The sequence below is a fragment of the Polaromonas jejuensis NBRC 106434 genome, from assembly GCF_001598235.1.
In the GTDB taxonomy this organism is placed as follows: domain Bacteria; phylum Pseudomonadota; class Gammaproteobacteria; order Burkholderiales; family Burkholderiaceae_C; genus Polaromonas; species Polaromonas jejuensis.
On the sequence record NZ_BCYO01000002.1, the window covers coordinates 56,413 to 111,880 of the forward strand.

Consider the following 55,468-nt stretch of genomic DNA (forward strand, 5'->3'; position numbering starts at 1 on the left):
TCCAGCCACAGGGCGTCTATAAACGCATCAATACTGGACTGGCTTTCTGGGTGCATGGGGTGGACGATAACAAAAAGAAAAGCCGCCTCGCAGGCGAAGGCCTGCAAGAGCGGCTTTGAAGCGGCTTTGAAACGGCTTGAATCGGCCTGGCCGGGGGCTACAAATTAATCCAACTTGAGCTTGGCGGACTCCACGACCTTTTTGTAAACCTCGTATTCGGCCTTGATCTGCGCCGAGAATTGCTCAGGCGTGTTGGCAATGATCAGCGAACCCGTGTCTTCAATACGCTTGCGGATCGCCGGATCTTCCAGGGACTTTTTCACGCCGGCACTGACCTTGTCGACCACCTCTTTCGGCAGGCCCTTGGGCCCCACAATGCCGTAATAAGCCATGCGGTTCACAGGCTCCAGCCCCACTTCCTTGAAGGTCGGCACATCGGGCAACACGGCCAGGCGCTGGGGCGCAGCCACCACGATGGGAATCAGGCGCTTTTGCTGGATGAAAGGCAACGCGGAGGGGATGTTGTCAAAAATCATGGGCACCTGGCCCGCTACCGTGTCGTTCAGCGCCGGGCCGGCACCGCGGTAGGGAATGTGCGTCACAAAGGTGCCGCTCAGGATTTTGTACAACTCCATCTGCAGATGCCCAATGCCGCCGGTGCCTGACGATGAGTAGGAATATTTGCCCGGATGCTTCTTGAGTTCGGCCACGAACTCCTTGTAATTCCTGGCCGGGAAGCTCGGGTGCACCGCGATGATGTTGGGCGTGGCAGCGATATTGATGATGGGCGTGAAGTCCGTCAGCGGGTTGTACGGAATTTTGGGGTTGATGGCCGGGTTGGCGGCGGTGGTGGACACCGTGGCCACGCCCAGCGTGTAGCCGTCGGGAGCCGCCCGGGCCGTTTCGGAGGCACCGACCACGCCGCCGCCGCCAGCCCTGTTCTCGACGACGACGGCTTGGCCCAAGGCCTTGCCCAGCGGCTCGGCAATCACGCGGCCCACGATGTCGGTGGTGCCGCCGGGTGCAAACGGCACCTGCAGCTTGATGACCTTGTTGGGATAGCCCTGCGCCAAGGCAGAACCTGCCGCTGCGGCCAATGCGAGCGCAGACAACGCAGAGCAGGCAAACAGATAACGACGTTGCATATTCAAATCCTTACAGTAAAACAGCTGGAATGGTAAGCGCAAGATGTGTTCCTGCCTCTTGTGGATTACGCATAAGGGCTAACCCGAACGATTTGCGGTTATTCTCGGCCGGGTGAATTACGCGCAACTTCTTTTTCCCGATTTTTCCCTCATCCTCTGTGGTTACCTGGTCTGCCGTTACACCGCCCTGAACCGGACTGTTTGGGAGCAGGTTGAAAGCCTGGTTTACTACCTGCTGTTTCCGGTCCTGCTGTTCCACTCGATCGTTAAAAGTCCGCTGGATTTGCTGGCCGCGTCCAGCCTGATCAGTGCCGGTTTGCTGATGGGGCTCGCGGGCATTGCGATGGCTTACAGCCTGCCGCACCTGCCCTGGCTGGGCCGGCATATCGATCCCCGCGAACATGCGGCCAGTGCCCAGGTGTCCTTTCGCTTCAACTCCTTCATTGGCCTGGCGCTGGCCGACCGGCTGGCCGGCAGCGAGGGCCTGCTGCTGATTGCGGTGCTGATCGGGGTGTGCGTGCCGCTCTTCAATGTGGCTGCGGTATGGCCCATGGCCAGGCACGCGCAGCGCGGCTTTCTGCGCGAACTGGTGCGCAACCCGCTGATCCTGGCCACCGCCACCGGCCTGGCGGCCAACCTGCTGGGCTTCACCCTGCCCGTCTGGCTGGAGCCCACGGTGACGCGCATCGGCGCCGCCTCACTGGCGCTGGGCTTGATGGCGGCCGGCGCCGGCATGCAGTTTGGCCATCTGTCGCAGGCCAAGACCCTGGCGGTGGCGGTGCTGTCGATACGGCATCTGCTCCTGCCTCTTGTGGCATTCGGCCTGGCCAAAACGTTTGGCCTGTCTTCTGCGCAAGCCACCATCCTGCTGGCGTTTTCTGCGCTGCCCACGGCCTCCAGCGCCTATGTGCTGGCGGCGCGCATGGGTTACAACGGCGGCTATGTGGCGGGACTGGTGACCTTGTCGACCATGCTGGGCGTCGTGAGCCTGCCGTTTGCGCTGGGCGTGCTGCGCTAGTGTGGTGTTGCATGCTTGACGGTGCAAATAAAACCGATGGATTTTTGTTCAGGGCAAGGCGCAAACCACAGCAATAGTTCCACTATTGCGAGGATTTGCAACGCCGCCATGGACGAAAAGACGCGGTTTTATGTGCCGGATAGCGTGCAACACCACACTAGCTTGAGGGTGCCTTGCCGGCGGGGGCTGGCGACGCTCCGCAATCGCTATCAATTAGATAGCCATCTACACCCGTCAATCAAGGGCTAACGGCCAATTTCATTGAGAAATCGCCCACAGCACATGTTCCCTGACCACTTCGCTCGGGTGATCCGCGCGGGCTTGCAAGCTGGCCCGTATCTCAGCCGCCCCGGCGCACTGCGCGCGCAGCGCATTGCCCATGGCCACCGCAATATTACGCAGCCAGCGCTCATGGCCGATGCGGCGTATGGCACTGCCTTCGGTGAATCGCAAGAACTCTTCCTCGGTCCAGTCAAACAGGGTCACGAGCTGCTGCCCCGTCAGGCCGCGCCGCTCATCAAAGTCCGGCAGGCTGCTGCGCTGGGCGAACTTGTTCCAGGGGCAAATCAGCTGGCAGTCGTCGCAGCCATAAATACGATTGCCCATCAGGGGCCGCAGCTCCAGTGGAATGGGCCCGGCATGTTCAATCGTCAGGTAGGAAATGCAGCGCCGTGCATCGAGCTTGTACGGCGCAATGATGGCCTGCGTGGGACAGATCTTGATGCAGGCGCTGCAGGTACCGCAGTGCGGCATCACCGGCTCGCTGGGCGGCAAGGCCAGATCCACATAAATTTCGCCGAGGAAAAACATCGATCCCGCTTCGCGGTTGAGCAGCAGCGTGTGCTTGCCGCGCCAACCCTGCCCGCTGCGCGCGGCCAGCTCGGCTTCGAGCACCGGGGCCGAGTCGGTGAAGGCGCGGTGCCCCAGTTTTTCGACATGCGCCGCAACGCGCTCACCGAGTTTTTGCAGGCGGCTGCGCATGATCTTGTGGTAATCGCGGCCGCGGGCATACACCGACACAATGCCTTCGGCGGGCCGCTCAAGGCGGCTGAACTCAATCGCCTGCCATTCGCCGGGCGTGTCGGAGGTGGAGGCCGGCAAATAGTCCATCCGTGCCGTGATGACGCTCACGGTACCGGGAATCAGTTCCGCCGGCCGCGCGCGTTTGAGCCCGTGCGCCGCCATGTAATGCATGTCACCATGAAAACCTGCAGCCAGCCAGGCCGATAATCCGGGTTCGGCCGACGATAAGTCAACACCCGCTATGCCTATTTGCGAAAATCCAAGCTCGCGCGCCCAAGTTTGAATTTGACCTACAAATTGATGATTGAATTGATGACTGCTCAGGACCACCCGCTGATTGTAAAAAACATTCTCTGGCAGGACGAGGCCGCAACCCTTGCCTTTGCGCAGGCATTGGCCCGGCAGCCGGCGATTGGCCGCTCCCTGATTGAGCTGCAAGGCGATCTGGGGGCGGGCAAAACCACCTTTGTGCGCCATCTGCTCAAGAGCCTCGGTGTGCAAGGCCGCATCAAAAGCCCGACTTACGCGGTGGTGGAGGCTTACATGCTGTCCGCCTCCAGCCTGAACCCGGGGCTGAATATCTGGCACTTTGATTTTTACCGTTTCAATGACCCGCGCGAGTGGGAAGAAGCCGGCTTTCGCGATATTTTCGCCAGCCCCGGACTCAAGCTGGTGGAGTGGCCGGAAAAGGCCGGCCCGCATTTGCCGCAGCCGGACCTGCTGCTGCATATCGAGGCGCTGAGCGGCGACGTCCGCGCCGTCACGCTGACAACCGGCACGGCCACAGGCGCGGAGCTGCTGGCATGACGCACAAGACCGCCAAACACCCCAGCCGGCGCAGCGCCTTGCAACTGGGCGGCGTCGCGCTGCTGCTGGGCGTGCAGCACATCGCCCGCGGCGCCACCATTGTGGCGGTGCGCGTCTGGCCTTCCAAAGACTACACGCGACTCACCATCGAATCCGATGGCGAAATCAAGGCCAGGCAGTTCTTTGTGGCGGAGCCGCCGCGCCTGGCGGTTGACATTGAAGGCATAGACCTGATCCCGGCGCTGCGCGAGCTGGTGGCCAAGGTGAGATCGGACGATCCGAATATTTCCGGCATTCGCGTCGGGCAGAACGCCCCCGGCGTGGTGCGGCTGGTGATAGACCTGAAGCAGCCCATGCTGCCGCAGGTATTCACCCTGCCGCCGATTGCGGCTTACCAGTACCGGCTGGTCTTTGACCTCTATCCGGCGCAGCCGCCGGACCCGCTGGAAGCCCTGATTGCCGAACGGCTCGCGGGCAACCCACCCGGGGCCAGCCCCGCGGACGGCGCGGGCCATGATCCGATTGGCGACCTGATTGCACAGCAGGCCGGCAAACCCGCTTCGGGCGCCGCCGCCGGTTCCGGCCGGCCGGCAGACAACAAGCCTGCAGGCGCTGCCAAAGCCGCACCAGAGCTGACGGCCACGGCAAAAGGCAGGTCGGAGGGCAAGGCAGACCGCCTCGTCATCGTCGCGCTGGACCCAGGCCACGGCGGCGAAGACTCCGGTGCGGTCGGCCCTGGCGGCACGCGTGAAAAAGATGTGGTGCTGCAAATTGCGCACCGCCTGCGCGACCGCATCAACCAGCAGCCCAATATGCGCGCCTACCTCACGCGCGATGCGGATTTTTTCGTCCCCCTCCATATGCGGGTACAAAAAGCCCGCCGCGTGCAAGCCGATCTGTTCGTCAGCATCCATGCCGATGCCTTTTTCACGGCCAGGCCGCAGGGCGCCAGCGTCTTCGCTCTGAGCGAAAAGGGCGCGTCCAGCAGCGCCGCGCGCTGGATCGCCGACAAGGAAAACTCCGCCGACCTGGTGGGCGGCATCAACGTCAAGGCCAAGGACGTGCAGGTTCAGAAGGCCCTGCTGGACATGAGCACCACCGCGCAGATCAACGACAGCCTGAAACTGGGCAGCGCCATGCTGGGCGAGATCGGCAATGTCGGCAAGCTGCACAAACCCCGCGTCGAGCAGGCGGGCTTCGCCGTGTTGAAGGCGCCCGACATTCCCAGCGTGCTGGTGGAAACGGCCTTCATCAGCAACCCTGACGAAGAGGCCAGGCTGCGCAGTGATGACTACCAGATACAGCTCGCTGATGCGCTGATGCGCGGCATCACACGCTACTTCGCCAAAAATCCACCGCTGGCGCGCAACCGCGCGCTGTAGAAATTGGCGAGCCAAAGAGAGAGGCGCCGCGTCCAACTATTGCCCAACTCTGCCGACACAGCGCGGTGCCCTTCTCCTACAGGCGCAACCCAGTTGAGCCGCTACAGTGAAATCACAGGCAACGCCAGGACATAAGCCAGTGATTAAAACGGCATGCCGATAGCGAAAGAGCCTGAAACTCTTGGCAAAGGTGATTCTTATGCGTACGAAAATTCTGATCTCCGCAGCAGCGGCAACCCTCATCGCCCTGACCGGCTGCGGAACCAACCCCACCAGGGAACAAATTGGCACGGCCACTGGCGCCGTAGTAGGCGGTGTCGTTGGTAATGCGCTGTTTGACAACACGGTGGGCACCGTGGGCGGCGCTGCCGCGGGTGCAGTGATCGGTCATGAAGTCAGCAAGAAGAGGAGATAAGCAATGGTGCAATTGCCCGGCTGACGCGGTCATGCCGGGTAGACCAGTGAGTTGACTCTCAACTCACTGTCGCACACAGGCGACTCACTGAACTTCAGTGAGTCGTCTTTTTTTTCGTGATCTCGTCGAGATAGCTGCCGACCTTGTAAACCTCGCTGACGCCGCCAGAAGAGGGTCCCAAACACCGCATAGTCGGCTTCAGCCCTGATCACATCACCGCCCTGCGACAGGATGCGTGCAGGGCTGATGACATGGCGCATGTCATACAGGCGGTTTGCGTGATCAGGCTATGCCTGTTTCACGAACGCATTGCACCATCCCTCGGCACTGACCAGTTTCCCCGGATAGATGGCGCACGAGCCAACCGCAGCGCCCGCCTCGCGGGCCCGAAACAGCTGGCATTGGCCACATTTTTGTCCGGCGACGTATTTCGGAAAACTGCTGCTGTCGACCTTGCTGGCATCAGTCCTGTAGCCCAGGGCGCTCGCCTGGGGATAAGACTCCATCAGCATGGATGCTTCCGCGTGCGTCACGTCCACAGCGACGAAACCGGCCGTGCCGAGGATGGATTGAATGGCAAAGATTCTGCGGTTGACTTTCATGGCCCCTCTCCTTCACACAAGTGACAATTTCCGCTTCACGGTCCGGGAACGCCGATTTCCATGATCTGGCCGCGACTCTCATACGCCTGATAAGCTTCCAGCGCCGTCAGGTCCTCGCTGCCAATTTCCTGACTGTCACCACGCATGGCGGCGACGATGCACCAGTTGATGAACTCCTGAACCGTCACCACCCGGCCGAACTGCTGCTTGAACTTGGGAAAGGTCTCGGGATGCGTGGCCGCGCCGCTGGGATGGCACATATTGCAATTCTGGCCATTGGTGCCCAGCTGGCGATCCTTCCACAGCGCCGCCCCGCGCCTGATCACCTTGTCGGTTTCTTCCTGGGTCTTGCGCACCAGCGCCGGGTCCAGTTTCGGACTTTGCACATGAATGCCTCGCGGCGCCTTGGTCGCCTCGTCCGCCGCGGCGACACCGGGCGATGACTGGGCTATCGTGACCAGCACCGCCAGCATCGCGGGCAGCACTATTTGAATGCTTGGTTTCATGATTTCCCTCCCTTGCCGGCTTCACTTCGATCTGACCTTGATGCGTGACATGTCCTTAACTCTCCGGCGGCTTGAGGGTCCACAAAATATCTTCGTGGCTCACCTTGCCACTGCCTTCGACTCGGGCAATATGCCAGCCCAGGCCGTCGAACAGCCGGGCCGGGTTGGGGCGCGGCATCTGGCCGCTCAGCCCCAGCGTGTGATAGCTCTCGGGATACGGATGGGGCCACGAGGTGGACAAGATCCCGCAGAACTTCATGTTGGCAATCTGGTGCTCTACCAGCTGGTGCACATGGGCGTGAAACACCTGGACGTTGCTGAAAGGCTTGAGGATGGCGTGGGCCTGGTCCGCGTCCTGCGTCCAGAAATTCCAGGGCTTGTAGTACTGATACAGCGGCACGTGGCTGAAGATCAGGATGGGGGCATTCCTGGGCACCGTTGCCAGGTCCTTTTCCATCCAGTCCAGTTGCGCCCTGCCCAGCGCGAAGGTTCCCTGGGCCGGGTCGTTGATATCGCCAGCCACTTTCATCCGCTCTTGCGGACTCAGCTTGCGGCTGCTCCAGAAATCGTTCAAATTGGACCCGTGCAGCGCCATGATGTGCGCGCCCTTGTGGTCAAACGAGTAGTAAGGCCTGGCGCGCTGGATCATGTGCTGCATGTAGTACTCGCCCATGTCCAGGTACCAGTCGTGCTCACCGGCCAAATAGTAAGTTTTGGGTTTGAGTCCGGCGATGATGTCTTCGAAATACTTGAACTCGTCGATCGTCCCGTCGGTGATGGCGTCACCCAGGTACATCACGAAGTCGGGCGCAGGGTTCATCGCGTTGATCTGCCTGATGGCCGCCTCCAGCCGGACTTTCATCGGGTTGTTCTTCTTTCCCATGGTGTGGCTGTCGGCGAGGATCGCGAACCTGAAATCCTCTACAGCGCTACCGGCAAGAGCCGAGCCAGGGAGCAGCATGGAAGCCAGTGGCGCGGCCGCCAGGGTGGCCCCCGTCAACCCCAGCGTCTCTATGAACCCCCTGCGGCTCCAGCCCGGGGACAGCACATTGCGACAGCCGTCGTACACATAGCCTTCGCCGGTGACACCGGTCGAGTAAACCGGGCAATCCGCCGGCGCATCCGGGTCTTGCTTGTCTGCAGTTTTCATCGCCACCCTCGCTTTCTCTGTCTTCCAGTTGTAAGGGACAGTGTGGTGCCAGACAATGGGTAAACACCCCCCAAAATTAGTTACTTTTCATGTAGATCGGCAACGCTGAGACAGGGCTTGGAAGGTCCGGACTTTCCGGCGAAAACTCAACATTTGCGGCACTCTGCGGGCCTCTCAAAGCGATGGCACCGGCAACCGCCATAACGTGTGTCCAAGCAAAACTTTTGTAACTTTTAGAAACATGCCGTATGAGATCGCGGCTTTTCCGCGCTCAGTTCAGGCGGTATTTGCACCATTTGATTTCATCGTTGGCACAGTGTGGCCGGCGGGCAAAATACCGGTTCTGAACGCATTGGACGCACGGCCTCTCGAAGCACCGCCGCATGGAAGAAGGAATGCCCAAAGACCCGCTCAAGCCCGGGCTCGGGGGCCAGATTTGGATTTGTATTGACAGGCGGACGCAGCGGCGCAGCTCACATCCGGGCCACAGCGTCAAACCGGATAAATGAGCGAATTCAGCACCATCTCGCTGTCGTACACGCACAGGCGCGCCTGAAACTTCAGGCGCCCGTCAACCCGCACCAGTTCGTCGATGTAGCGGCCCACGTTGTACACCTCGCTGACGCCGCCGGGCCGGGTTCGGAACACGGCGTAATTCACCTGGGCGCGGATGACACTGCCTTGGTGATCCGTGACCCGCGCCGGGCTCACCACATGCCGCATGTAGTAGGGGGCGTGGTAAATGGTCTGGGTGATGCCGTAAACACGGTCTTTCATCATGCCCTTGCTTTCCAGTGCCATCAACGCCAGCGGCAAGCCACGGTCAAAATTTTCACGCGCCTGCACCGTGTAGAGGCCATCTGCCACAAAGAATTCGGGCCAGTCCTCAAAGCGCTTTTCATCCAGCGCCGCAACGTATGCAGCATTGAGCTGGTCAACCTCATGGTGCAACAAGAGGGTTTCGAGGCTCATACCGCCATCACCTTTCGCCAGTAGGCATACATGCTGCGGATCAGGGTTTCGGTCACCATGTGTTCGGTCATTTCCGTGCCGGTGCCGCCCAGCTCACACAGGGTTGAGCCGCCCTCACCGGCCTGCCGAAAGCCACCCTGACTGAGCTCGATCACCTCGCCGTCGTCGGCGCTGACAAAGCCGGCCGGGCCGAACAGGTTGGCCTGGCGCAGCCGGCGCCGCGTCATGTCCGGCGTGTCGTCGGAAAAACCAAAATGGGTCCAGACAAAGTCGAATTCGCCCGGCCCCCGCGGCACGATATGGCGCGTGCTCAGGGAGTTGACCTGCTGCTGGATGATCAGGCTGGGAAACAGGGTGATCATGGTCACGGTGGGCATGATGTCGCTGCCCGGCTTCGAAGGATCGGGCACCTTCCACCAGGCCTCCGGCACCACATCCAGCAAGCGGTCATCGTGCAGCGTCATGTTGGCCTTGAAAGAGGTCACGCCTTCGGTCACGGCCGCCTGCCCGCCTTCGTTGCGGCGCGAAATCATCACCGCGTGGCGGCCCTTGTCGTCCATGACCATGCGGCTCTTCTGGTCGGCACGCCACAGGCCGAAGGTCACAAACCAGGTGTGCAGCAAGCCCGGGTGGTAAGGGTCCTTGATGTTTTCCATCATCAGCTTCCAGTTGCCTGGAATCCGCTGGCGGTTGTAGCCCAGCAGCGTCAGCTTGCGGGCGCCCTGTTCCGCCGTGTTTTGCCCTTTGAAGATCCGGTCCAGCCACGGCATGGCCTGCGGACCCAGGTAGTCTTGCAGCGCTTCGGTGTCTTCGCTGAAGGTGGCAAACACCAGGCCATGCAGCACCGCCACGCGGAGCTTGGTCAGGCCGTGGTCCTTGAGCTCAAAACCTTCCGGCATGCCGCCATTGACACAGTCGCCCTCCTTCACACCGTCCCTGAACGGCAGGCCGGCCAGGTCGCCGTTGAGCTTGTAGGTCCACTGGTGGTAGGGGCAGACAAAGCTGCGGGCATTGCCCTGCAGATTCTGGCAAAAGCGCACGCCGCGGTGCGCGCAGCGGTTTTCCACCACACGGATGCCGTGGTCGGTGGCGCGGTCTTTGGGCGCCACGCGATCGCGCACCATCAGCACTTGGCGCTCGCCCACGTGGCTGAGCTTTTAGTCGCCGATGTTGGGAATTTCGACCTCCAGGCCGACATAGCACCAGTGCGCGCCGTAAAAAATCCGGTCCAGTTCGCGCTGGTAAAGCAGCGCGTCGGTGTAGGCCCAGAAGGGCACGCGGCTGGAGCCGGGCTGGCTCCAGCGGGACAATTCAGCGGTGGAAAGAGACGGCACGTTCATGGTTTCTCGCACAGGTTTTCGGGCGACGATAAATAGGTACTCATTCGTTCGACGGTGAAATCCATTTGGAATAGCCCAAGTTGATTTGGCATAGTCCGGAACTTGGCATAATCAATGTTACCGAGCGGCTGGAGTTTGTTCTAATCGCTTAACTACCCAGGCGTACTGCCAAGACTTGGCCAGGCCACCTGCGTACCTGACTCTCTGCAGGGGCTGTCGCTGCACTCTAGACGGTAAGGGCCTGAACCAACATGCGACGCGTGACTCTGGCAATTCTGGCCATTTGTTTGGTTTACGCGAGTGTCGATTTTTTTTGGCCCTTGCACCGTGACCTGCGTCAGTTTGATCCTGTGGCGTTGGGCAAGCTGGAAACGACCATGTGGCAGTCATATTACGGGCGCCAACGCGTGGCACTATTCGCTGAGTTGGCGGAAATGCTGCGCACTCAATATCAATTCCCTTTGCTCAGGTCGTATCTTGGCGCCTACCACGGAGCTTCGGCCGCCTTCACATTCAAAGATGGCAAGCAGCGCAGCGATTACGAGAAAGCGTTGCCCGCGCTACAAGCCTACTTTGGACTCATCCGCAACACGGGCAATATAGATTTCGACGCACAGCGCGCTGCCAATCTCGAATTGGAATGGTGGATTGTGCACCGGGAGCGTGCCCGCTATCCTCCCGGTGCGCTGGGACGGGCCTGTGCTGAAGCCGCCGCGGCAGTTTATCAAGTTCCTGCCAATTCGACGTTGAAGCACGGCCAGCTGCGTGCGGAAGCGATGGTCATGCGCGATACACGCGCAGATGCGGGCGGTGTAACCGAGGCAGATTGGGCGGATATCGCATCGTTATTGCGCCAAAGCTACCAGGCACTCCGCCTCGCGGTCTCGGACACTTTGATAACACCTGTCCCGGATCAACCGTTGCAGCGGTAAGTCCACCGCCACATGCTTCACACCGAAGCGGCCGCCTTGCGCCTGGCTTTCCACGCACCCAGCAGAACAAACAAGCCCGGAACCAGGATCAGGGCCCAGATGATCTTGTCCAGGTGCGCCTTGACGAAGGGCACGTTGCCGAAAAAATAACCCGCCGTGACAATGCCGCCCACCCACAGCGCGCCGCCCGTGATGTCGTACAGCGTGAACTTGCTGCGCGTCATCTGCGACACCCCCGCCACAAAGGGCGCAAAGGTGCGCAGAAAGGGCATGAAGCGCGCCGCCACGATGGTGATGCCGCCGTAGCGCTCGTAAAACTCGTGGGCCTGGTTGAACGCCTTCTTGTTGAAGAGCTTCGAGTCTTCCCATTGAAACACCTTGGGGCCGAAATAATGGCCGAGGGTGTAGTTGGACTGGTTGCCCAGCACCGCTGCGGCAAACAGCAGGCCCAGCGCCAGCGGGTAGCTCATCAGGCCCACGCCGCACATGGCGCCCACCACAAACAGCAGGGAATCGCCCGGCAGAAACGGCATGACGACCACGCCGGTTTCCACAAAAATGATCAAAAACAGCAGCGCGTAGACCCAGACCCCGTAGCTGGTTACAAAAGCCTCCAGGTGCTTGTCGACGTGGAGGATGAAATCGATGAGAAAGGTAGCTAGTTCCATGCCGCGATTTTGACAGGTCTGCAATGGCCGCCCTTCAGCCGGTCAGCCGGCCAAGCCGCGGGGCTGCGCCTAAAATCGTTGGCAATGACCTCCCAGCCCCAAGCCCTGCGCCGCCCGATTCGCGAACTGCCCGATGAACTGATCAGCCAGATCGCGGCCGGCGAGGTGGTCGAGCGGCCCGCCGCGGTGGTGCGCGAGCTGGTGGACAACGCCCTCGACGCCGGCGCCAGCCAGGTGACGGTGCGGCTGCTGGCCGGCGGCGTGCGGCTGATTCTGGTGGAAGACGACGGCCAGGGCATTCCGCGCGAAGAACTGCCCGTGGCACTCAGGCGCCATGCCACCAGCAAGATTGCCTCGCTGCAGGACCTCGAAGCCGTGGGCACCATGGGTTTTCGTGGCGAGGCGCTGGCCGCCATCAACTCGATCGCCGACATGAGCCTGCTGTCGCGGACCGCCGATGACGCCCATGCCTGGCAGCTGGACGGCCGCACCGGCGAGCTGAAACCGGCGGCGCGCAGCCAGGGCACTAGCGTGGAAGTGCGCGAGCTGTTTTACGCCACACCGGCCCGCCGCAAATTCTTGAAGACCGACGCCACCGAACTGGCGCACTGCATTGAAGCCGTGCGCCGCCATGCGCTGGTGCGGCCCGATGTCGGCTTTGCCATCTGGCATGAAGGCCGGCTGGTCGAGCAATGGCGTGCCGGCCAGGGTGCGTCGGCCCACGAGCAGCGCCTGGCCGATGTGCTGGGCAACGAATTCGTCGAGCAGTCGGTTGCCGTCCACTACGAAAGCGCCGCCCGCCGGCCGGACGGCCAGCCCGCCGTGCGGGTCTGGGGCCGTGCCGGCATTCCGGACGCGGCGCGTTCGCGCGCCGACCAGCAGTTTGCCTATGTCAATGGCCGCTATGTGCGCGACAAGGTGCTCACCCACGCAGCCCGCAGCGCCTACGAAGACGTGCTGCACGGCCACCGCCAGCCGGTATACGCCCTGTACATAGAGATGGACCCGTCCCGCGTGGATGTGAACGTGCATCCGACCAAGATCGAGGTGCGCTTTCGCGACAGCCGCGAGGTGCACCAGGCGGTGCGCCATGCCGTCGAAAATGCCCTGGCCACGCCACGCGCCGGCACGGCGGCGTTGCCGGCCACCGATGCCCAGGCGCCCATCGCCGGCCTGGCCCCCGCGAGCAGCGAATATTCTGAGTCAAACAGGCCTTACGCCCAGCAGGGCTGGGCGCAACCAGCTATCAATTTCGCAGCAAATCAGGGCGGACGCGCTGCCGACTTTGAAGCCCTGTGGCCGGTGGTTCCCGCCGGCACCGACGGCCCCACAGGCAGCACGGCAGCCGGCGGCGGCTTCTATGGCCGCTTCAGCCCTGCGCCCGCGGAAAGCCAGGGCGCCGCGCCCCCGGCGGCGAGCAGCCTGCCCGCCGGCGACTGGCCGCTGGGACGCGCCATCGCCCAGCTGCAGGGCATTTATGTGCTGGCCGAAAACACGCAAGGCCTGGTCATCGTGGACATGCACGCGGCCCACGAGCGCATCGTCTATGAGCGGCTGAAAACCCAACTGGACAGCGCCAGCATCGCCAGCCAGCCGCTGCTGATTCCGGCCACCTTCGCTGCCAGCCCGCAGGAAGTGGCGACCGCCGAAGCCAGCGCCGACGCCCTCGCCACGCTGGGCCTGGAAATCACCCCCTTTTCGCCCAGAACCCTGGCCGTGCGCGCCGTGCCCACCAGCCTGGCGCAGGGCGATGCGGTGGAACTGGCCCGCAGCGTGCTCGCCGAGCTGGCGCAGCACGAGGCCAGCACGGTGATTCAGCGCGCCCAGAACGAATTGCTGGGCACCATGGCCTGCCACGGCGCGGTGCGCGCCAACCGCAGGCTCACGCTCGATGAAATGAATGCCCTGCTGCGCCAGATGGAGGCCACCGAGCGTTCCGACCAGTGCAACCACGGCCGGCCCACCTGGCGCCAACTCAGCATCAAGGAGCTGGACAGCCTCTTCCTGCGCGGGCGCTGAGCGCGCAGCAAGCATTTTTGGCGCATTCAATCCACCCATTTGATGCAACCTCGACAAGCTTGCGAAAAAATGCCGCTTTTCCGGGAAAGTACGTTTTCCGCATAGGTTTATGCACCAAACTGGAAACTTATTAACGAAGCACAGACAGTGGGCGGCTTTCTCAGCCATGTAGCCGAACCGCAATCCAGGCCAGCCCGAATACATCCAGGCCGTCACCGAAGTGATGGAAAGCCTGTGGCCCTGGCATGTGCCGGTGGACGTGGCCCTGCCCTGCGCCACCCAGAACGAGCTCAACGGTGAAGACGCCGCCATCCTGGTCAAAAACGGCGTGCTCTGCGTGGCCGAAGGCGCCAACATGCCGTCCACGCTGGAAGCGGTCCGCCTCTTCGAGAACAGCGGCGTGCTGTACGCGCCCGGCAAGGCCAGCAATGCGGGCGGCGTGGCCACGTCCGGACTGGAAATGAGCCAGAACGCGGCGCACCTGTCCCGGCCGCGCAAAGAGGTGGATGCCCGCCTGCTGCAGATCATGCGCAGCATCCACGAAGCCTGCGTGCAGCACGGCCGCCGCGCCGACGGCCGCATCAGCCATGTGGATGGCGCCATGCTCGCACAAGGCGTGGTCTGAGCCTGAATTGAGGGTGGCGCCGGTCCTTTGGGCCGGCACCGCTGTCCATAAAAGCCGGCTTCGATGTCGGCCGTTTATGGCACGGCGCTTGCGTGATGGAGAACTTTCTGGGTCATGGCGACTCACTCCCGGTTCATGAAACACTGGCCCCGCCACTGCTGCCTCGTTCTGGCCTTCGCCGCTCTGGCGGGGTGCGCGGCCCTGGACGCAAGGCAGCGCGCCTGGATTTTCCAGCCCAGCGACAGCAGCTGGGGCGCCAGCGCCGACATGGCCAGGGACATGCAGGATGTCTGGATAGCCTTTGACGCAAAAACGACGGGCCGCCCCGTCAGGCTGCACGGCCTGTGGTTGCCCGCCGATGCCGCGCAACCCGCCTGGAACAAGGGCCAAAACAGCGCCCAGGCCCCGGTAATGCTCTACCTGCATGGTGCACGCTGGAATGTGGAGGGCTCGGCACCCCGCATCCGCCGCATGCAGGCGCTGGGGTTTTCGGTGCTGGCCATTGACTACCGCGGTTTTGGCAAAAGCTCGCTGGACTTGCCCTCGGAGGACATGGCTTACGAGGACGCGCGGGCCGCCTGGGACTGGCTGGGCGCGCGGCACCCGGGCCAGCCGCGCTACATCTTCGGCCATTCGCTGGGCGGCGCCATCGCCATCGACCTGGCGTCAAAGGTCGACGACGAGGCCGGCACCATTGTCGAAGGCACATTCACCTCCATTGCCGATGTGGCCAGCAGCATGAAATGGGGCTGGCTGCCGCTGCGTCCGCTGATCACCCAGCATTTCGAGTCGGTGGAAAAAGTCGGCCACCTGGGCTCGCCACTGCTGGTGGTGCACGGCTCCGACGACAGCCTGATTTCGCCCGCGCTGGGCCGCAAGCTCTTCGAGGCCGCCCGCGAACCCAAGGCCTTTGTGCTGGTGGAAGGCGGCTCCCACCACAACACCAACACCCTGGGCCAGGCGCAGTACCGCGAGGCCCTGGCCCTGCTGTTTGGCACGGCCAGCCGCTGAAATTCACGGTCTGAATCGCCCTGCTTGCGGGCTGGGGCCCGGCGCTTTCTGGTAGCCTAGACCGCATGTCCGTTTCTCTCACCTCCGCGCCCGGCGCACCGCCCGTGACCGCCATGCAGCCCGGCCTGATCGTGCTGATTTTGTCAATGCTTCTGGGCATCCAGCCCATCACCACCGATCTGTACCTGCCGGCCCTGCCGGCGCTGACTGAAGGCTTTGGCGCGCCCATGTCGCAGGCGCAGCTCACGCTGAGTGCGCTGCTGCTCGCCTTTGGCAGCTCGCAGCTGATCTGGGGCCCGCTGTCCGACCGCTTTGGCCGGCGCCCCATCCTGCTGTGGGGACTCGCGGCTTACACCCTGGCTTCCATCGGCAGCACACTGGCGCCTTCCATGGTGCTGCTGATTGCCTGGCGCGTGGTGCAGGGCGCGGCCATGGGCGCGGTGGTGATGTGCGCGCGCGCCATTGTGCGAGACCTTTACCAACCCATGGAAGGCGCCCGCATCATGTCCAAGGGCCTGACCGGCCTGGGCATTCTGGCCTGTGTCTGCGCGCCGCTGGGCGGCCTGCTGTCGGAACTGTTCGGCTGGCGTGTGGCCTTGATGGCGCTGGCCGTCTTTGGCGCCTGCACACTGGCCCTGGTCAGCCTGCGCTTTGAGGAAAGCCTGCAGCAGAAAAACCTCGACGCCTTACGCCCGGCCACGCTGCTGGGCACCTGGGTGCATATTTTCAGCAGCCCCACGTTTCTGGCCTTCTCCGCGCTGACGGCGGCCTCCTACGGCGGGCTGTTTACCTTTCTCGCCACCTCTTCGTTTGTCTTCATCAAGGTGCTGGGGCTGAGCAAGACGCACTACGGCCTGGTGATGTTCTCCATGAGCCTTTGCTATGTCATCGGCACCTTCATCTGCCGGCGTCTGCTGCCGCGCTTCGGGGTGCGCAGATCGGTAGCGCTGGCCGGCGGCCTGAGTCTGGCCGGTGGCACCCTGATGGGCGTGCTGGCCTGGGCCGGCGTGCAAACCGTCTGGGCCATCGTGCTGCCCTACTACCTCTTCATGCTGGGCCACGGCGTGCACCAACCCTGCGGCCAGAGCGGCGCCGTCGGGCCTTTTCCCCAATCGGCCGGCGCGGCCTCGGCAATGAACGGATTCCTGATGATGATCGTGGCCTTTGCCATGGGCGGCTGGCTGGGCAGCCACATGGATGGCACGGTGCGGCCGCTGACCCACGGCGTGTGGTTCTGGAGTGTGCTGATTGCTGCGGCGGCCTGGACCGTGGTCCAGAAATACGGTGAGCCGGCCCGCGGCACGCCAGCCAATCCTGACGCAGCGCCGCCCCTTAAAGCATGACGAGTCCCTACATCGCGCTGGCCGGCCCCACGGCTTCGGGCAAAACCGCCGCCGCGCTGGCGATTGCGCAGCAGCAGGCAGTTGAAATCATCAGCGTCGATTCCGCCTTGGTCTATCGCGGCATGGACATCGGCACGGCCAAACCGACGGCCGGGGAGCTGGCCGCCGTGCCGCACCACCTGATTGACATCCGCGACCCGCTGGATGCCTACAGCGCCGCCGAGTTTGTGGCGGATGCGCAGCGGCTGATTGAAGACATCAGCGCGCGCGGCAAGCTGCCGCTGCTGGTGGGCGGCACCATGCTGTATTTCAAGGCGCTGTTTGACGGCCTCGACGACATGCCCAAGGCCGACCCCGCGGTGCGCGCCGTGCTGGCCGACGAAGCCGCCGCCAAAGGCTGGCCCGCGCTGCATGCCGAGCTGGCCCAGCTGGACCCGCTCACGGCCGCCCGGCTGGCGCCGAATGACTCGCAGCGCATCTCGCGGGCGCTGGAAGTGTTCCGGGTGTCGGGGCAGCCCCTGTCATTCTTCCACCAGCGAAACGCTATTAAAAGCATAGCTACCAACGCCCATAACGCAAGGGCTGCAACCCTTATTTCCCTGGAACCGCTGGAGCGCAGCTGGCTCCACGGCCGGATCGCCGAGCGCTTTGACGCCATGCTGGCGGCCGGCTTTATCGAAGAAGTCAAGGCCCTGCGCGCGCGCGGTGACCTGACAGCGGATTTACCGTCCATGCGCTGCGTCGGTTACCGCCAGGCCTGGGAAGCGTTGGACGGTGAATATTCGATGAACGAATTGCGCGACCGGGGCATTTTTGCCACGCGCCAGCTGGCCAAGCGCCAGATCACCTGGCTGCGCTCCATGCCGCAGCGGCATGTGGTGGCCTGCGACGACCCGACCGCGCTGCAGCGGGTGCTGACCCTCGTGAAGGCGACAGCGTGAGCCTGCAGATCAGCCAGCTAGGCAAGCGCTATGGCGACAGCGTGGTGTTCAGCCAGGTGTCGCTGGACGTCGCCGCCGGCGAGTTTGTCGCCATCGTCGGGGAATCGGGCGTGGGCAAATCCACGCTGCTCAACTGCATGGCCGGGCTGGACATTTGGGACGAAGGCACGGTCACGCTGGACGGCCAGGACCTGGGCACCTTATCGGAGGACCAGCGCGCGCTGCTGCGCCGCCGGCAGGTGGGCTTTGTGTTTCAGGCTTTTCATGTGCTGCCGCATCTGGATGTGGCGCAGAACGTAGGGCTTCCCCTTCTGCTGCTGGGCCAGCCCGACGATGCCCGCGTGCAGCAGATGCTGGACGCGGTGGGCCTGCAGGGCCTGGGCCAGCGCCTGCCGCAGCAACTGAGCGGCGGCCAGTTGCAACGCGTGGCGATCGCCCGCGCCCTGGTGCACCGCCCCGGTCTGCTGCTGGCCGACGAGCCCACCGGCAACCTCGACCCCCGCACCGCCGCCAAGGTGATGGATGTGCTGATCAGCCAGACCCGCGGGCAGCAGGCCTCGCTGGTGCTGGTGACGCATTCCGAAACGGCGGCAGCACGCGCCGACCGCGTGCTGCACCTGACGAGCACCGGTATTTCAGCCTAGGCCTCGCTGCTTTCGGGCTCGCGCACCGCGATGCCCATGTCCTGCAGCGCATCGCGAACCGCTTCGACGGCGCCAGCCATGCCGCGCGCGCCCAGCTGGCCCATGCAGCCGACACGGAAAGTTTCCACGGTGGTCAGCTTGCCGGGGTAGAGGATGTAACCGCGCTGCTTGACCGCGTTGTAGAAGGCCTTGAACTCGTAGCGCGGGCTGGCAGGCGCATGAAAGGTCACGATGATGGGGGCCTGGATCGCCGTGGGCAAAAAGCTGCGCAGGCCCAGGCCGGCCAGGCCCGTTATCAGCTCGCGGCAGTTCCTTGCATAGGCGCCGCCGCGCGCGGCCAGGCCGCCCTCCTCGAAATACTGCGTCAGCGCGGCGTCGAGTGCGGCCACCACATGGGTGGGTGGCGTGAAGCGCCACTGCGTGGTCTTGTTCATGTAGACCCACTGGTCGTACAGGTCCATGGCCAGCGAATGGCAGTTGCCCTCGCAGCGCTCCAGCGCGGCCCGGCGCGCCAGCACAAAGCCCATGCCCGGCACGCCTTCCAGGCATTTGCCCGAGGCGGCGATGACGGCATCGAACGGTGTCTTGCGCGCGTCGATCTCGAGCGCGCCAAACGAGCTCATGGCGTCGATGATCAGGCCCTTGCCGTGGCGCTGCACCACCAGCGCGATCTCGTGCAGCGGGTTCAGGATGCCGGTGCTGGTCTCGCAGTGCACCAGCGCCACATGCGTGATCGAAGGGTCATTGGTCAGCAGCCGGTCAATGTCCTCGGGGCGGATTTGCGCGTCCTCGGCATAGTCGAAGGTGCTGAGCTGGCGGCCCAGCACCTTGCAGATCTTGGCGATGCGCTGGCAGTAGGCGCCGTTGTTGGGCACCAGCACATGGCCCCCTTTTTCGCCTGGGGGCACCAGGGTACCGATGGCCGCCTCGACCGAGAAGGTGCCGCTGCCCTGCAGGGGCACGCACTCATGGGTGCCCTCGCCGTGCACGATGCGCAGCAGGCCCTGGCGCAGGCGCGCGGTGATCTGGTTGAACTCGCTGTCCCAGGAGCCCCAGTCGCGCAGCATGCTTTGCTTGGTGCGTGCCGAGGTGGTCAGGGGGCCGGGGGTCAGAAGAATGGTGTCGGTGGTCACGGAGTGTCTCCTTGGATGGTTTCGGGGATGGTGATCAGGATTCAGTGCCGGGCGACATTTCGCCAGGCCTGGGTTTTTCTCAGCAGCACGCGGGTGGCGAGCGCATACAGCAGGCACACCACCACCGAGGTCAGCACGGTCAGGCTGGCCAGCGCGGCGGCGGGGCCGATGTCGCCGGCCTCATCCAGATTCATGATGGCCACCGCTGCCAGGATGGTGTCGGGCGAATACAGAAACACCACACCCGACAGCGTGGCCATGGAGACCACGAAGTAGTAGCGTGCGATCTCCAGCACCGCCGGCAGGCACACCGGCAGCGTGACGCGGAAAAAGGTCTTGTAGAACGGCACCTTGAGCGAGGCCGACACCGCCTCGAATTCGTTGTCGATCTGCTTGAGCGCCGTCACCGCCGTCAAATGGCTGGAGGTGTAGTAGTGCACGATCACCGACAGCACCAGAATGGTCATGGTGGAGTACAGGAAGTTCAGCGGGTTGTTCGGATGGTTGAAGAACATGATGTAGCCCAGGCCCAGCACCAGGCCGGGCACGGCCATGGACAGCATGGCCAGCAGGTGCATCAGCGGGCGTATTACTTCCAGCCCGCGCGTCTTTTCGGTCAGGTAGGCGCCTATGAACACCGTGAGCGAGCCGAAGAAGGCCACGCACAGCGCCATCTTCAAACTGTTGGTGTAGGCCGAGGCCAGGTCGCCGTCGAGCAGCGCGAACTCGTAATGGTGCAGGCTCAGGGAGAGGTCGTAGGGCCAGAGCTTGATGAACGAGGTCCAGATGGCCATGCCCACCACCGCCAGCAGCAGGGTGCACACCAGCGCGCAGTAGCCCGTCATCAGTGCATCAAAGCCCCGCTGCGGTTTGGCGGTATAGGGCACGGAGCGCGCCGACAGCTGGGCCCGCAGTTTGCGGCGTACGCGGCTGTCGATCAGGAAGGAAGCGATCGAAGGCAGCAGCAGCAACAGGCCGACCACGGCGCCGCGGCCGAAGTGCTGCTGCCCGACCACCTGCTTGAACACATCCAGCGACAGCACATTGAAGTTGCCGCCTATCACCTTGGGCGCGCCGAAATCGCTGATCACGTAGGTGAAGACCACGGTGGAGGCGCTGATCAGGCCGTATTTGCAGGACGGCAGGGTGATGGTGAAGAACTTGCGCACGGTCGAGGTGCCGAAGGAATCGGCCGCCTCGTACAGGCGGCCGTCGGCCAGCGACAGCGCGGTCAGCAGAATCATCAGCGCATGCGGGAAGGTGTTGTAGACCTCGGACAGGATGATGCCGGGCGCACCGTAGATCGTGCTCAAGCCCAGTGCCTCCAGCAGCGGCTTGAGCACGCCCTGGTTGCCGAACCACTGTATGAAGGCGATGGCCGACAGCAGCGAGGGCGCCAGCAGCGGGATCAGCGCGATCAGGCGGAAGGTGCCCTTGAACGGCGCACAGCTGCGGGTCAGCGCATAGGCGAAGGTAAAAGCCAGCGGCACCGAGATCAGCACCACCGAGCTGGCCACCCAGACCGAGTTCCAGGCCGCGTTCAGCAGCGCCGGGTTGCCCAGGTAGTCGGCGAAGTGGGTGAAGCCGACGAAATTGCCGTCGTTGTCCTGCACCGCCCGCACGAAGATAGAGGCCATGGGCGCCAGCAGGAACAACACCAGGAACAGCATCACGGCAAGCAGCACGCCGCGCGCAATCAGGTCCTCGCCCGACAGGCTTTGCTTGCGCAAGGCGGCCACCGGGCCGGCCAGCGTATCGGCGCGGGCGCTCATGCCCTGACCCCTTCGACCGCAGCCGGAAACACCCGGATGCGCTCGCTGCGCAGGGCCAGGTCGATACGCGCGCCGGCCTGTATGCCCAGGTCGTGCAGCTGGTTCAGCGAAAAGCACAGTTGCAGGGCCTGGCCGTCCAGCTCGTCAATCTGCATTTCCGCGAGACAGGAGCTGCCCAGGAATTCGACCTTGCGCACCTCGCCGCTGACGCGGTTCGGCTGGCCTTCGCGCTCGTGGCCCACGGCCCGGTCTTCCGGGCGCAGGTAGAGCCTGACCGCCTGCCCGGGGGCGTAGTCGCCGCGCTCGCCGCTGCAATGCAGCTCCAGGCGGCCGGCGCGAAAACGTCCCTGGCCGAGCGCAACGGCCGGCAGCACATTGACCTTGCCCACAAAATCGGCCACGAAAGGCGTGGCCGGGCGCTCGTAAATGTCGTTCGGTGTGCCGACCTGCTCGATCACGCCATGGTTCATCACCACGATGCGGTCGGCCATGGACAGCGCCTCCTCCTGGTCGTGCGTCACCATGATGGTGGTCACCCCCAGTTTTTGCTGCAGCCTGCGGATCTCGCCGCGCAGGCGGATGCGCTCCAGCGCGTCCAGCGCCGACAGCGGCTCGTCGAGCAGCAGCAGGCGCGGGGAGGTGGCCAGTGCGCGCGCCAGGGCGACACGCTGCTGCTGCCCACCCGAAAGCTGGGCCGGGTACTTCTCGCCCGAGGTCGGCAGGCCCACCAGCTTGAGCAGCTCGGCCACGCGGGCGGCGATCTCGGCCCTGGGCTTTTTCCGGTTCACCAGCCCGTAGGCCACGTTTTCAGCGATGGTGAGGTTGGGGAACAGCGCATAGGACTGGAACACGATGCCGTAGTCGCGCTTGACCGGCGGCAGCCAGGAGATGTCGCGCTCGTTCTGCACAATACGGCCGCTGGTCTGCGCTTCCAGGCCCGCGATGATGCGCAGCAGCGTGGTCTTGCCGCAGCCCGAGGGCCCCAGCAGGCACAGCATTTCGCCCTGCCTGACCTGCAGGTCAATGTGCTTGAGCACCGTGACCTTGTCGAAACGCTTGTGCACGCCCGTGATGGCCAGTGCGGTGTCCGTGTGATGCTGCGGTGACGCGAAGCTCGCTATTTCCGCCGGTAGTCTCATGTCCATAGGGTGTCCCATCGTGAAGTTGTACGCATGTATGCGGCGCGCAGCGCGTTCGTCCCGGTTGTCTCTTCAGTCCTTTTCGCGATGCCGTGAATAAATAGTAAATTGCAAACTTAAATATGTCAACTGTTGACAATCTTCAATTCAAATGATTTAATTCAATCATCAAGAAAAGATCCGGAGCACCTTCATGAGCGATTCACCCACCCTGACCCCCTTGCAGATGCTGCAAGCCAACTCGCTGCCCTCGCTGGTGCAGGCCGAGATCGAGCAAATGATCCTGCGCAGCGAGCTGCCCGTGGGCGCCCGCGTCAACGAGAGCGACCTGGCCACCCGCTTCGGCACCAGCCGCGGCCCGGTGCGGGAAGCCTTGCGCGCACTGGAAGAGTGCGGCCTGGTGCGCTCGGAAAAAAACCGCGGCGTGTTCGTGCGCGAAATCTCGCTGACCGAGGCCGACGAAATCTACGACCTGCGCGAAGCGCTGGATGAAATGATCGGCCGCCGCCTCGCGCTGCAGATCACCGCGCCGCAATTGAAGGCGCTGAACGCGCTGCTGGACGAGATGGACGACGCCATGGCCGGCAAGGACATCAAGCGCTATCACGGCCTGAACCTCGAATTCCACGATGCGCTGGTCGACTTTGTCGGCAACTCGCGCCTGAGCGATACCTACCGCCGCCTGACCAAGGAACTGTTGCTGTTCCGCCTGCGCGCCCTGGAAGACGGCGGCGGTTTTGCCGTATCCAACGCCGAGCACAAGGCGGTCATCAAGGCCATTGCCTCGCGGGATGCCGACAAGGCCGGGCGCGTGCTGCGCGCCCATGCCGCCGACAGCCGGGCGCGCATGCACAAGGCGGCCGACAAGGCCTTCATGGCTGCGGCCAGCAAATAACCCATCTCCATCAACTCTATCCACCCTGAGGAACACCATGAAATCCGACATCATCGTTAATGACAGGCGCTACCAATGGATGAACCGCCCGGTTGTGGTGGTCTGCGTGGATGGCTGCCAGTACGAGTACATCAGCGCCGCCGTGGCCGCCGGCGTAGCCCCCTTTCTCGGCAAGCTGCTGGCCGGCAGCGGCACCAGCTACCTGGCGGACTGCGTGATTCCCAGCTTCACCAACCCGAACAACCTGTCCATCGTGACCGGCGCGCCACCTTCGGTGCATGGCATCTGTGGCAACTACTTCTTCGACCGTGAGCGCGGCGAGGAAGTCATGATGAACGATCCACGCTTGCTGCGCGCCGGCACCATCTTCGCGGCGTTTTCCGACGCGGGCGCCAAGGTGGCGGTGGTCACGGCCAAGGACAAGCTGCGCAAGCTGCTGGGCCACCAGATGAAGGGCATCTGCTTTTCCTCCGAGAAGGCCGACCAGGTCACGCTGGCAGAAAATGGCATCACCAACGTCGTGGAGATGGTCGGCATGCCCGTGCCTTCGGTCTACAGCGCCGAGCTGTCCGAATTCGTCTTCGTGGCCGGCGTCAAGCTCATGGAGCGCGAGCGGCCCGACCTGATGTACCTGTCCACCACCGACTACATCCAGCACAAGGCGGCACCCGGCACGGCCATGGCCAACGACTTCTACGCCATGATGGACCGCAACCTGGCCCAGCTCGACCAGCTGGGCGCGATCATCGTGCTGACCGCCGACCACGGCATGAACGCCAAGCACAGCGAAGACGGCCAGCCCAATGTGATTTACCTGCAGGACACGCTGGACGGCTGGCTGGGCCAGAACCGCACCCGCGTCATCCTGCCGATCACCGACCCGTATGTCGTGCACCATGGCGCGCTCGGTTCCTTCGCGCTGGTCTACGTGCCCGAGGATGTCGATGCTGGCGCGCTGCGCGAGCGCATTGCCGCACTGCCGGGCATTGAAATGGTGCTGTCGCGCCTGGAGGCCTGCGACCATTTCGAGCTGCCGTTTGACCGGATTGGCGACATCGTGGTGGTCTCGCGCCAGGACACGGTCATCGGCACCAATGCCGATCGCCACGACCTGTCGGGACTCGAGGTGCCGCTGCGCTCGCATGGCGGCGTGTCGGAACAAAAAGTGCCGCTGATGGTCAACCGTCAGGTGAAGACCGTTTTCCCGGACCGGCGCTGGCGCAATTTCGACGCCTTTGATCTCGGCCTCAACCTGGCCCGCTAACAGCCCAAGGAGAATCCATGTCCGCCGTATTCGCCCCAGCCAAGTCCCATTCCGTCATTCACGAGTCGCTGCGCATCGCCGGCGAAAAGGTGGCGCGCGATCGCGTCATCGAGGTCAGACACCCTTACAGCGGTGAGCTCGTCGCCACCGTGCCCAAGGCGATGCTCGAAGATGTCAAGCGCGCCCTGCGCATCGCCCGTGACTACCGCTCCAAACTGACACGCCACGACCGCTACCGCATCCTGATGAAGGCGGGTGAAATCGTCGCCGCGCGGCGCGATGAAATCGCGCGCCTGATCACGCTCGAATCCGGTCTGTGCCTGAAGGACACGCAGTACGAGGTGGGCCGCGCCTCCGACGTGATGCTGTTCGCCGCCAACCAGGCCCTGGTCGACGACGGCCAGGTGTTCTCCTGCGACCTCACAGCCCATGGCAAGAGCCGCAAGGTCTACACGCTGAAAGAGCCGCTGCTCGGCGCGATCACGGCGATCACGCCGTTCAACCACCCGCTGAATCAGGTCATCCACAAGATCGCCCCGGCCGTGGCCACCAACAACCGCGTCGTGCTAAAGCCCAGCGAGAAGACACCGCTGGCCGCCTACCTGATCGCCGACATCCTGTATGAAGCCGGCCTGCCGCCAGAGATGCTGTCGGTGGTGACCGGCGACCCTGCGGAAATTGCCGACGAACTGCTGACCAGCCCCGATGTCGACCTGGTCACCTTCACCGGCGGCGTCACCATCGGCAAGTACATTGCGGCCAAGGCGGTCTACAAACGGCAGATCCTCGAGCTCGGCGGCAACGACCCGATCATCGTGATGGAAGACGCCGACCTTGAAGAGGCGGCGACCCTGGCCGTGAGCGGCTCCTACAAGAACTCGGGCCAGCGCTGCACCGCCATCAAGCGCATGCTGGTGCAGGAGAGCGTGGCCGACCGCTTCGTCGAACTGCTGGTGCAGAAAACCCGCGCGCTGAAATATGGCGACCCGTTCGACCCGGCCATGGACATGGGCACGGTGATTGATGAGCCGGCCGCCATCCATTTCGAGAAGGTCGTCAACGAGGCCATCGCCCAGGGCGCCAAGCTGCTGGTCGGCAACGTGCGGTGCGGCGCGCTGTACTCGCCCACGGTGCTCGACCATGTGCGGCCCGAGATGACGGTGGTGCGCGAAGAGACCTTCGGCCCGGTGTCGCCGGTGATACGCTTCAAGACCCTTGACGAGGCGATCCAGATCGTCAACGGCACGGCCTACGGCCTGTCATCGTCGCTGTGCACCAACCGGCTCGACATCATCACCCGCGTCGTGCAGGAGCTGCATGTGGGCAGCGTCAATGTGCGCGAGGTGCCGGGCTACCGCCTCGAGATGACGCCGTTTGGCGGCATCAAGGACTCGGGCCTGGGCTACAAGGAAGGTGTGCTCGAGGCGATGAAGAGCTTTTGCAACAGCAAGACCTATTCCCTGCCCTGGTAACGGGACTTGCCACCGTTAATCCCCTCCCATTCACCCAAGGAGACAAGCACCATGCTGATCGGAATCCCCAAGGAAATCAAGAACCATGAATACCGCGTCGGCCTCACGCCATCATCGGTGCGCGAGCTGACGGCCGCCGGCCATCGCATCATCGTGGAGCGCAACGCCGGCACCGGCATAGGCGCCAGCGATGCCGAGTACGAGCTGGCGGGTGCCGGCATCGTGCAGGGCGCCGACGAGGTGTTCGCGCGTGCCGACATGATCGTCAAGGTCAAGGAGCCGCAAGCCCCGGAGCGCGCGCAACTCAGGCCCGGCCAGCTGTTGTTCACCTATCTGCATCTGGCGCCCGATCCGCAGCAGTGCAAGGAGCTGATGGACAGCGGCGCCGTATGCATTGCCTACGAGACCGTGACGCAGGCCGGCGGCGGTTTGCCGCTGCTGGCGCCGATGTCGGAAGTGGCGGGCCGCATGTCCATCCAGGCCGCGGCGCACAGCCTGGAGCGCGTCCATGGCGGACGCGGCATTCTGCTGGGCGGCGTGCCCGGCGTGGCTCCGGCCAAGATCGTGATTTTGGGCGCCGGCGTGGTCGGCTCCAATGCGGCACAGATGGCGGTCGGCACGGGGGCCCAGGTGGTGGTCATCGACCGCAGCCTGGATGCGCTGCGCCGCATGGACCGGCTGCTGGGCGCGCGCGTGATCACCCTGTTCTCGAACCGCGACAACATCGAGGAACAGGTGCTGTCGGCCGACGTGGTGATAGGCGGCGTGCTGATCCCGGGTGCCGCGGCGCCCAAGCTGGTCACGCGTGCCATGCTGCCCCGCATGAAGCCGGGCTCGGTGGTGGTCGACGTGGCGATCGACCAGGGCGGCTGCTTTGAAACCTCGCACGCCACCACGCATGCGGAGCCGACCTATGTGGTCGATGGCGTCGTGCATTACTGCGTGGCCAACATGCCGGGCGGCGTGCCGCGCACCTCGACCTATGCGCTCAACAACGCCACCCTGCCCTATGTGCTGGCGCTGGCGAACAAGGGCTGGCAGCAGGCGCTGCGAGACGACGCCCACCTGCGCAACGGCCTCAACGTGGCCGATGGCAAGGTCACCTGCCGCGAGGTGGCCAACGACCTCCACCACCCCTACCACGCCCCCCTGACCTTGCTGGCAACCTGAACCATGGAGCAACGTCCTTACTGGCTGTCGCAGGCGCTTGCCGCCGAAGCCGGCGGCCCGGCCCCGGCGCTGGTGCAGGGTACGCGCGCCCAGCTGTGCATCATTGGCGGCGGCTTCACCGGACTGTGGACCGCCATCCTCGCGAAAAAAGCCAGGCCCGAGCTCGACGTGATCGTGCTCGAGGCCGATGTCTGCGGCGGCGGCGCCAGCGGCCGCAACGGCGGCTGCGCGCTGACCTGGTCCACCAAATTCTTCACCCTGCAGCGCCTGTTCGGCGAGGCCGAGGCGGTGCGCCTGGTGCGCGCCTCCGAGCAGGCCCTGCTCGACATCGAGGCCTTCTGTGTAGAGCACGAGATCGATTGCGAATGGCGGCGCCACGGCACACTGTTCACCGCGACCTCGCAGGCGCAGGTCGGCGCCTCCGATGCCGTGGTCGCCGCACTGGAAGCCCGCGGCATCCACTCCTGGCAACGGGTCCCCCAAGACAAACTGCAGCGCCGCGCCGGCTCGCGCGCCCACCTCGAAGGCTGGTACTCGCCGCTGGCGGCCACGGTGCAGCCGGGCAAGCTGGTGCGCGGCCTGCGCCGGGTAGCTTTGGCGCTCGGCGTTCGGCTGCATGAAGGCACACCAATGCTAAGCCTCGAAGACGGCTCGCCCCCCGTGGTTCGCACGCCGCACGGCAAGGTGACGGCCGAGCGCGTGGTGATTGCGATCAACGCCTGGATGGCCAGCAGCTTCCGCGAGTTCGAGCGCAGCATCGCCATCGTCTCCAGCGACATGGTCATCACCGAACCGGCCGCCCAGCCGCTGGCCGCCTCCGCGCTGGACGCCGGCATCTCGGTGCTCGATTCGCGCATCTTCGTGCACTACTACCGCAGCACCGTCGATGGCCGGCTGATGTTCGGCAAAGGCGGCAACACCTTTGCCTATGGCGGCCGCATGCTGCCGGTGTTCAACCAGCCCTCGCCCTACCGCGAGGAGCTGACCGGGCGCCTGCGGGGCTTCATCCCGGAACTGGCCGGCACGCCGATTGCCGCCAGCTGGAACGGCGCGTCGGACCGCTCGGTCACCGGCCTGCCCTTCTTCGGCTGCCTGCGCGGCCGCCCCGACGTGTTTTACGGCTTCGGCTACTCGGGCAATGGCGTCGGCCCCAGCCGCATGGGCGGCGAACTGCTGTCTTCGCTGGCGCTGGGACTGGACAACGAATGGACGCGCAGCCCGCTGTTCCGCGGCCCGCTCGGACGCTTCCCGCCCGAGCCTATCCGCTTTGTCGGCTCGTTGATGGTGCGCAACGCGGTGCGGCGCAAGGAAGCCGCCGAAGACCGCGGTCGCCGCCCATTCCTGCCCGACGTGATGCTGTCGCGTTTCGCAGCAGCCGCGGGCAAGGCGGACAAAGCATGATCCGGCGTGCCAGCGCTGTCTCAGCTGAAGCCGGCATGTTGCTTTGACAGCAATTAAGCAACTTCGGCCATCAGCTCGCCAAAGCGGCGCAGGTCCACATTGCCGCCGCTGATGATCACCCCCACGCGCCGGCCGGCGATCGGCAAACCGGCCTCGCAGGCGGCCGCAAAACCGAGGCAGCCGGTGGGCTCCACCACCATCTTCATGCGTTCGGCAAAAAAGCGCATGGCCTGCACCAGCTGCGCATCGCTGACGGTCAGGATGTCATCGACATCGCGCCGTATCACCCCGAAGGTGTACTCGCCCAGATGCTGGGTTTGCGCGCCGTCGGCAATGGTCCTGGGGGTGGGAATGGTGACGATGGCGCCGCTGCGAAATGACTGCTGGCCATCGTTGCCGGCCTCGGGCTCCACCCCGTAGACCTTGCAGGCCGGCGACAGCGCACGCGCCGACAGGGCCGAGCCGCTGAGCAGGCCGCCGCCGCCCAGGCACACGAACAAATAATCCAGCTCGCCCACCTCGTCAAACAGCTCCCTGGCGGCGGTGCCCTGGCCGGCGATCACGTCGGGATGGTCATAGGGCGGAATCAGCGTCATGCCGCGCGCCTGGGCAATTTCGCGCGTCAGGGCCTCGCGGTCCTGCTTGAAGCGGTCAAACAGAATCACCTCGCCGCCATAGCCCCGGGTGGCATCCACCTTGGCGGGCGGCGCGTCCAGCGGCATCAGGATCACGGCGGGAATGCCCAGCAGGCGGGCCGACAGGGCCACGGCCTGCGCATGGTTGCCCGATGAGAAGGTGATGACGCCGGCCTTGCGCTGTTCGGCACTGAAGCGGGAAAGCGCATTGAAGGCGCCGCGAAACTTGAAGGCGCCCATGCGCTGAAAGTTCTCGCACTTAAAGAATACACTGGCCTTGAGCCTGTCGTCCGCCGTGCGCGAGCGCAGCACGGGCGTGCGGTGGGCATGGCCATCGAGCCGCCGGGCGGCAGCCATCACATCATCAAAAGTGGGCAAGGTCAGCATGTTCAAGGTCCGGTTCGAAGCCAGGGTGTATTGCAGGCAAGTCAGCCCGATTTATACAGGAAACCGCCAGGCGGCCCGCCGCACGTTCACTCCATGATCAGGCTGCTGCAAACCTTCTCCTGGCAGGAACTGCGCTTGCACCCCTGGCGCAATGCCGCCGCCGTGCTGGCGGTGATGCTGGGCGTGGCGCTGGCGTTTTCGGTGCAGCTGATCAATGCCTCGGCGCTCAGCGAGTTTTCGCAGGCCGTGCGCGCGGTGAACGGCCAGCCCGACCTGGAGCTGCGGGCCGTGCAGGGCGGCTTTGATGAGCGCCTGTACGAGCGCGTGGCCAATGACCGCCAGGTCGCCATGGCCAGCCCGGTGCTGGAAATGGCCACCTATGCACTCACGGACAAAGGCGGCCAGGCAGAGCGCCAGCCCTTGCGCATCATCGGCATAGACGCGCTGGCGGTGGCGCAGATCGCGCCGGCCCTGATGCCGGCGCCTGCCAACGGCGCAGACCGCCTGGCGATCTTTGCGCCGGATGCGGTCTTTCTCAACCCGGCAGCGCGCCAGGTGTTCAGCGCCCCGCATTTGCAGCTGCAAAGCGGTTTGCAGCTGCGCAGCGTCACCGTGGCTGGCAGCGTGAGCGCCGGCGGCGGCCCGCTGGCGGTGATGGACATCGCGGCCGCGCAGGAGCTGTTTGGCAAGGGCGGCCAGCTCTCGCGCATTGATGTGCGGCTGAAGCCCGGCAGCGACCCGCAAGCCTTTGTCAGCGCGCTGCAGCTTCCGCCCCACATCACCGCCACGGCCCCGGGCGATGCGGCCCAGCGCGTGAGCAACCTGTCGCGCGCCTACCGCGTCAACCTCACGGTGCTGGCGCTGGTGGCCTTGTTCACCGGCGCGTTTCTGGTGTTCTCGGTGCTGTCGCTCAGCGTGGCCAAGCGGGCGCAGCAGTTTGCGCTGCTCGGCGTGCTGGGCCTGACCGGGCGCGAGCGGCTGCAGCTGGTGCTGGCCGAATCGCTGCTGCTGGGTCTGCTGGGCAGTTTGCTGGGCCTTGCGCTGGGCACGGCGCTGGCGGCGCTGGCGCTGCGCGTGCTGGGCGGCGACCTGGGCGGCGGCTACTTTGCCGGCGTCGCGCCCGCGCTGCAATGGAACGGCTGGGCGGCGCTCATCTATGGCGCGCTGGGCGTCGTGGCGGCCGGCGTGGGCGGCTGGTGGCCGGCGCGCGCGGCCCAAAAATTGCCGCCCGCGCAAACGCTCAAGGGCCTGGGCCTGGCCCCCGGCGCCGGCACATCCCGCTGGTTCAGTATCGTTTTGATAGCTGCCGGCGCCCTGCTGGCGCTGGCGCCACCGGTATTTGGCATACCACTGGCAGCGTATCTGTCGGTCGGGCTGCTGCTGGTCGGCGGCATCACCGCGCTGCCCTGGCTGATTGCACGGCTGTACGACCGGCTCAGCCCCTGGGTGGCCCACCGCCTCTTGCCGCTGCTGGCCGTGGAACGCGCGCGCCGGGTGCGCGAAAGCGCTGCGGTGGCCGTCAGCGGCGTGGTCGCCTCGCTGAGCCTGGCCGTGGCGCTGACCGTGATGGTGGCGAGCTTTCGCGATTCGGTCACGCACTGGCTGGACGTGCTGCTGCCGGCCGATCTGTATGTGCGCACGGCCCTTGGCGGCCCGGCCAGCGACGCCGCGTATTTTTCTCCGGACTTTGTGCAGCAGCTGAAACAGCTGCCCGGCGTGGCGCGCGTGAACGCCTTGCGCAGCACGCCCCTGATGCTGGACGCGGCCCAGCCCGCCGTCACGCTGATAGCGCGCAGCATTGGCGACCCGGCCACCACCCTGCCGCTGGTCGGCAAGGCGCTGCCCGTGCCGCCCGGCCACGTGGGCATTTATGTGAGCGAGGCCATGGTCGACCTGTACGGCGCCAAGCCGGGCCGCGTCTTTGCCCCACTTTCACAGGCTTTCAGGGCTCTAGCCCAGGACGGACGGGCGCCAGCAGCTCCTGATTCAATAGCAATTCCGGCAAGCTCAGCCGCCACCTCGTTTTACGTCGCCGGCATCTGGCGCGACTACGCCCGCCAGTTCGGCAGCATCGCCATGGCGCAGCGCGACTTCGAACGCCTGAGCGGGGACGCGCGCGTCAACGAACTGGCACTATGGCTGAGCTCCGGTGCGAGCGACACCGGGGTACAGCAGGCGATACGCCGCCTGGCCGAGCAGCAATCGGGCGCCGGTGCGCTGCTGGAGATGGCCTCGGTCAGCCAGCTGCGCGCCACCTCGCTCAAGATTTTTGACCGCAGCTTTGCCGTGACCTACTGGCTGCAGGGCGTGGCCATTGCGATTGGCCTGTTTGGCGTGGCGGCCAGCTTCAGTGCCCAGGTGCTGGCGCGCCGCAAGGAGTTCGGCCTGCTGGCCCACCTGGGCCTGACACGGCGGCAAATCCTCGCGGTGGTGGCCGGCGAAGGCGCAGCCTGGACGGTGATTGGCGCGCTGGCCGGGCTGGCGCTGGGCCTGGCCGTGTCCGCCGTGCTGGTCTACGTGGTGAACCCGCAAAGCTTTCACTGGACCATGGACTTGCAAGTGCCCTGGCTGCGCCTGCTGCTGCTGTGCGCGGCGGTGGTGGTGGCGGGCACGCTGACGGCCCGGCTCACCGGCCGTGCCGCCGCGGGCAAGGATGCCGTGCTGGCCGTGAAAGAAGACTGGTAGTCCGCGCACCGGACACCGATAACCATGTTCCGGCAACGGTCGATGCAGGTTTCTTTTGCTTACGATGCTCACCCTTCTGACGCGGAAATGTCATACTCATGCCGCTTGCCACGCTTACCATCACGTTCACCTTCATTGAAAAACCGATTCGCAACCTCGACCCGAGTCTTCATCATGGCCGCCATCAAAGCACACCCTCATGACTACCGTATCGAAAGCCGCGACCCGCTGCAAGGCAGCCTGCTGCCGCCCGGCGGGCAGGAGCACATCTACGCCGACCTTTCGCTGGCCGTCGCCGTCGCCGTCAAAAGCGTGACCGACCCCACGCGCCAGGAAGTGCGGGTAGTGCACATTCCCAGTGGGGAAATTGTGTTCAGGACCACGCCCACGGGCCAGGCTTTGTGAAGCCTGGCGCGGAGACTACGCCAGCCGTATGTTCTCTGCAAAATGCTCGTAGACCGTGGCGATTCTTCGCAGGTGCCGCGATTCGGCGTGCGCCAGCAGCCACAGGTCTGATTCGCAGTCCGGCAAGGTCTCGGTAAGGGGCAGCAGCGCGGGCTCGCCCGCCAGCATGAAGACGGGCACTATGCCCACACCCAGGCCCGCCTTGATCGCGTCCATGACGGCCACGATGCCATCGGCGTAGTGGCGCGGCGTGACTTTTGGCAGTTGTTTGCGCCGCCATAGCACCGACGGATGTTCGGGCAGGGATTCATCGGGCGCGATCCAGTCGAGGGTCTCGAGCAGGCCGAATTGGTTCAGGTCCTGGACGCTTTTTTTCCGTTGGGATGTGAGGGCCTGGGTTTTCGCGCCTTTCAAGCCTTTTGAGCCGCACACCACAAAGCGCACCGTCCCGAGCTTTCGGCCCACCAAATGGTCAGGGGGCTTGCGGGTGGCGCGCAGCGCCAGGTCGGCGTCGCGCCGGCTCAGGCTGGCGAGCTCGTTGCCGCAGCGCATGTCCAGTTTCAGCAAAGGATGCTGCGCCAGCAAGGGCTTCAGCGAAGGCAGCACCAGCCCGCGCAGGACCGCGTCGGTCGTCGTCAGCCGCACCAATCCCGACACCCCCTCGTGCGGCCGCTGGGCGGTGGCGCGTGCGGCTTCAAGTTCCGCCTCTATGCGTTCTGCGTGGCGTGCCAGCTCCAGCATCGGCTCTGTCGGCAGGTAGCCGCGGCGCGAGCGTTCAAACAGACGCTGCCCCAGGCTTTTTTCAATGCGCTGCACCGAACGGAACACGGTAGACGCATCGGCACCCAGCCGGCGCGCGGCCTCGGCGAGCGTCATGCCGCGCACCAGCGCCAGCAGGACTTGCAGGTCATACGCGGTCAAAGCGCATTGCGTTTTTGCAATGAATTTTTTCATTAATGCAAATTTACATTGCTTTCATGCAATCGTACAGTGGCCCTCCCTTCAACGCCACCGCGACATCACCATGAACACCACGACGCCCACCCACACGCTTGACAACGCCACGCAGGCCTGGGCTGCGGGTGGCCCTCGGCACGATGTGGTGCACCCATGCGCTGCTCAAGATCCTGGTCTACACCCTGCCGGGTGCAGCGCAATTTTTCAGCGCGGTCGGCCTGCCCGGCTTCATGGCCTACCCGGTGGTGGTGATGGAACTGGCGGGCGGCACGGCCTTGTTGCTGGGCTTTTATGGCCGTCAGGCTTCGCTGCTGCTGGCGCCCATCCTGGTCGTAGCCGCCTGGGTACACCTGCCCAACGGGTGGGTCTTCTCCAATGCCAAGGGCGGCTGGGAATACCCGGTGTTTCTGCTCGTCGCCTCGCTGAGCCACTGGTTGCTGGGCGACGGCAAATGGGCTGCACGCCGCAGCCGCCTGCTCGTTCCGGCTTGAGGCGAGCAAGCACCTTTTCATCAACAGGCCGGAACGCCACGGAGCATCCCTCATGAAACTGACCTTGATCAGCCACACCCTGTGCCCCTATGTGCAGCGCGCCGCCATCGTGCTGGCCGAAAAAGAAGCTGCTTTCGAGCGACGCAACATCGACCTGGCCAACAAGCCCGCATGGTTCAAGGCCGTGTCCCCGCTGGGCAAAACGCCGGTGCTGATGGTGGACGGCGATGCCATCTTTGAATCCGCCGTGATCTGCGAATACCTGGACGACACGCTGCTGCCACGCCTGCACCCGGCCGATGCGCTCAAGCGCGCCCAGCACCGCGCGTGGATGGAGTTTGGCACCACCTTGCTCAACACCCTGGGCGGGTTTTACAACGCGCCGGATGCGGCCAGCCTGGAGAGCCGCAGGAGGGAACTGAGGGCCAGGTTCGCGCAAATCGAGCCGGTCTTGCCGCGGCAGGGCACCTACTTTTCCGGTGACGCGTTCAGCCTGGTGGACGCGGTGTTTGGCCCGGTGTTCCGGTATTTCGATGTCTTTGAGCAAGCGGGTGAGCACGGCATTTTTGAACACACGCCCAAGGTGCGCGCCTGGCGCGCCGCGCTGGCGCAGCGGGCGTCCATCCAACGGGCCGTGCGTAGCGACTACGCCGACGAGCTGCGGCAGTTTTTACTGAAACGCGGCTCGGAACTCTCAAGGCGCATGAGCGCGAGCGTGCGGACTCAGGCCTGACGAAACTGCACCAGCGTCTCCAGCAGTTTGCGCGTCGCGCCGTCCACCGTTGCCAGCGGGCGATGCACCACGGCCGTGTGGCGCGTCAGCGCGGGTTTCAGGGGGAGTACCTGCATGCCATGCTGAACCGCCAGTTCGCCGTTGTGCTCCAGCGGCAGCACGGCCGCCCCATACCCGGCAGCCACCAGGCTCTTCATAGCCTCGGTGAAATTGAGCTCGATACGGGCGCGGGGCGTGAAGCCCGCGCCGGCAAACCACTCCATGGTCAGGCGGTACATGTGGGTGGTGGCGTCGTTGAAGATCAGCGGCCGGCTGGCCAGCCATTGCGGCGTGATGCGTTTGGGCGCCTGCCAGCGCTGCGGCACAAAAGCCATCATGGGGTCGCTGCGCCAGTGGGTCATCGCCAGGCCGCGCTGTGACGGCTGTGGTGTGGCGACCAGTCCAACGTCGAGCGTGCCCTGGCTCAGCCGTTCCATGGTTTCAGCGGAGCCCAGAATGCTGACCTCGACATCGATGCCCGGGTGGGCATGCTCCATGGCTTTGAGCACGCGCGGCAGCAAATGCACCACGACGCCCGTGGAGGTGCCCAGGCGTACCCGGCCGACCCGGCCTTCGACATGGCGCTTCACGGCATCGACGGCGTCGTCGGCATCGCGCAGCAGGCGCCTGGCGCGCTCCACCAGCACGGCGCCCGCGGCGGTGGGCTGCACGCTTTTGCCTCCGCGCACCACCAGCGAGGCCGCCAGTCGGCTTTCCAGCTCGCTGATGTGCAGGCTCACGGTGGGCTGGGCCAGATGCAGCGCCCGCGCCGCCGCTGAAAAAGTGCCGAGATCGGCGATGGCGACGAGCGTGCGGAGTTGGTCGAGATTCAGTTCACGCATCAGTAATCCTGATAAATTTCATCAGAAAATTCAACTTTCATAATAACAAGATACGCGGCACCATCGGGTACTTCTCATCAGGAGTACCGCCATGCTGCCAAAGACCATCGCCCTTGTTTCCAGCGCACTGCAGCGCCTGCTTGCCCGCTTACCCGGTCGCCCGATGTTTCCCGGGCGCCAACAACGCGGGCAGGACAAGCGGCACGAGGCCGAGCTCCGGCAGATGAGCACCCGGGAACTGAACGACCTGGGCATAGGCCGGGGAGAAATCCCCGCCTTGCTGGAAACACCTGCGACGTGGCGCGGGGGCCGATGCTGAACTGCAAGCACAGGAGATCCGTTCCCATCCCGCGGCCTAGTGTGGTGTTGCATGCTTGACGGTACAAATAAAACCGATGGATTTTTGTTCAGGGCAAGGCGCAAACCGCAGCAATAGTTCCACTATTGCGAGGAGTTGCAACGCCGCCATGGACGAAAAGACGCGGTTTTATGTGCCGGATAGCGTGCAACACCACACTAGCTGCGAGAATCAGGGCCATGACCTCCCAGCAAACGGCCCAAGCCTTCAACGACCCCTGGCTCAGCACCGCCATCGCCCGCATCGAGGCGGACTTCCAGCGCAGCGCCGACACGCACCTGATCCCCCTGCCCTTGCCCGAATTTGCCGCGCGCGGCGTTGACCTCTACCTCAAGGACGAGTCCACCCACCCCACCGGCAGCCTGAAGCACCGGCTGGCCCGCTCGCTGTTTCTGTACGCGCTGTGCAATGGCCTGATCCATGAAACATCCACCATCGTGGAAGCCTCCAGCGGTTCCACCGCCGTGAGCGAGGCCTACTTCGCGCGGCTGCTGGGCCTGCCCTTCATTGCCGTGATGCCACGCAGCACCTCCCCCGAAAAAGTGGCGCAGATCGAGTTTTACGGCGGGCGCTGCCATTGGGTGGACAGCGCCGCGCAGGTGTACGACGAGGCCCACAAGCTGGCCAATGAGACCGGCGGGCATTACATGGACCAGTTCACCTACGCCGAGCGCGCCACCGACTGGCGCGGCAACAACAACATCGCCGAAAGCATGTTCAGCCAGATGGCCCTCGAGCGCCATCCGGTGCCGCGCTGGATTGTGGTGGGCGCGGGCACGGGCGGCACCAGCGCTACCATAGGCCGCTACGTGCGCTACCAGCGCCACAACAGCCAGCTGTGCGTGGCCGACCCGGCCGGCTCGGTCTTTGGCGCCTACCACCGCACCGGCGATGCCAGCCTCACGGGCGCCGGCTCACGCATCGAGGGCATTGGCCGACCGCGCGTGGAGGCCAGCTTCATCCGCACGGTGATAGACCGCATGATTGAAGTGGCCGATGTGGATTCGCTGGCCGCCATGCACGCGCTGTCGCAGCTGCTGGGGCGCAAGGTGGGGCCCTCGACCGGGACCAACTTTGTCGGCATGCTCACGCTGGCGCACGACATGCTGGCGCGCGGCGAGCAAGGCTCCATCCTGTCGCTGCTGTGCGATTCGGGGGAGCGCTATTTGCCCACCTATCACGACGCCAGCTGGGTGAAAGAAAAGATCGGCGACTGCGCGGCCGCGCTCGATTGCATCGACAAGCAGATGCACCCCGCGTAGGTGCGCTGAAACAGCGCCATGCACGCTTCCTTGTTGCCAGTCAATCCCCTGCGGCGCCAACTGCTGATGGGCGGCATGGCCGGGCTCGCAGGGCTTGCAGGGTTCACGGGCAACAGCCATGCCCTGCCCGCCAGAACCCTGAGCTTTCCGCGTGACCGAGGCGCGCACCCCGGCTTTCGCACCGAGTGGTGGTACATCACCGGGCAGGCGAGCGCCACAGGTGCGGGCAGTCGCCTGTTTGGCTTTCAGCTCACATTTTTCCGCTCGCGGGTCGATGGCACACAGGCTATGGCCTCCCAATTTGCGGCCAAGCAGCTGATCTTTGCGCACGCCGCTGTCACCGATGTGCAGGGCAGGAAGCTCTGGCATGACCAGCGCATGGCGCGCGATGGCTTTGGCGTGGCGTCTGCCAGCGAGCTGGACATGGCCATCAAGCTGCGCGACTGGTCGCTGAAAGCCGACGGCGGAAACTACACCGCCGAGCTGCCGGCGACGGACTTTGCACTGAAGCTGCAATTTGAGGAAACGCAAACCCTGATCCTTCAGGGCAACCAGGGCCTCTCGCGCAAAGGGCCGGAAGCCAAGCAGGCCAGCTACTACTACAGCCAGCCGCAACTCGCCACCCGCGGCAGCCTGCAGATCAAGGGCGAAACCTTTGAAGTCACCGGAAAAGCCTGGCTGGACCATGAGTGGAGTGAGGAGCTGCTGCACCCCAACGCCGTGGGATGGGACTGGATAGGCATGAACCTGGACGACGGCAGCGCCCTCACCGCCTTCCGCCTGCGCGACAAGGACGGCAATGCCATCTGGGACGGTGGCTCATTCAGGTCACCCCAGGGCGGGCTCTACACCTTCCGCCGCGGCGAAGTGATTTTCAAGCCCATGCGACGCTGGAAAAGCCCGCTCACCCAGACTGCTTACCCGGTGGAATGGATGGTTCGCACACCGGCCGATTTTTATACCGTGCGGGCCGTGCTCGACAACCAGGAACTGGACAGCCGCGCCTCCACCGGTGCGATTTACTGGGAAGGCCTGAGCGAGTTGATCGACAGCAATGGCAAGCGCGTCGGCAGCGGCTATCTGGAGATGACGGGATACGCACAGACCTTGCGCCTTTAACCACAGAAAGCACAAGGCGGTTGCGAGCGGCCAGGTGCAGCCGGCCTGCGGGCAGGTCCCGGTGGTCCGCGCTACCGCACCCTCCTCTCCGCAAGCATGGCATGGCGACTTTCGCGCCAACCCACGCCTTGGCACTGAGCCCCACCAGCAGGGCGAACAAGGCCAAGGCTTCCCGACCGAGCAATGCCGCGCGCCATCCAGCACGGCAGGCGCACCGGCTGCATTGGCAGATTTGGGAATCCTGGGAAATCCAGGGTATGCCCTGAATTTTTTCCGGAAATTGCCGATAAGCAGGTTTGGGTATATGCCGCGGCATGTTTGCCGCTCCAGCGCGTCCGTGCCTGGCCGAGCGTATGCCTCCCGCTATTGTCCAAAGGAATGCGCATGCACGAAAAACCAAACAACCCCTACGCCACAGCGGCAGCGCCCACCAGCGCTGCGGCCACCAGGACGCTGGAATACCTGTCCTTCACGCTGGGCCAGGAAGAGTACGGCATCGACATCCAGAAGGTGCAGGAACTGCGCGGCTATGACGCGGTGACGCGCATCGCCAATGCGCCCGAGCACATCAAGGGCGTGGTGAACCTGCGCGGCATCATCGTGCCCATCGTCGACATGCGCATCAAGTTCAGGCTGGGCACGCCCAGCTACGACCAGTTCACGGTGGTGATCATCCTCAACATTGGCAGCCGCGTCATGGGCATGGTGGTGGACAGCGTCTCGGACGTGATCACTTTGACGCCGGAGCAAATCAAGCCGGCCCCCGAGATGGGCGCGGTGCTGGACACCGAATACCTGATCGGCCTGGGCACGCTGGACGAACGCATGCTGATCCTGGTGGACCTGGAAAAACTCATGTCCAGCGATGAGATGGGATTGGTCAATGCAACCCATCAATAGTTGGAAGAATTTACATGGCCATTCGCATGCGGCGTTTTTGCATCCCACACATCTTCTAGAGTCACCATTATGTTTCTGAGCAATATCTCGATTGGTAAGCGTCTGGCCCTTGTGCTCGGCATCATCCTTGCGTTGTTCCTGGCGAGCAGCCTATTTGCCGTGCTGAAGCTGCGCCAGCTGGGCGTTGAAATCGACACCATGGTCAAAGATAACGTCAAGACCGAACGTGCCGGTGCCGACTGGCTGCGCCACACCACGGCGGGTGTGCAGCGGGCCGCTGCCATCGCCAAAAGCAGCGATGCAAGTCTGATTCCTTACTTCGCACCGGCAACGGCTGAGTCGATTCGGCTGACCAACGATTTGCAGAAGTTGATCGAAGCCCAGATGAACACGCCTGAAGAGCATCAGTTGTTCGACAAGGTCGGCGAATTGCGCAAGAACTACCTGGCCGCTCGCGAGGAGGTTAGCAAACTCAAGCAGGCGGGCGAACTGGAGGGGGCTAACCGCGTTTTTATCGAGCGTTTCGAGCCAACCTCGCGCAGCTATCTGGCCGGGGTGCAGAAAATGGTGGACTCACAGCGAGCCCAGCTAAATGCCGCGGCACAACGCAGCCAGGACTTGCGTGCCCAGACCAGCATGCTGCTGATTGTCTGCAGCGTGCTGTCGCTGGGCCTGGGTACCTTTCTGGCCTGGTTCCTGGCGCGCAGCATCACGCACCCGCTGCGCCGGGCCGTGCAAGTGGCCCAAACCGTCGCCAGCGGCGACCTGAGCAGCCACATCGAGGTCAGCAGCCGGGACGAGACCGGCCAGCTGATGCAGGCGCTCAAAGACATGAACGCCAGCCTGGTCGGGATCGTCGGCCAGGTGCGCACCGGCACGGACACCATGGCCACGGCGTCCAGCCAGATTGCCGCCGGCAACCAGGACCTGTCGTCCCGTACCGAAGAGCAGGCCAGCTCCCTGGAAGAGACCGCCGCCTCCATGGAGGAGCTGACGAGTACGGTCAAGCAGAACGCCGACAACGCCCGCCAGGCCAACCAGCTGGCCGTCTCCGCCTCCAGCGTTGCGCTCAAGGGCGGCAGCGTCGTCGCCCAGGTGGTGGACACCATGGGCGCCATCAATGCCTCGTCCAGGAAGATCGTCGACATCATCGGTGTCATCGACGGCATCGCCTTCCAGACCAACATCCTGGCGCTGAATGCCGCGGTCGAAGCCGCCCGGGCCGGCGAGCAGGGCCGCGGCTTTGCCGTGGTCGCCGCAGAAGTCAGGAACCTGGCCCAGCGCTCAGCGGCGGCGGCCAAGGAGATCAAGGTCTTGATCGACGACTCGGTGGGCAAGGTCGAGAAAGGCAGCCAGCAGGTCAGCCAGGCCGGCAAGACCATGGACGAGATCGTGGACAGCGTCAAGCGCGTGACCGACATCATGGCCGAGATCACGGCAGCCAGCCAGGAGCAGACCCAGGGCATCGAGCAGATCAACCAGGCCATCACGCAGATGGACCAGGTGACGCAGCAAAACGCCGCGCTGGTCGAAGAAGCGGCCGCGGCCGCGCAGTCCTTGCAGGAGCAGGCCAGCGGGCTGTCCCAGGTGGTGAGCGTGTTCAGGCTGGACCTGGACCACGGGCAGCAGGTCCATGTGGCCCCGACCAGGCGTGCGGCGCCCGCTTACCCGAGAGGCGCGCCGATGCAGCCGCCGGCGGCCAGGCCGGCGATTGCCGCGCCAGCGCTCGGTTAAGCTGTCATCAACAGAATAAGGCTTTCGCCGCCCAGCGTGGCGAAAGCGACTTGCAGGAACGCCACGACTAAAATCAAGGCCAGATACTCATGAAAAACTTCACAGACATCTTTCAAAGCCACAGCGTTGGCTTGCTGCTTCTTCGCTGCTACCTTGCCATCGCCACGCTGCTTCACGGAATAAGCAAGCTCCAGCATGGCATTGGCGGGATAGAAAACATGGTCGTCGCGCACGGTCTTCCCGCCTTCTTCGCCTACGGCGTGCTGGTGGGCGAAATCGTCGCGCCCCTCATGTTGCTGGTGGGTTATTGGGTAACGCCGGCGGCCCTGCTCATTGCCGTCAACATGGTCGTCGCGATTTGGCTGGCGCACACCGGTCAAATTTTCTCCCTCTCGAAATCCGGCGGGTGGCAAATTGAACTGCAGGCGTTTTTCCTGGTGAGCGCACTGACGGTGGCGATGACGGCCCGCACGTCCCAACGGCGCTGAGCCTTTCACCCCGAGGCCAGCACCGGCTTCAAACCAGCGGCGGCCATATTCTTGTTTCGAATGACGCGGACAATCCTCATTCAGATCAGGATCAATTCACCGACGTTCATCAATTTGAGGAGGCACCCGCCAAACGGGACTGCTGCTGTGTATCGCCGTCTGATCTAGGGCCTAGAGGATTGACCAACGGCTGCCGATGATGCTCTGAAACGCCCATGATGGCGATTCGCCCCGATGCGTGGCACACTGGACCGACGTTTTGAGGAGTGAGCACCATGTTGCGCAAGCTCTTTTTCTGGCTGCTGGCACTTACGGCAATGCTGTATCCGGTGCAGGGGGCCATGGCGGCCGATGGGCCAGCGCTTGTGCCCGAGAGCGATGTCCGGGTCACGCGTTCGGGAGCCAGCTTCACCGTGGACATGGCCATGTATGCGCCGGTGCCACCTGCGCAGGCCTGGGCGGTGCTCACCGATTTTGAGCATTATGGCAATTTCGTGCCCAACCTGAGCAACAGCCAGGTGCTCGAGCGCAGCGATACCGTGCTCAAGGTCCACCAAAAGGGCGTGGCCCGTTTTGGCTTCTTTTCAGCCAACTTTGAGTCCACCCGGGAGATTCAGCTGATCCCGCAGAGCGAGATCCGGGCGCACGGCGTGGGCGGCAACGTCGAGCGCATGGAGAGCGTGATGCAGCTGCAAGCCGAAGGCGCCGGCACCCGGCTGAACTACCACGCCGAAGTGCGGCCGGGCTTTTGGTTTCCCCCACTCATCGGGCCGGCCCTGGTGCGACATCAAACGGCCGAGCAATTTTCCGCCATGCTGCAGGAAATGATCCGGCGTCAATGAGGTCAATGCCCCGCAGGCACTGGCGCGCAGCATAACCCTCCAAGCGCGAAGGAAGACAAGCCACGACAATGGCTGCCATGAAAGCACTTCAACATATTGCCTTGTCCATGCTTGATCTGGTGGCTGTGCGCGAAGGCGGCACGGTGGCAGAAGCGCTGGCGATTTCCCTGCGCACCGCGCAGCATGCCGAACGCCTGGGCTTTGCCCGCTACTGGCTGGCCGAACACCACAACATGCAGGGCATCGCCAGTTCCGCCACGGCCGTGCTGGTGGGCTACATCGCTGGCGGCACCCGCACGATGCGGGTGGGTTCGGGGGGTGTCATGCTGCCCAACCACGCGCCGCTGGTGGTGGCCGAGGCCTTTGGCACGCTGGCCGAGCTGTACCCGGGTCGCATAGACCTGGGCCTGGGCCGCGCGCCGGGCACCGACCAGGCCACCATGCGCGCGCTGCGGCGCGACCGGGTGGAATCCGCCGACGACTTTCCGCAGGACGTGGCCGAGTTGCAGCGCCTGCTGGCCCCGGCGGAACCCGGCCAGCGCCTGATCGCCATGCCGGGCGCGGGCACCAACGTGCCCATCTGGCTGCTGGGGTCCAGCCTGTTTTCTGCCCAGCTGGCCGCCGAGCGCGGCCTGCCCTACGCCTTCGCCTCGCACTTCGCGCCACGCCTCTTGCTGCAGGCCCTGGCGCTGTACCGGCAAAACTTCCGGCCATCGGCCACGCTGGCCAAGCCTTACGTGACGGTTGGCGTGCCGCTGATCGCGGCGCCTACCGACGAGGAAGCCGAATACCTGGCCAGCAGCACCTACCAGCGTGTGCTCGGCATCCTGACGGGTGAGCGGCGCGGGCTGCAGCCGCCCGTGGCGCAGTTCATGGCGCAACGGCACCCCCAGGAGCGCGCCGCCATCGACGACTTTTTGGCCGCCGCCGTTGTTGGCGGCCCCGAGACGGTGCGCGAAGGCCTAGCCAAGCTGGCGCAGGCGACCGATGCCGACGAGTTCATGCTGGTCAGCGATGTCTTCGATCCGGCCTTGCGGCTGCGCTCGCTGGACATTGCCGCCGCTGCACGCACCGCCTGACGTCGGGCGGGCCACCACAGCGCCCACCAAGATGCCGGATTACGACTGCAGGCGCTTCCCCAAAAGCCACACCATCGGTCAGCTTCTTGCCGTTGAGGGGGAGTCCATATCTGACCAGTTAAGTTCCATTTTCCGCTACCGGATGAAGCTTGAATTCGGGCCAGAACCGGCTGCTGAGGTCTTCATATGTTTTCGTTAGTGCCCAGTTTGGCAATTGCGAGGTTTCCCCAGCTGTGTGCCACTGCATCAAGCCGACGTAGTAGTACGGGTATTTGTACGTTACTGGATTCATGATGGACTGTTCCAGCGTACCGAGGTTATCGTCATGAAATGGATCCGTGGCCGCAAAGTGCGCCGCGACCTTGTTCCGCCACAGGTGGACTTCTGGAATAGTTGCCTTGACGAACGCGATGCAGTGCGCCTTGATTGCGGGTCGGTTGGCGGGATCGCTAAGTGATGCCGACTTCCAGCCGTTAGTGGTCATCAGTTCAACTAGCGCGACCAAACGTAAGTAATTCACCAAGGTCACTGAGAACCAGTTGAACGCGCACGGCACAAGATCTGGCACCTGACTGGACATGTGCAGAACAACATGGGCAGCATGAGGATCGCTCGCCACGTATTGACGCTCAAGTTCGCGCACAGAGTCCGCGAGAATCTTGAGGCCGACATAATTCGACTTGAAAGCCTGATAGTTGTTGAATGGGGGATCGGCGGGATCGAGTTTGATCCCGCGTTCGTGATCTAAGACGATCTGCGAGATGTTCATGGGGCCAACGTTGGCAATGAGTGGACGACGACGGCGCGGGTTAGCGCGTCGGCGCCCCGAGACCTTGCCCGCCGTGGTCGCTCCACTCGATCAACCAGTTAAATGTCATTTGATTTTTTGCTTCCTCTTAACTGCGTCAACTTGAGAGTCACGGCTCCGACGATTCCAAAATTGAACGCCGAGCCGAGAATAAATACAAGGTTTGAGGGGAGCGCCCCGCGTATTAGTCTAAGCCACGGAAATGAGAAGACAGCGAGTGCCAACTTGGCCGTGAATTGGAGAATCAGCAATGGAATGCCAACAATCCAGAGAAGGGCGCACGATCCGCTAGACCCTTCGGAGCATTTCGCGTCGGCCATCAAGTTGAAAGCCCCAACGATTAAGACCAATATCGTAGAGAACACTCCGCCAAAGATAAGACCTATCACGAAGCCACCGAGCACTGGAGTTGGGAATTTTTGGGCAAGTCGTCGGAGCATATTGGTCATAAGACGTGAAATCTAACATTGGAAATCAGCGGTGGGCCGACCGCACAGCGCTCAAATAGGCGAGGCGCTCGCGGCCCGTTCGCTGCATTGAGGGGCTAGATGGCCCACCGAGCAAGCCGAACGGCTCACGCGCGCTTGCGCAGAAAGACGTGGGTCGCACGTTCGCCCGCGACGCACTTCGCGCATTCATAGCCCAAGGCACGCATATCGATGCCGTTCAAGAGATGCTCCCCGGAACCGAGCAAGACAGGTCGGATGGCGAGATGCAGCTCGTCAATCAGGGCGGCGCGCAGATACTGCCGGATCGTGGATACGCCGCCACCGAGGCGGACGTCGCGGCCGCCGGCTGCAGCGGTCGCCTGCTCCAAAGCGGCGTGAATGCCTTCGGTGACAAAGCGAAACTCCGTACCTCCCGCCATCCTGAGCGGCGCCCGCGGGTGATGCGTCAGCACGAAGACGGGCGTGTGATACGGTGGCTCGTCGCCCCACCAGCCCTTCCAGCTGTCGTCTGGCCACGGGCCCCGGACAGGGCCGAACATGTTGCGCCCAAGAATCCAGGCACCGATTCCGGCAAAGCCTTGCTCCGCAATTCCGTTATCGATTCCCGTCTCTCCATCGTCATGGCCCTGCATCCTCCGCCATATGCGTGTGGGGAAGAACCACTCCATCAACTCAGGGCCTCCGACGCCGAGCGGATTCTGGAGATCCTGGTTCGGCCCGGCACCGTAGCCGTCGATGGAAATCGCAAAGCTTTGAACACGGAGTTTCGACATGACATTCCTCGCGGCTTGGTCAGTGGGACGGCCCAGCGGTGGGCCACCTAACGAAAGTAACCGGCGCATTGCGGCAGGACGCGCATGGCCAGAATGAAATGGGGATCATGCGTGGCATGCCGCAATGCGTCCGGTTGACCGAAGGGTCGGGCGTCACCTCGTTATCCCTGAATCTCAGGCTCGACGAGCTTCGCAAGTTGTGCGAGCGACTCTTGCCAGCCCAAGTAGCACATCTCGAGCGGAATCGCTTCAGGCACCCCCTCTTGCACTACGTTGAGCTCAGTTCCGCACGACACTTGCTTCAAGGTCACCGTCGTCTTCATTTCTCCGGGCAAGTTCGGGTCGTCGAACCTGTCCGTATAGCAAATTTTTTCGAATGGCAGCAGTTCACGATACTCGCCGCCAAACGAGTGACCGTGGCCTGTCGTGAAGTTCGTAAACGACATCTTGTGGGTGCCGCCAACTTTGGCATCCATGTGGTGAACCTTGCAGGTGAAACCGTAGGGCGGAAGCCACTTGGCCATGGCGTCGGCGTCCAGGAACGCCCGATAGACGCGCTCCGGATTCGCACGGAGTACGCGGTGAAGTCGGATGGTGCCTGTGGCCATGATCAATTCGCCTTTCAATCCGTTGTTCGGTGGAACTTGGGTTCGCGACCTGGTACGGGAGAGCTGATGAATGCATAGTGACGCCGATCGTCAAAGTTTACCGATGGCCATGCGAAGCATGGACGTCCGTGTGCAACGCCATGTTAGGCCGGTGTTTCATTTGTAAATTGAATTCACGCAGCTGCGGAGAGAAAACATAGCACGTCACAGTGGATTGCGAGAGATGCTTATGCTTGCCTCGTATTCGAGGGTTGTCAATCAGTTCGCTGAAAAGCAAGACGTGACCACTCAACACCAGCAAAACGGTTAGCGGGCTGTACTGACTGGGTGCGTGCGCTGAATACAGCGCGCAATCCGCGATCTCGTGCCAGCAAGATCGTCTCTTCCTCGGACTGCAGCAAAATTGGTGTCTGACCCCAATAACTCCAATAACTCTTGGTCCGAAACTTGAGATGTTGGTCAGGGTGGCGTTGTGATGCTGAATCACTTGACGAGGGGTCACGTACTCATTGCCTTCCGTGTGCGCATCTTCTACCAGGATGACTGGGTAACCAAGCGCAAACGCCTTGCGCGTGGTTGTATCCACACAGAACTCTGTGTGCATACCGCAGATGATCAGATCAGTTATGGCGCGCGCTCGCAGCGCGGCTTCGAGGTCTGTGCGCAGGAAAGAGTCTGGCGTGGCCTTTCGGACGCGAATATCGGAAGGTTCAGTGTGTAACCCCTGAGCAAGTTGCCATGCGTCGGTGCCAAACTCCAGATACCCAGCTTCTGATTCATGCTGGATGAAGATCACCGGGATACCGGCCGCGCGGGCTTTGGCTGAAACCCGATTGATTCAAATGACGTCCGCTGATTCGAAAGCGTTATGTTCCCCTTCGCATAAGCCTTGCTGGATGTCGATGATGAGAAGTGCTGTTTTCATGATGGCAGGTTGAGATCAGAGGAGATTTTGGGGCCTAACTCCATTTCTAAATCATTCGTGAACGCGAAGTCGAAGCGCAGACAGTACAAACGTACGGCAAGCGAAGCCGACAAAGTGCACGGATGATTTAGAAATGGAATAACGACCGGCGCTCAGGCGCGGCCCACTTTTGACCGTCGCCCGCAGCGCCCTGGTTAGCCCTCTCATGATCGTGAAAAGTGCCGGGGCCTCAATAAAGCACCGAGGGCATCCACACCTCGCGCGGCGCCTCGTAGGGTCCCTGCGTCATCAAAGTCCACACTTTAATCGTCCGGCAGCCCATCTTCAGGACCCGGCGAAAGAAGTCAGCCTGGCGGACCGGGCAGAAAAAACGGGCTGCGTGGGGCGGGAGGCGCCGCGCCATTTCGCCGATCAGCGCGCAGGCATCGTCTTCGCTTTCCGCGACGCCGTGACCCAAAAGGCCGGGAATCAGGTAGCCCGTGACGCGCCCGTCGCGCCGGCGCAGCAAGGGCGAGAAGTCATGGCGGATCGCCGCCGCCACCTCGTTACGGCGGCTCGCCTGGTAAATGTCCACCGAGAGCTGCTCGATCGCGGGAAGGTCCTGCTCGGTGACGGGCCGGACACTGGGGTCCCCGGCGGGCGCTGCGGCGGCCTGCAGATACGCGACCTCTTCCCGGGAATCGAACCCCATGGAAGCGTACAACGACAGCGAGCCGGCATTCATGGTCTCCTGCAGGAGCCGGATACGCTCGATCCCGCGGCGCCGGCCATGATCCACCACGTCCTGCATCAGGGCGAGCCCGATGTCCTTTCCCTGATGGCACGGCTCTACCGTGACCGGGCCGATACCGGCCACGGAATCGGAGAGCGACAGGAAGTTGGACCCGACCACCTGGCCGTCCAGAAGCGCCACGACGCCATAGAAGTCGCTCCGGCTCACCATCATGCCCAGCACCTGCCGCGCCACCGCTGCGCTGGGCAGGTCGAGCGGGAAGTGGTGGCGGTCATGGAGGTCCTTGAAAGCCTCGTAGCAGATTCTCCCCATCTCGCCGACGTGCCGGGACTCTGCCCGAACAAGTTCAAGGCCGGCTGCAGAGGATTGCGAAGAAGACATGGTGGTTCTCCTCAGGGTTAACGTCTGAATTCACCAGCGATGCGCGGCTTTATCGCGCAGTGTCCGGTGGAATGATGGGTTGGGCATCTATGCGCTGCCGCCGACGCCATGCTTGAGAGCCTGCGTAACTATTGCCCTTAGCATCTCGTCCTCGCTCGGAGGGGCTCCAGATATACCTATGCGCGCTGGCAAGAAACTGGAGCGCTCGTTAATGAGATTATTCATTCCTGTATCAATAGAAACTACGTTGGTCAGCGCTCCAATGAAGTCGCTATCTTGATGCGAGTAGCTTGTCTTTATCAAGAAACCAGCCGTTATCTTCTTCTGCTTCGATGACGTATCTGATATGCAGACAGCGTACAGATTGGGAAGTGAGTGATAAAGCTCAACATCAAAATCGTGCATGAAATGCGTAATGGACCCATTGCTGTTGAAAAGGCAGTGAAATAACGGAACGCTCAAGCCGCCTTTTTGATTGCTATCGGACATAGCGAGTTGCATAGATGCTCCTTGGTAAAGACGCCCAACGCCCAAGCTCAGCCGCGGGGTTGCCGGGCAACGCCGTCGGCTGGAGCGCATTGTTGGGCCGCTGTCACTTCGCCGCTGGTGCATCGAGAAACGCGCTGATCATCGGCACCAGCCACTCCGTGCGCGCCGTCACCTTCATGTGATCGGTGCCGGGGAGCACGGCAAGCTGTGCCTGCGGGAGAGCCCGAAACATCTCCACTGCATGTTCGGGGCGGATCACGTCGGCGTCGCCGACAATGACAAGTGTCGGCGCAGTGATGCCACGGATGGCGTCAGCTGGAATGTCCTTGAAGTCGCGCACGCGCTGGGCAGCCTTATCGTGAAACATCCGTATATTCTCAGGCTGTGGTGCGACCTTGAGATACTCCTCCTGCAATTCCCTCGGCATGTTCTCCAGCGTGGCCTTAGCCATCGCCTCCCAGAGCCAAGGATAGGCGCCATCACGCTTGGCCAAGGCCGATGCCAATACGAGCTTCCGCACGACTTCTGGATGCCGGATCGCCACCTGCAACGCGATGGTGCCGCCATTGCTGAACCCAAAGAGATCAGCCTTTTCGACGTGCAGGTAGTTCAACAATGCGGCAGTATCGTCTGCCGACTGCTCGAAGCTGAATGGCCGATCGGCGATGTCCGCCGTGTGCCCGTAGCCCTGCTGCTCGAAAGCAATGATCTGCCTGTCGCGCGCAAGCTCCGGCAGGATGCGGCCGAAGGAGGTCTTGATCGTGTCGCCGCCACCATGAAGCAGCACAAGTGGCGGGCGCTCAGGGTTTGCGGTGCCATGGATCTCAAAGTAAATCCGGAGGCCATTGACAGGCGCGTAGCCGACCTTGGCGGGCTGCTCGACCGCACCGGTGGCGAGACCACGACTGCCACAGCCGGATAACGCGATTGCACAAAATAGCAGGAATGCCACGCCAGCAACCTTCATCGCTCTCCTCCGTTTGCGGCCCAACGTTTGACATGAGCGGCAGACGAAGGGCGTAGCCCTTTGGCTGTCCGCTCGATGAAGGGGTTAGGCGGCACTCGGCTCATACCACTCGGTTCTACGCCCACGCACACTTGCGCACCGTTTCCAGTGTGCGGGTGGTGATATTGCTGCCAAGGTTTCGCTCGAGCAGGCTCATGAACACGGGACCTTTGGGGCCCGGAACGTAGGCAGAGAGGACCTCAGAGCCGGTGAACTTGAGAATGCTCGCGCCGTCGCGTTCAATAGGTAACTCGAACGTTATCTGGCCGGGGCTGCGAAGGAACGTGACAACCCGCTTGGCCGCTGGGGGAAGGCTGAACTCGGCGAAGGGCTCCGATTCGATGAAGTCCTGTAGGTATTCGGCGGACCGGACAATAGTGCCGAATGTGCGACCAAGTTCGGACTGCATTGCTCTCTCAGCGCGGCGCTCTAGCGTGGCCGGGGACGACGAACGAGCATTGAACACAACGTTCCCGCTGGAGAGCAACGTGCGAACGTCTGAGAAGCCTGCCGCCTCGAAGCAACGCTTGAGCGCCGGCATCTTGGCGTTCATCGGGCTGACTCCACGAAGGAAGGCGACATAGCGGGGCATGGGTGGCTGCGCGAGATGGTGGTGGGGTGCTGCCTAATGTAATGTCGACCGTGCGGTCTGCGGTGTAGTCAGATACACCGCAGCATGATTTTGGAGACCAATACGGCCAGAGCCCTTATGTAGTCTGAGCTTTTTCAAAATCGGCATGTCTGCTCCCTGCTAAATAGCCAGCCAAACCCTGCGGGTGGTAGACGCATTCTACCGACGAGGCATGCGCGGAGCCAGCAGCTCCGTCTTGCCGTGCGGTGTAGCCCGACGCATTTGCTGCGGGCGGGCACCGATATCCGCGCCGTTCAGGAGCTGCTGGGCCATAGCGACGTAAGCACCACCATGATTTACACCCATGTGCTCAAGGTGGCAGCGGGCGGCACGGCAAGCCCTTTGGATGCCTTGATGGCCTGAAACGCTATTCTTTTAGTAGCTATTGGCGACCGCCCCGCCTGGGCCAATAGCCGATTTCATTCCTCAATGCGCCCCGGCCGCCGCATCCGCGCTGCCCGCCCCGCCGTGGGTAGGCCGCGTCAGATACACCAGCGGAATCAGCAACAGGAACATCAGCGCCGACACATAGAACACATCGTTGGCCGCCAGCATGTAGGCCTGCTGATCGACCAGGCGATTGAGGGTGCCCAATGCCTGATCGGGCGTCAGGCCGGCGCTCGCCAAACCTGACAAGGCGCTGTTGGTGGCGGTGCTGCCCAGGTTGACGGCTTCGCTGAGGTTCGCGTGGTGCATGGCGGCACGGTCCTGCCAGATGGTAGTGGCAATCGAGGTGCCGAAAGAACCGGCCGTGATGCGCGCAAAGTTGGACAGGCCCGAGGCCGCGGGAATCTTCTCAGGCGAAATCCCCGACAGCGTGATGGTGACCAGGGGAATGAAGAAGCAGGCCATGGCCACCCCCTGGATGATGGTGGGGATCAGGATGGTGACGAGGTCCGCCTGGGTGTTGAAGTTGGAACGCATCCACAGCACCAGCGCAAACACGGCAAATGCCAGCGCGGCCAGGCGCCGGGGGTCCAGCCTGGCGATGTTCTTGCCCACCACGGGCGACAGCAGCAAGGCCATCAGCCCCACCGGCGCCAGCACCATGCCGGCCTGCGTGGCGGTGTAGCCCATGAATTGCTGCAGCCACAGCGGCAACAGCACCACGTTGCCGAAAAAGAGGCCGTAACCCACCGACAGCGCCAGCGCGCCGGCCCAGAAGTTGCGGCGCTTGAACAGGGTGAGATCGACCACCGGGTGCTCTTCGGTGAGCTCCCAGATCACAAAGGCAACCAGACCCACCAGCGCGACGATGCCCAACGCCACCACTTCACCGGAATGGAACCAGTCCAGCTCCTTGCCCTTGTCCAGCATGATCTGCAGCGCCCCCACCCAGATCACCAGCAGCGCCAGGCCGACCGAGTCGATGGGGAGCTTTTTGGTTTGGCTTTCCCGCTTGCGGAAGATGCCCCAGGTGATGAAGGCAGCGCCAAAGCCCACGGGGATGTTGATATAAAAAATCCAGGGCCAGGAAATGTTGTCGGTGATCCAGCCTCCCAGCAGCGGCCCCAACACCGGCGCGATCAGCGTGGTCATGGACCACAGCGCCATGGCCACGCCCGCCAGGGCCTTGGGGTAGCTCGACAGCAGCAGGGATTGCGACAGCGGAATCAGGGGCCCGGCGACCAGGCCCTGCAGCACGCGGAAGAAGATCAGCGTGGTCATGTTGGGCGCCAGGCCGCACAGCCACGAAGTCAGCACGAACAGCAGCACGCTGGCCGTGAACAGGCGCACCTGGCCAAAGCGCTGCGACAGCCAGCCGGTGAGCGGCACGGCAATCGCGTTGGCCACGCCAAAGCTGGTGATGACCCAGGTGCCCTGGTTCGGGCTCACGCCCAGGTCGCCGGCAATGGCCGGCAGGGAGACGTTGGCAATCGACGTGTCGAGCACGTTCATGAAGGTCGCCGCCGACAGCGCCAGCGTGCCCCACAGGCGGGCCGAACCCGTCAGCGGCGGCGGGTGGATGTAGCCAGAGGCGGATTCAGAGGCGGGTGCAGAAGCCATGGAAAACCTGGAAAAGATGAGCCGGAAAAACGAAGACGCTTCGCAACATGGCGCGCCTGCCTGATGCGCGCTGCTTACTGCGCCTGCGCAGCATGCTGCGGCACGCTGGGGCTGCTGGCCACCGACAGCGTGTGGCTGACGGCCGGACTGGATCCTTCATCGGCCGCCATGGCCGCGGGCCGCTGGGCCACTGCGCCTGCGCCGGCCTTGCTGGCTTTCTCGGCCTTTCCCACATTGGCGGCAATCACGCGCCGCACATCGTCGTTGGCCGCCTCATCCTGCACGCTATAGGTGTGGCTGTTTGCCAGCGCGGCCGCGCGCGGTGCATCGGCCAGGGTCTTGCCGTCCTTGTTGCTCACATCAACTTCAGCATCCATGGACAAGCCCACGCGCAGCGGGTTGGTTTCAAGCTGCCTGGCGTCCAGCGCAATGCGCACGGGCACACGCTGCACCACCTTGATCCAGTTGCCGGTGGCGTTTTGCGCCGGCAGCAGTGAAAACGCGGCACCGGTGCCGACACCGAGGCCGGCGACCGTGCCGGTGTATTCCACCTTCTTGCCATACAGGTCAGCCACCAGTTTGGCGGGCTGGCCAATGCGGATATTGCGCAACTGCACTTCCTTGAAGTTGGCATCGACCCAGACCTGATTCAGCGGAATGATGGACATCATGGGCGTGCCGGCTGCCACACGCTGGCCCAGCTGCACCGTGCGCTTGGCCACATAGCCATTGACCGGAGCCAGCAGGCCGGCGCGCTGCGTGGCCAGCCAGGCTTCGCGCACCTTGGCGGCCGCGACCAGCACGCTGGGGTGCTGCTCGATGCTGGTGCCTTCGGTCAGCGCCTGGTTGCTGCTGAGCTGCTCGCGCGCGGCGACCACGCCGGCGTTGGCCGCGGCCAGCGCGCTTCTGGCATTGGCCAGCTGCGTTTGCGCATGGTTGAGTTCTTCCTTGGACACCGCGCCGTTGCCGGTGAGCGACTGACGGCGGTTGAGATCATCGTTGGCGCGGGCAATCTCGCTCTGGGCCTTCACCACGTCGGCATCACGCAGTGCGATTTGTGCGGCCAGCGTGCCGTTGTTGGCGTACAGCGTGCGCACCTGGCGCACGGCCTGGGCCAGCGCCGCTTCGGCCTGCTCCAGCGCCACCTTGGCATCGGCCGGATCCAGCTGCACCAGCGGCTGGCCGGCTTTCACGAAGTCGGTGTCGTCCGCCATGATGGCCATGACGGTGCCGCCGATCTGCGGCGTGATCTGGATCACATTGCCTTGTACATAGGCGTTGTCGGTCGACTCGTAGTGGCTGGCCACAAGATACTCGTAAGCGGCCCAGCCCAGGCCAGCGATGACCACCACGGCGGCCAGCGCGGTCAGCGCCTTCTTGCGCCTGGGGTTGCCGGGGGCCTGCGGGTTGACGGTCAGGCCGGGCGTGCTGGAGTCAGGGGAATTGGAGGATTGAGTTGCGTTCATGATGCTGTGAGGGGTTGCTGATGTTCAGGAAGGCTGGGCTTGCTTGAGGGGCGCTGAAAGGGTTTTCAGTGGACCGCGCCACCGGTTTTTTGATCAAATGTGCCGTCAGCCCCGAAAGGCTGGGCGCCAGCAGCTACTATTTTCGTAGCACCTTGAGCCGCTGCGGCTTGCCCTGGGGTGTAACCACCGCCAAGTGCGCGGATCAGCGCCACCTGCGTGTCCAGGGCACGGCTTGCCAGGTCCACCGCCAGGCGGCGCTGGGCCAGCACGCTGGTTTCGGCGGTCAACACATTGAGGAAGTTGCCCAGGCCCGCCTGGTAGCGCTGCAGCGCAATCTCGTAAGCACTTTCTGCCGCGTCCTGAGCGGCACGCTGCTCGGCCTGCTGGCGGCCAATGGCTTGCGAGGATGCGACCTGGTCGGCCACATCGCGCACCGCGTCGATCACTGCGGCGTTGTAGCTTTCCACGGCGGCGTCCAGGTCGGCGGTTTTGCCGCGCAGGTTGGCGCGCAAGCGGCCCGCGTCAAAAATCGGCAGGCGCAAGGCTGGCCCCACGCCCCACTGCTGGCTGCCCGAATTCAGCAGCTGGCCCAGACCGATGCTGGAGAAGCCGGCAAAGGCGACCAGGTTGATGTTGGGGTAGAACTGCGTCTTGGCGTTGACCACATCCTTGGACGAGGCCTCGACGCGCCAGCGTGCGGCGGCAATGTCGGCGCGGCGGCCCAGCAGGTCGGCCGGAATGGTCGCCGTGATAGCTACATTTTTAATAGCATCTTGCGCTGATGGATTCTGGGCTACATCGCCATTGGGCTGCCCAATCAGGGCGCCCAGCGCGTTGCGCGTCAGCGCCATCTGCTCCTGCAGGGTTTCCAGCTGCAGGCGCGCCTCGGGCAGGCCGCCTTCGCTTTGGCGCAGCTCAAGGCGGGTGTCCAGGCCTGCGCTCACGCGGTCCTGCACCAGCTTGAGGGTTTCTTCGCGTTGCGCCAGGGTGCGGCGCGCCACGGCCACCTGCTCGTTCAGGCGTACCAGCTGAAAATAGGTGCGCGCCACGTTGCTGGCCAGCAGCACACGGGCGGCCTGGGCATCGGCTTCGGCCGCATTCGCGCTGCCCAGGGCGGCATCCAGGGCGGCGCGGTTTTTGCCGAAGAAATCGAGCTCCCAGCTGGCGTTGAGCTGGGCTGTGCCGCTGTCACGAATCGAGCCGGCCAGGGGTGGAGGCACGGCACCGTTGGCGGTGTAGCGCTGGCGCGTGAGGTCGAGTTGGCCGTTCAGTTGCGGCAAGGTGGCGGCATCGGCCGCTTCCGTCGCGGCCTGTGCGCGGGCCAGCCGCGCCTGCGCCAGTTTCAGGCTGGGGCTGGTTTCAAGGGCTTGGGCGATCAGGCGGTTGAGCTGCTCATCGCCGAAGTCGCGCCACCATTCGGCGGCCACCGGCACCTGCGCCTTGTCAG

General features: G+C 63.6%; 54 protein-coding genes and 3 pseudogenes (2 of these 57 running past the window's edge). 29 read left to right on the forward strand and 28 right to left on the reverse strand.

Features of this window, described 5'->3' with window-relative positions; genetic code table 11:
• On the reverse strand, positions 1-56 hold the beginning of the coding sequence (gene xerD / locus PJE01S_RS02695) for a site-specific tyrosine recombinase XerD (RefSeq protein WP_068831914.1). It extends 847 nt beyond the left edge of the window; 56 of the gene's 903 nt are visible here — the first part of the coding sequence; its start codon is at positions 54-56; the stop codon falls past the left edge of the window.
• Between the two features lie 108 nt (positions 57-164).
• Positions 165-1,145: a tripartite tricarboxylate transporter substrate binding protein BugE gene (locus PJE01S_RS02700; RefSeq protein WP_068831614.1), complete on the reverse strand. Its 981-nt coding sequence runs from the start codon at positions 1,143-1,145 to the stop codon at positions 165-167.
• A gap of 112 nt (positions 1,146-1,257) precedes the next feature.
• Here PJE01S_RS02700 and PJE01S_RS02705 point away from each other — a divergent pair, with 112 nt between their 5' ends.
• Positions 1,258-2,163 carry an AEC family transporter gene (locus PJE01S_RS02705; protein ID WP_068831615.1) on the forward strand — a complete coding sequence of 302 codons (906 nt, stop codon included), beginning with the start codon at positions 1,258-1,260 and terminating at the stop codon, positions 2,161-2,163.
• Positions 2,164-2,421: 258 nt separating this feature from the next.
• Here the strand turns inward: PJE01S_RS02705 and queG are convergent, their stop codons facing one another.
• Positions 2,422-3,471, reverse strand: a complete 1,050-nt coding sequence (queG, locus tag PJE01S_RS02710) for a tRNA epoxyqueuosine(34) reductase QueG (RefSeq protein ID WP_174548513.1) — start codon at positions 3,469-3,471, stop codon at positions 2,422-2,424.
• A gap of 27 nt (positions 3,472-3,498) precedes the next feature.
• Here queG and tsaE point away from each other — a divergent pair, with 27 nt between their 5' ends.
• The 3 genes from tsaE (at position 3,499) to PJE01S_RS02725 (ending at position 5,790) form a co-directional block, all read left to right on the forward strand.
• Positions 3,499-3,993: a tRNA (adenosine(37)-N6)-threonylcarbamoyltransferase complex ATPase subunit type 1 TsaE gene (gene tsaE, locus PJE01S_RS02715; RefSeq protein WP_068831617.1), complete on the forward strand. Its 495-nt coding sequence runs from the start codon at positions 3,499-3,501 to the stop codon at positions 3,991-3,993.
• Entirely contained in the window at positions 3,990-5,375 is a 1,386-nt protein-coding gene (locus PJE01S_RS02720) for an N-acetylmuramoyl-L-alanine amidase (RefSeq protein WP_068831618.1), read from the forward strand. Before tsaE ends, PJE01S_RS02720 begins: the two co-directional genes overlap by 4 nt.
• Positions 5,376-5,574: 199 nt before the next feature.
• On the forward strand, positions 5,575-5,790 hold the full coding sequence (locus tag PJE01S_RS02725; protein WP_068831915.1) for a glycine zipper 2TM domain-containing protein: 216 nt from the start codon (positions 5,575-5,577) through the stop codon (positions 5,788-5,790).
• A gap of 29 nt (positions 5,791-5,819) precedes the next feature.
• Here the strand turns inward: PJE01S_RS02725 and PJE01S_RS24965 are convergent, their stop codons facing one another.
• The 6 genes and pseudogenes from PJE01S_RS24965 to PJE01S_RS02750 all read right to left on the reverse strand — a co-directional run bounded on the left by PJE01S_RS24965 (position 5,820) and on the right by PJE01S_RS02750 (position 10,360).
• On the reverse strand, positions 5,820-6,050 hold the full coding sequence (locus PJE01S_RS24965) for a hypothetical protein (RefSeq protein WP_157090203.1): 231 nt from the start codon (positions 6,048-6,050) through the stop codon (positions 5,820-5,822).
• 27 nt (positions 6,051-6,077) lie between these two features.
• Complete coding sequence (locus tag PJE01S_RS02730) at positions 6,078-6,392, reverse strand: high-potential iron-sulfur protein (protein ID WP_068831619.1); 315 nt, start codon at positions 6,390-6,392, stop codon at positions 6,078-6,080.
• A gap of 35 nt (positions 6,393-6,427) precedes the next feature.
• Positions 6,428-6,898 (reverse strand): hypothetical protein, encoded by a 471-nt coding sequence (locus tag PJE01S_RS02735; RefSeq protein ID WP_157090204.1) that lies wholly within the window; start codon positions 6,896-6,898, stop codon positions 6,428-6,430.
• Positions 6,899-6,953: 55 nt separating this feature from the next.
• Complete coding sequence (locus PJE01S_RS02740) at positions 6,954-8,048, reverse strand: metallophosphoesterase family protein (protein WP_068831621.1); 1,095 nt, start codon at positions 8,046-8,048, stop codon at positions 6,954-6,956.
• Positions 8,049-8,540: 492 nt separating this feature from the next.
• On the reverse strand, positions 8,541-9,020 hold the full coding sequence (locus PJE01S_RS02745; RefSeq protein WP_068831622.1) for an aromatic-ring-hydroxylating dioxygenase subunit beta: 480 nt from the start codon (positions 9,018-9,020) through the stop codon (positions 8,541-8,543).
• Positions 9,017-10,360: pseudogene (locus tag PJE01S_RS02750) on the reverse strand (aromatic ring-hydroxylating dioxygenase subunit alpha). Before PJE01S_RS02750 ends, PJE01S_RS02745 begins: the two are co-directional and overlap by 4 nt.
• 251 nt (positions 10,361-10,611) lie before the next feature.
• Here PJE01S_RS02750 and PJE01S_RS02755 point away from each other — a divergent pair.
• The gene (locus PJE01S_RS02755; RefSeq protein ID WP_245660564.1) at positions 10,612-11,292 is read left to right on the forward strand and encodes a hypothetical protein; all 681 of its coding nucleotides are present in this window, start codon (positions 10,612-10,614) and stop codon (positions 11,290-11,292) included.
• A 17-nt stretch (positions 11,293-11,309) separates the two neighbouring features.
• Here the strand turns inward: PJE01S_RS02755 and PJE01S_RS02760 are convergent, their stop codons facing one another.
• Positions 11,310-11,960, reverse strand: a complete 651-nt coding sequence (locus tag PJE01S_RS02760; protein WP_068831623.1) for a VTT domain-containing protein — start codon at positions 11,958-11,960, stop codon at positions 11,310-11,312.
• Between the two features lie 84 nt (positions 11,961-12,044).
• Here PJE01S_RS02760 and mutL point away from each other — a divergent pair, with 84 nt between their 5' ends.
• The 6 genes and pseudogenes from mutL (at position 12,045) to PJE01S_RS02790 (ending at position 18,543) form a co-directional block, all read left to right on the forward strand.
• Positions 12,045-13,979, forward strand: coding sequence for a DNA mismatch repair endonuclease MutL (gene mutL, locus PJE01S_RS02765; protein WP_068831624.1), 1,935 nt, complete (start codon positions 12,045-12,047; stop codon positions 13,977-13,979).
• Between the two features lie 196 nt (positions 13,980-14,175).
• Positions 14,176-14,604 (forward strand): annotated as a pseudogene (locus tag PJE01S_RS02770) (NADP-specific glutamate dehydrogenase); the annotation flags it as partial.
• 135 nt (positions 14,605-14,739) lie between these two features.
• Entirely contained in the window at positions 14,740-15,615 is an 876-nt protein-coding gene (locus PJE01S_RS02775; RefSeq protein WP_068831626.1) for an alpha/beta hydrolase, read from the forward strand.
• A gap of 65 nt (positions 15,616-15,680) precedes the next feature.
• Complete coding sequence (locus PJE01S_RS02780) at positions 15,681-16,958, forward strand: multidrug effflux MFS transporter (RefSeq protein ID WP_068831627.1); 1,278 nt, start codon at positions 15,681-15,683, stop codon at positions 16,956-16,958.
• Positions 16,955-17,899 carry a tRNA (adenosine(37)-N6)-dimethylallyltransferase MiaA gene (gene miaA, locus PJE01S_RS02785; protein ID WP_068831628.1) on the forward strand — a complete coding sequence of 315 codons (945 nt, stop codon included), beginning with the start codon at positions 16,955-16,957 and terminating at the stop codon, positions 17,897-17,899. The genes PJE01S_RS02780 and miaA overlap by 4 nt, the downstream gene beginning before the upstream one ends.
• Entirely contained in the window at positions 17,896-18,543 is a 648-nt protein-coding gene (locus tag PJE01S_RS02790; protein ID WP_068831629.1) for an ABC transporter ATP-binding protein, read from the forward strand. The genes miaA and PJE01S_RS02790 overlap by 4 nt, the downstream gene beginning before the upstream one ends.
• On the opposite strand, the gene PJE01S_RS02795 is transcribed toward PJE01S_RS02790, so the two are convergent.
• From PJE01S_RS02795 to PJE01S_RS02805, 3 genes are read right to left on the reverse strand one after another with little or no spacing between them, the layout of a single operon-like run.
• Positions 18,540-19,676 (reverse strand): 2-aminoethylphosphonate--pyruvate transaminase, encoded by a 1,137-nt coding sequence (locus PJE01S_RS02795; RefSeq protein WP_068831630.1) that lies wholly within the window; start codon positions 19,674-19,676, stop codon positions 18,540-18,542. The genes PJE01S_RS02790 and PJE01S_RS02795 overlap by 4 nt on opposite strands.
• A 41-nt stretch (positions 19,677-19,717) precedes the next feature.
• Positions 19,718-21,448, reverse strand: coding sequence for a putative 2-aminoethylphosphonate ABC transporter permease subunit (locus tag PJE01S_RS02800; protein ID WP_068831631.1), 1,731 nt, complete (start codon positions 21,446-21,448; stop codon positions 19,718-19,720).
• The gene (locus tag PJE01S_RS02805; protein ID WP_068831917.1) at positions 21,445-22,587 is read right to left on the reverse strand and encodes a putative 2-aminoethylphosphonate ABC transporter ATP-binding protein; all 1,143 of its coding nucleotides are present in this window, start codon (positions 22,585-22,587) and stop codon (positions 21,445-21,447) included. Before PJE01S_RS02805 ends, PJE01S_RS02800 begins: the two co-directional genes overlap by 4 nt.
• 193 nt (positions 22,588-22,780) lie before the next feature.
• Here PJE01S_RS02805 and PJE01S_RS02810 point away from each other — a divergent pair, with 193 nt between their 5' ends.
• Genes PJE01S_RS02810 through PJE01S_RS02830 form a run of 5 tightly spaced genes read left to right on the forward strand, consistent with a single transcriptional unit; the run spans position 22,781 to position 28,789 of the window.
• The gene (locus PJE01S_RS02810; protein ID WP_068831632.1) at positions 22,781-23,482 is read left to right on the forward strand and encodes a phosphonate utilization associated transcriptional regulator; all 702 of its coding nucleotides are present in this window, start codon (positions 22,781-22,783) and stop codon (positions 23,480-23,482) included.
• 37 nt (positions 23,483-23,519) lie between these two features.
• Positions 23,520-24,746, forward strand: a complete 1,227-nt coding sequence (gene phnA / locus PJE01S_RS02815) for a phosphonoacetate hydrolase (protein WP_068831633.1) — start codon at positions 23,520-23,522, stop codon at positions 24,744-24,746.
• A gap of 17 nt (positions 24,747-24,763) precedes the next feature.
• Positions 24,764-26,218 (forward strand): phosphonoacetaldehyde dehydrogenase, encoded by a 1,455-nt coding sequence (gene phnY / locus PJE01S_RS02820; protein ID WP_068831634.1) that lies wholly within the window; start codon positions 24,764-24,766, stop codon positions 26,216-26,218.
• A gap of 51 nt (positions 26,219-26,269) precedes the next feature.
• Entirely contained in the window at positions 26,270-27,388 is a 1,119-nt protein-coding gene (gene ald, locus PJE01S_RS02825) for an alanine dehydrogenase (protein WP_068831635.1), read from the forward strand.
• 3 nt (positions 27,389-27,391) lie between these two features.
• Complete coding sequence (locus tag PJE01S_RS02830) at positions 27,392-28,789, forward strand: FAD-dependent oxidoreductase (protein WP_068831636.1); 1,398 nt, start codon at positions 27,392-27,394, stop codon at positions 28,787-28,789.
• Positions 28,790-28,842: 53 nt separating this feature from the next.
• Here the strand turns inward: PJE01S_RS02830 and PJE01S_RS02835 are convergent, their stop codons facing one another.
• Complete coding sequence (locus tag PJE01S_RS02835) at positions 28,843-29,811, reverse strand: threo-3-hydroxy-L-aspartate ammonia-lyase (protein WP_174548507.1); 969 nt, start codon at positions 29,809-29,811, stop codon at positions 28,843-28,845.
• Positions 29,812-29,904: 93 nt separating this feature from the next.
• On the opposite strand from PJE01S_RS02835, the gene PJE01S_RS02840 reads away from it, so the two are divergent.
• Positions 29,905-32,496 (forward strand): FtsX-like permease family protein, encoded by a 2,592-nt coding sequence (locus tag PJE01S_RS02840; protein WP_068831637.1) that lies wholly within the window; start codon positions 29,905-29,907, stop codon positions 32,494-32,496.
• A 174-nt stretch (positions 32,497-32,670) separates the two neighbouring features.
• Entirely contained in the window at positions 32,671-32,901 is a 231-nt protein-coding gene (locus tag PJE01S_RS02845) for a hypothetical protein (RefSeq protein ID WP_068831638.1), read from the forward strand.
• A gap of 15 nt (positions 32,902-32,916) precedes the next feature.
• Here PJE01S_RS02845 and PJE01S_RS02850 read toward each other — a convergent pair whose 3' ends face one another.
• Positions 32,917-33,855 (reverse strand): LysR family transcriptional regulator, encoded by a 939-nt coding sequence (locus PJE01S_RS02850; protein ID WP_068831639.1) that lies wholly within the window; start codon positions 33,853-33,855, stop codon positions 32,917-32,919.
• A 98-nt stretch (positions 33,856-33,953) separates the two neighbouring features.
• Between PJE01S_RS02850 and PJE01S_RS02855 the strand changes: the two genes are divergently transcribed.
• Positions 33,954-34,349: a DoxX family protein gene (locus PJE01S_RS02855; RefSeq protein WP_068831640.1), complete on the forward strand. Its 396-nt coding sequence runs from the start codon at positions 33,954-33,956 to the stop codon at positions 34,347-34,349.
• 52 nt (positions 34,350-34,401) lie between these two features.
• Positions 34,402-35,082 carry a glutathione S-transferase family protein gene (locus PJE01S_RS02860; protein ID WP_068831641.1) on the forward strand — a complete coding sequence of 227 codons (681 nt, stop codon included), beginning with the start codon at positions 34,402-34,404 and terminating at the stop codon, positions 35,080-35,082.
• On the opposite strand, the gene PJE01S_RS02865 is transcribed toward PJE01S_RS02860, so the two are convergent.
• Positions 35,073-35,963 (reverse strand): LysR family transcriptional regulator, encoded by an 891-nt coding sequence (locus PJE01S_RS02865; RefSeq protein WP_068831642.1) that lies wholly within the window; start codon positions 35,961-35,963, stop codon positions 35,073-35,075. The two genes, PJE01S_RS02860 and PJE01S_RS02865, sit on opposite strands and share 10 nt — an antisense overlap.
• Positions 35,964-36,054: 91 nt before the next feature.
• On the opposite strand from PJE01S_RS02865, the gene PJE01S_RS02870 reads away from it, so the two are divergent.
• The 5 genes from PJE01S_RS02870 to PJE01S_RS02890 all read left to right on the forward strand — a co-directional run bounded on the left by PJE01S_RS02870 (position 36,055) and on the right by PJE01S_RS02890 (position 41,336).
• The gene (locus PJE01S_RS02870) at positions 36,055-36,282 is read left to right on the forward strand and encodes a YjiS-like domain-containing protein (RefSeq protein WP_068831643.1); all 228 of its coding nucleotides are present in this window, start codon (positions 36,055-36,057) and stop codon (positions 36,280-36,282) included.
• A 218-nt stretch (positions 36,283-36,500) separates the two neighbouring features.
• Complete coding sequence (locus PJE01S_RS02875) at positions 36,501-37,583, forward strand: PLP-dependent cysteine synthase family protein (protein WP_068831644.1); 1,083 nt, start codon at positions 36,501-36,503, stop codon at positions 37,581-37,583.
• 18 nt (positions 37,584-37,601) lie between these two features.
• Entirely contained in the window at positions 37,602-38,702 is a 1,101-nt protein-coding gene (locus PJE01S_RS02880) for a lipocalin-like domain-containing protein (RefSeq protein WP_068831645.1), read from the forward strand.
• Positions 38,703-39,086: 384 nt separating this feature from the next.
• Positions 39,087-39,602 carry a chemotaxis protein CheW gene (locus tag PJE01S_RS02885; protein ID WP_068831646.1) on the forward strand — a complete coding sequence of 172 codons (516 nt, stop codon included), beginning with the start codon at positions 39,087-39,089 and terminating at the stop codon, positions 39,600-39,602.
• A gap of 69 nt (positions 39,603-39,671) precedes the next feature.
• Positions 39,672-41,336: a methyl-accepting chemotaxis protein gene (locus PJE01S_RS02890; RefSeq protein WP_068831647.1), complete on the forward strand. Its 1,665-nt coding sequence runs from the start codon at positions 39,672-39,674 to the stop codon at positions 41,334-41,336.
• On the opposite strand, the gene PJE01S_RS25825 is transcribed toward PJE01S_RS02890, so the two are convergent.
• Positions 41,333-41,569: a hypothetical protein gene (locus tag PJE01S_RS25825; RefSeq protein WP_245660606.1), complete on the reverse strand. Its 237-nt coding sequence runs from the start codon at positions 41,567-41,569 to the stop codon at positions 41,333-41,335. The two genes, PJE01S_RS02890 and PJE01S_RS25825, sit on opposite strands and share 4 nt — an antisense overlap.
• Between PJE01S_RS25825 and PJE01S_RS02895 the strand changes: the two genes are divergently transcribed.
• The 3 genes from PJE01S_RS02895 to PJE01S_RS02905 all read left to right on the forward strand — a co-directional run bounded on the left by PJE01S_RS02895 (position 41,468) and on the right by PJE01S_RS02905 (position 43,745).
• The gene (locus PJE01S_RS02895; RefSeq protein ID WP_245660602.1) at positions 41,468-41,824 is read left to right on the forward strand and encodes a DoxX family protein; all 357 of its coding nucleotides are present in this window, start codon (positions 41,468-41,470) and stop codon (positions 41,822-41,824) included. The genes PJE01S_RS25825 and PJE01S_RS02895 overlap by 102 nt on opposite strands.
• Positions 41,825-42,099: 275 nt before the next feature.
• Positions 42,100-42,666 carry an SRPBCC family protein gene (locus tag PJE01S_RS02900; protein ID WP_068831649.1) on the forward strand — a complete coding sequence of 189 codons (567 nt, stop codon included), beginning with the start codon at positions 42,100-42,102 and terminating at the stop codon, positions 42,664-42,666.
• 68 nt (positions 42,667-42,734) lie between these two features.
• Entirely contained in the window at positions 42,735-43,745 is a 1,011-nt protein-coding gene (locus PJE01S_RS02905; RefSeq protein WP_068831650.1) for an LLM class flavin-dependent oxidoreductase, read from the forward strand.
• A 118-nt stretch (positions 43,746-43,863) separates the two neighbouring features.
• Here PJE01S_RS02905 and PJE01S_RS02910 read toward each other — a convergent pair whose 3' ends face one another.
• The 8 genes from PJE01S_RS02910 to PJE01S_RS02950 form a co-directional block, all read right to left on the reverse strand.
• Entirely contained in the window at positions 43,864-44,514 is a 651-nt protein-coding gene (locus PJE01S_RS02910; RefSeq protein ID WP_068831651.1) for a hypothetical protein, read from the reverse strand.
• A gap of 613 nt (positions 44,515-45,127) precedes the next feature.
• Positions 45,128-45,775: a dihydrofolate reductase family protein gene (locus tag PJE01S_RS02920; protein ID WP_068831653.1), complete on the reverse strand. Its 648-nt coding sequence runs from the start codon at positions 45,773-45,775 to the stop codon at positions 45,128-45,130.
• 161 nt (positions 45,776-45,936) lie between these two features.
• Entirely contained in the window at positions 45,937-46,383 is a 447-nt protein-coding gene (locus PJE01S_RS02925; RefSeq protein WP_068831919.1) for an SRPBCC family protein, read from the reverse strand.
• Positions 46,384-46,480: 97 nt separating this feature from the next.
• Positions 46,481-47,221 carry an isochorismatase family protein gene (locus PJE01S_RS26265; RefSeq protein ID WP_339374660.1) on the reverse strand — a complete coding sequence of 247 codons (741 nt, stop codon included), beginning with the start codon at positions 47,219-47,221 and terminating at the stop codon, positions 46,481-46,483.
• 316 nt (positions 47,222-47,537) lie between these two features.
• The gene (locus tag PJE01S_RS02935; RefSeq protein WP_084389321.1) at positions 47,538-48,422 is read right to left on the reverse strand and encodes a GNAT family N-acetyltransferase; all 885 of its coding nucleotides are present in this window, start codon (positions 48,420-48,422) and stop codon (positions 47,538-47,540) included.
• 87 nt (positions 48,423-48,509) lie between these two features.
• Positions 48,510-48,923, reverse strand: coding sequence for a hypothetical protein (locus PJE01S_RS02940; protein WP_068831656.1), 414 nt, complete (start codon positions 48,921-48,923; stop codon positions 48,510-48,512).
• A 91-nt stretch (positions 48,924-49,014) separates the two neighbouring features.
• On the reverse strand, positions 49,015-49,878 hold the full coding sequence (locus PJE01S_RS02945) for an alpha/beta fold hydrolase (RefSeq protein WP_068831657.1): 864 nt from the start codon (positions 49,876-49,878) through the stop codon (positions 49,015-49,017).
• A gap of 115 nt (positions 49,879-49,993) precedes the next feature.
• Positions 49,994-50,509 (reverse strand): DUF1697 domain-containing protein, encoded by a 516-nt coding sequence (locus PJE01S_RS02950; protein WP_068831658.1) that lies wholly within the window; start codon positions 50,507-50,509, stop codon positions 49,994-49,996.
• 255 nt (positions 50,510-50,764) lie between these two features.
• Between PJE01S_RS02950 and PJE01S_RS25470 the strand changes: the two are divergent.
• Positions 50,765-50,911, forward strand: a pseudogene (locus tag PJE01S_RS25470) (tyrosine-type recombinase/integrase); the annotation flags it as partial.
• 63 nt (positions 50,912-50,974) lie between these two features.
• On the opposite strand, the gene PJE01S_RS02955 reads toward PJE01S_RS25470, so the two are convergent.
• The 3 genes from PJE01S_RS02955 to PJE01S_RS02965 all read right to left on the reverse strand — a co-directional run.
• Complete coding sequence (locus PJE01S_RS02955) at positions 50,975-52,555, reverse strand: DHA2 family efflux MFS transporter permease subunit (protein ID WP_068831659.1); 1,581 nt, start codon at positions 52,553-52,555, stop codon at positions 50,975-50,977.
• Positions 52,556-52,629: 74 nt separating this feature from the next.
• A complete protein-coding gene (locus PJE01S_RS02960) occupies positions 52,630-54,021 on the reverse strand; it encodes an HlyD family secretion protein (protein ID WP_084389323.1) in 1,392 nt (463 codons plus the stop codon).
• A 65-nt stretch (positions 54,022-54,086) separates the two neighbouring features.
• A protein-coding gene (locus tag PJE01S_RS02965) for an efflux transporter outer membrane subunit (protein WP_084389354.1) crosses the window boundary here: on the reverse strand, positions 54,087-55,468 show its 3' portion. 148 nt of this gene lie beyond the right edge of the window; 1,382 of the gene's 1,530 nt are visible here — the last part of the coding sequence; the start codon falls outside the window, past its right edge; it ends in the stop codon at positions 54,087-54,089.

Coding starts and splice junctions, on each gene's coding strand:
- PJE01S_RS02910 (WP_068831651.1), bottom strand. CDS start 44,514: ATGAACATCTCGCAGATCGTCTTAGATCACGAACGCGGGATCAAACTC.
- PJE01S_RS02805 (WP_068831917.1), bottom strand. CDS start 22,587: ATGAGACTACCGGCGGAAATAGCGAGCTTCGCGTCACCGCAGCATCAC.
- PJE01S_RS02955 (WP_068831659.1), bottom strand. CDS start 52,555: ATGGCTTCTGCACCCGCCTCTGAATCCGCCTCTGGCTACATCCACCCG.
- PJE01S_RS02775 (WP_068831626.1), top strand. CDS start 14,740: ATGAAACACTGGCCCCGCCACTGCTGCCTCGTTCTGGCCTTCGCCGCT.
- PJE01S_RS02725 (WP_068831915.1), top strand. CDS start 5,575: ATGCGTACGAAAATTCTGATCTCCGCAGCAGCGGCAACCCTCATCGCC.
- PJE01S_RS02740 (WP_068831621.1), bottom strand. CDS start 8,048: ATGAAAACTGCAGACAAGCAAGACCCGGATGCGCCGGCGGATTGCCCG.
- PJE01S_RS02945 (WP_068831657.1), bottom strand. CDS start 49,878: ATGAAGGTTGCTGGCGTGGCATTCCTGCTATTTTGTGCAATCGCGTTA.
- tsaE (WP_068831617.1), top strand. CDS start 3,499: ATGACTGCTCAGGACCACCCGCTGATTGTAAAAAACATTCTCTGGCAG.
- PJE01S_RS02735 (WP_157090204.1), bottom strand. CDS start 6,898: ATGAAACCAAGCATTCAAATAGTGCTGCCCGCGATGCTGGCGGTGCTG.
- PJE01S_RS02760 (WP_068831623.1), bottom strand. CDS start 11,960: ATGGAACTAGCTACCTTTCTCATCGATTTCATCCTCCACGTCGACAAG.
- PJE01S_RS02835 (WP_174548507.1), bottom strand. CDS start 29,811: ATGCTGACCTTGCCCACTTTTGATGATGTGATGGCTGCCGCCCGGCGG.
- PJE01S_RS02810 (WP_068831632.1), top strand. CDS start 22,781: ATGAGCGATTCACCCACCCTGACCCCCTTGCAGATGCTGCAAGCCAAC.
- PJE01S_RS02745 (WP_068831622.1), bottom strand. CDS start 9,020: ATGAGCCTCGAAACCCTCTTGTTGCACCATGAGGTTGACCAGCTCAAT.
- PJE01S_RS02860 (WP_068831641.1), top strand. CDS start 34,402: ATGAAACTGACCTTGATCAGCCACACCCTGTGCCCCTATGTGCAGCGC.
- PJE01S_RS02925 (WP_068831919.1), bottom strand. CDS start 46,383: ATGGCCACAGGCACCATCCGACTTCACCGCGTACTCCGTGCGAATCCG.
- PJE01S_RS02890 (WP_068831647.1), top strand. CDS start 39,672: ATGTTTCTGAGCAATATCTCGATTGGTAAGCGTCTGGCCCTTGTGCTC.
- PJE01S_RS02830 (WP_068831636.1), top strand. CDS start 27,392: ATGGAGCAACGTCCTTACTGGCTGTCGCAGGCGCTTGCCGCCGAAGCC.
- mutL (WP_068831624.1), top strand. CDS start 12,045: ATGACCTCCCAGCCCCAAGCCCTGCGCCGCCCGATTCGCGAACTGCCC.
- miaA (WP_068831628.1), top strand. CDS start 16,955: ATGACGAGTCCCTACATCGCGCTGGCCGGCCCCACGGCTTCGGGCAAA.
- PJE01S_RS02700 (WP_068831614.1), bottom strand. CDS start 1,145: ATGCAACGTCGTTATCTGTTTGCCTGCTCTGCGTTGTCTGCGCTCGCA.
- PJE01S_RS02950 (WP_068831658.1), bottom strand. CDS start 50,509: ATGCCCCGCTATGTCGCCTTCCTTCGTGGAGTCAGCCCGATGAACGCC.
- PJE01S_RS02920 (WP_068831653.1), bottom strand. CDS start 45,775: ATGTCGAAACTCCGTGTTCAAAGCTTTGCGATTTCCATCGACGGCTAC.
- PJE01S_RS02875 (WP_068831644.1), top strand. CDS start 36,501: ATGACCTCCCAGCAAACGGCCCAAGCCTTCAACGACCCCTGGCTCAGC.
- PJE01S_RS02780 (WP_068831627.1), top strand. CDS start 15,681: ATGTCCGTTTCTCTCACCTCCGCGCCCGGCGCACCGCCCGTGACCGCC.
- PJE01S_RS02730 (WP_068831619.1), bottom strand. CDS start 6,392: ATGAAAGTCAACCGCAGAATCTTTGCCATTCAATCCATCCTCGGCACG.
- PJE01S_RS02865 (WP_068831642.1), bottom strand. CDS start 35,963: ATGCGTGAACTGAATCTCGACCAACTCCGCACGCTCGTCGCCATCGCC.
- PJE01S_RS02960 (WP_084389323.1), bottom strand. CDS start 54,021: ATGAACGCAACTCAATCCTCCAATTCCCCTGACTCCAGCACGCCCGGC.
- PJE01S_RS02935 (WP_084389321.1), bottom strand. CDS start 48,422: ATGTCTTCTTCGCAATCCTCTGCAGCCGGCCTTGAACTTGTTCGGGCA.
- PJE01S_RS02845 (WP_068831638.1), top strand. CDS start 32,671: ATGGCCGCCATCAAAGCACACCCTCATGACTACCGTATCGAAAGCCGC.
- PJE01S_RS02905 (WP_068831650.1), top strand. CDS start 42,735: ATGGCTGCCATGAAAGCACTTCAACATATTGCCTTGTCCATGCTTGAT.
- phnY (WP_068831634.1), top strand. CDS start 24,764: ATGTCCGCCGTATTCGCCCCAGCCAAGTCCCATTCCGTCATTCACGAG.
- PJE01S_RS02880 (WP_068831645.1), top strand. CDS start 37,602: ATGCACGCTTCCTTGTTGCCAGTCAATCCCCTGCGGCGCCAACTGCTG.
- PJE01S_RS24965 (WP_157090203.1), bottom strand. CDS start 6,050: ATGCGCCATGTCATCAGCCCTGCACGCATCCTGTCGCAGGGCGGTGAT.
- PJE01S_RS02900 (WP_068831649.1), top strand. CDS start 42,100: ATGTTGCGCAAGCTCTTTTTCTGGCTGCTGGCACTTACGGCAATGCTG.
- PJE01S_RS02885 (WP_068831646.1), top strand. CDS start 39,087: ATGCACGAAAAACCAAACAACCCCTACGCCACAGCGGCAGCGCCCACC.
- ald (WP_068831635.1), top strand. CDS start 26,270: ATGCTGATCGGAATCCCCAAGGAAATCAAGAACCATGAATACCGCGTC.
- PJE01S_RS02850 (WP_068831639.1), bottom strand. CDS start 33,855: ATGAAAAAATTCATTGCAAAAACGCAATGCGCTTTGACCGCGTATGAC.
- phnA (WP_068831633.1), top strand. CDS start 23,520: ATGAAATCCGACATCATCGTTAATGACAGGCGCTACCAATGGATGAAC.
- PJE01S_RS02940 (WP_068831656.1), bottom strand. CDS start 48,923: ATGCAACTCGCTATGTCCGATAGCAATCAAAAAGGCGGCTTGAGCGTT.
- PJE01S_RS02840 (WP_068831637.1), top strand. CDS start 29,905: ATGATCAGGCTGCTGCAAACCTTCTCCTGGCAGGAACTGCGCTTGCAC.
- PJE01S_RS02870 (WP_068831643.1), top strand. CDS start 36,055: ATGCTGCCAAAGACCATCGCCCTTGTTTCCAGCGCACTGCAGCGCCTG.
- PJE01S_RS02800 (WP_068831631.1), bottom strand. CDS start 21,448: ATGAGCGCCCGCGCCGATACGCTGGCCGGCCCGGTGGCCGCCTTGCGC.
- PJE01S_RS02755 (WP_245660564.1), top strand. CDS start 10,612: ATGCGACGCGTGACTCTGGCAATTCTGGCCATTTGTTTGGTTTACGCG.
- PJE01S_RS02720 (WP_068831618.1), top strand. CDS start 3,990: ATGACGCACAAGACCGCCAAACACCCCAGCCGGCGCAGCGCCTTGCAA.